Raw genomic sequence first — 55,387 nt, 5'->3', positions numbered from 1 at the left:
ACACATGAATCAATACTTTCCCCAAGGTGAACTCTGGGCGACGTAAGCCGCCGCCCCTCCCGGTGCATATGAACCAACCAGGTCCTCGGGGTGAACTCTGAGCGACGAGTGTTCGAGGAGCCACTCGGACGGCTGGGAGAGAGTCCTCGCACCCGCATAACCTGGGAGGCATGGACGTGAACGCGGCGGTCGCCGCATTGGCCGCGATCGCCGGAGTGTGCACCGGCGTGATCGCCATGCTGGCGTTCCGCTGGAGCGAGCGCGACCAGGCGAGACCCACCCGTACCTCTCTGCACACCGACGCCGTGCTCCCGCCCGGCGTCGACACCGTGCTGTCCGTGCTGCGCTCCTCCGCGGTCGTCCTCGACGAGAGCGACTCCGTGGTGAAGGCCAGCTCGGCGGCGTACGCACTCGGCCTGGTCCGCGGCGGGAAACTGGCTGTCGAGCCCATGCTCAACATGGCCCGTGACACCCGCAGGGACGGAGAGATACGGCAGGTCGAGCTGGACCTGGCCCGGCGCGGCAGCGGACGCGGCGAGGCCCTCGCCGTCTCCGCCCGGGTCGCCCCGCTGGGCTCGCGCCTCGTGCTGCTGCTGGTCGAGGACCTCACCGAGGCCCGTCGTATCGAAGCGGTACGGCGCGACTTCGTCGCCAACGTGAGCCATGAGCTCAAGACCCCGACGGGCGCGCTCTCCCTGCTCTCCGAGGCGGTCATGGACGCCTCGGACGACCCCGAGGCGGTCACCCGCTTCGCCGGCCGCATGCAGATCGAGGCGACCCGCCTCACCAACCTCGTACAGGAGCTCATCGACCTCTCCCGCGTGCAGAACGACGACCCGCTGGAAGACTCCGAGCCCGTGTCCGTGGACGAACTCGTCGCCGAGGCGATCGACCGCTCGCGGCAGCCCGCCTCCACCAAGCAGATCACCATGGTGTCGGGGGGTGCGGCCGACCTCCATGTCTGGGGCAGCCGCGGTCAGCTCGCCGCCGCCCTGGGCAACCTCGTGGAGAACGCCGTCAACTACTCACCGGCCCGGACGAGGGTGGGCATCGCCGCCCGCCACATCGCGGCGCCGGGCGGGGACCTGATCGAGATAGCCGTGACCGACCAGGGCATCGGCATCTCCGAGCGGGACCGCGAGCGCATCTTCGAGCGCTTCTACCGGGTCGACCCGGCCCGCTCCCGTGCCACCGGCGGTACGGGACTCGGCCTGGCCATCGTCAAGCACGTGGCCGCCTCCCACGGCGGAGAGGTCACCGTCTGGAGCACCGAGGGCCAGGGCTCCACCTTCACCCTGCGGCTGCCCGAGGCGGGCACCGTACGGGACCGCCGACCCGCCTCGTCCCCCACCCCTGATCTCATGACCGAACCGCTCCCTGCCCCGGAGGTCCTTCCGTGACCCGAGTGCTTGTCGTCGAGGATGAGGAATCCTTCAGCGACGCCCTGTCCTACATGCTTCGCAAGGAGGGCTTCGAAGTCGCCGTAGCGGCGACCGGGCCCGACGGCCTCGACGAGTTCGAGCGCAACGGGGCCGACCTCGTCCTCCTCGACCTGATGCTTCCGGGGCTCCCCGGTACCGAGGTGTGCCGTCAGCTGCGCGGCCGCTCGAACGTCCCCGTCATCATGGTGACGGCCAAGGACAGCGAGATCGACAAGGTCGTCGGGCTGGAGATAGGAGCCGACGACTACGTGACGAAGCCCTTCTCCTCGCGGGAGCTGGTCGCCCGCATCCGCGCGGTCCTGCGCCGCCGCGGTGAGCCGGAGGAGGTCACGCCGGCGGCCCTGGAGGCCGGCCCGGTCCGGATGGACGTCGACCGCCACGTGGTGACGGTCGCGGGCGGCAAGGTCGACCTGCCCCTGAAGGAGTTCGACCTCCTGGAGATGCTGCTGCGCAACGCGGGCCGCGTGCTGACCCGTATGCAGCTCATCGACCGGGTCTGGGGCGCGGACTATGTCGGCGACACCAAGACCCTCGACGTCCACGTCAAGCGCCTCCGCGCCAAGATCGAGCCGGACCCGGGCGCCCCGCGCTACCTGGTGACGGTCCGGGGCCTGGGCTACAAGTTCGAGCCGTAGACCGGACGGCGGCCGGGAGGCCGTGGACCCGGACAGCGGGGACGCCCGGGCCGTGGACCGGTCCTCGGCCCGGGCGTCCGGACGGCAGGAGATACGTGAAGGGCGCCCTCCCCGGCCGGGGAGGGCGCCCTTCACGTGTGCGTACGTACGGTCAGTGACCGGCCGCGTGGCTCGCCTCGCCCGACGGCTCGGCGCCGTGCTCGCCCTCGCCCGAGGGCGACGCCGTGGCGGTCGGCTCGGCGCCCGGGGGCGCCGGGAGGATGGTCGGGCCGAAGTCCTTGAAGTAGCTCGCCGCCGGGACCACGAAGGCGTCCAGGCCGACGTCGCCGGTGCGGCTGAGCTTGAAGACGACCTTCTGCGCGTCGCCGTCGCGGGTGGCTTCGCTGCCGTTCTCGATGACGGCGGAGGCGTTGCCCTCGCCGCCGATGACGACGGAGCCGTTGGCCGGGACGACGACCGGGCCGGCGCCCGTGGCCGGCTTCAGCGCCACGGCGGCGTTGGTGCCCGGCAGGGTGATGGACTGGATCGTCTGGGGCAGCCCGCCGTTGTTGAAGACGGTGGCCGAGACGACGGCCGGGCCCTTGGCGACGTCCAGGGGCTGGGTGATCACCAGCGCGTTCTGGATCTTGACGTCGTCGACGGTGACGGCGGCGTTGTCCGGCTTGACGCCGAGCGTCTGCGCGTCGTTGCCCGCACCACAGGCGGACAGCGCGGCGACGGAGAGAACGATGGCGGTGGCGGCGAGGGTGCCGCGTCGAAGGCTGCGGCTCACGGCGGCGGCATCTCCTAGGACGTTCGGACGGGCTACGGACAGGCTTCGGACTGCTTCGGCACCAAAGACCGACTAAGACCAGCTAAGACCAACTAAGGGTGTGTCAGCGCGCTCAGGTTACCGAGCCGCACTCTCCGTCCCGCACCCGACCCGCCCCTTACCGGCCACGCGGGTCTCCGGGTGCTGCCGGGGCGCGGTCCGGGCGGGCGGTCCGGTGGAGGTCCGGTGGCGGTCCCGGTTCGGCTCCCGGGGACCTCCCGGGACCGTCCCCGGAACGCCCGGCCGCCCTCCGCCGTTCTCGCCACGCACCGGCCGTCGTGGCCGGATCACGACCCATTGACCTGTTGTTCACATAACTGCCTTGATCAATTCGAGGGCCCCCCCGCATTCCCCGGAGCCGTACCTCCGGAAAAGCCCCGACCGGCGTCCGCTGATCAATTACGGAATCACCCCGTGATGCATCCGTACGGGTGGACGATCCTCGAACGGAGTACGTGGGGAAGGCCCCGCCGAACCCGACAAAACGGGGCATCAACCCTCTCCGGAGGGGCTCCGGGTAGGTGTAACGTGCGCGTTTCTCTCCGTCCGCGCAGCCGCTCCGACCTGCGAATACCGCCTTCCGGAAGCCCTCCGCAGCACGATCGTGTTGCTGTTGTCAAGCCCCGAGATATGCCCTGACCTGCGAAAACGCCATTCAGAAGAAGCCGTATCCGTGTTACCCTGGATAGCCACGGAAGGGGTACCTGTCACATGACGTTCAAGGTTGGCGACACCGTGGTCTATCCCCATCACGGGGCCGCGCTGATCGAGGCCATCGAAACTCGCCAGATCAAAGGCGTGGACAAGACCTACTTGGTGCTCAAGGTCGCGCAGGGCGACCTGACGGTTCGTGTGCCGGCGGACAATGCGGAGTTCGTCGGTGTTCGCGACGTAGTCGGTCAGGACGGGCTGGACCGGGTCTTCGAGGTGCTGCGCGCGCCGTACGCCGAAGAGCCGACGAACTGGTCCCGTCGCTACAAGGCAAATCTCGAGAAGCTCGCCTCCGGCGATGTCATCAAGGTCGCCGAAGTAGTCCGCGACCTGTGGCGGCGTGAGCGCGAGCGCGGTCTCTCCGCCGGTGAGAAGCGCATGCTCGCGAAGGCCCGGCAGATTCTGGTCAGCGAGCTGGCCCTCGCGGAGAACACGAACGAGGACAAGGCCGAGGCTCTCCTCGACGAGGTCCTCGCGTCCTGAGCGTGCTCTGACGACATCCGAGCGCGCTACCAAGTGAAGCGATGCCGCGGTGCCCGTCGGCGTGCTGTGATCCACACAGTGCTGCCGCCGGGCACCGCGGCATTTCACGCGTGCGGCAACGGCTGCGGTGTCTCACCCTGTGGTGTCTCACCACCGTGCTCCCGCACCACTTCACCCCTGCGTACCACTCACCCCTGCGACACCGCACGGCCGCGACAGCACGCATGCTCCTGTACGCACTTTCGCGTACACGCGTTCATGTACGTATGCTCTCGTTCCCCCTGTTACGTCCGAACCCCTGTGCGCGGGCGCCAACGCCTCGACCGTCGTCACGGAAAGGGCCCGGTCAAGGCGGAGCGTCCGGCACGGTGAGGCCATACCCATGTCGGCCGCGGAAACAAACCTGCCGGAGTGCAACCGATGTCAGACGAAGCGCGTCCTTCTCGTACCGCCGTGGTGATCCCGGCCGCCGGACGGGGCGTACGCCTCGGCCCGGGCGCCCCCAAGGCGCTGCGCGCGCTGAACGGCACCCCCATGCTCATCCACGCCGTCCGCGCGATGGCCGCCTCACGCGCGGTCTCGCTCGTCGTCGTGGTCGCACCCCCCGAGGGCGCCCCCGAGGTCAAGAACCTCCTCGACGCCCACGCCCTCCCCGAGCGCACCGACTACCTGGTCGTACCCGGCGGTGACACCCGCCAGGAGTCCGTACGCCTCGGGCTCGACGCCCTCCCCGAGGGCATCGGCATCGTCCTCGTCCACGACGCGGCCCGCCCGCTCGTCCCCGTCGACACCGTGGACGCGGTCATCGAGGCCGTACGGGACGGGGCCGTCGCCGTCGTCCCCGCGCTGCCCGTCGCCGACACCGTCAAGGAGGTCGAGCCGGCCGAGCGGCCGGGCGACCCCGAGCAGGTCGTCGCCACCCCGGTCCGGGCCCGGCTCCGCGCCGTCCAGACCCCCCAGGGCTTCGACCACGACACCCTGGTCAACGCCCACGCCACCGTCGCCCTCACCGGTGAGGGCGCCACCGACGACGCCGGTATGGTCGAGCGGCTCGGCGCGCCCGTCGCCGTCGTGCCCGGCCACGAGGAGGCCTTCAAGGTGACCCGCCCCCTCGACCTCGTCCTCGCCGAGGCCGTACTCGCCCGCAGGAGGGCCAACGATGGCTTCTGAGCCGATGAACCTCCCCCGTACCGGCATCGGTACCGACGTCCACGCCTTCGAGAAGGGCCGCGAACTCTGGTGCGCGGGCCTCCTCTGGGACGAGTCCGCGAGCGACGGATACGGCCTCGCCGGGCACTCCGACGGTGACGTCGCCGCCCACGCCGCCTGTGACGCGCTCTTCTCCGCCGCCGGCGTCGGCGACCTCGGCGCCCACTTCGGCACCTCCCGCCCCGAGTACTCCGGCGCCTCCGGCGTCACCCTGCTCGCGGAGGCCGCCCGGATCGTCCGCGCCGAGGGGTACGAGATCGGCAACATCGCCGTCCAGGTCATCGGCGTCCGCCCCAAGGTCGGCAAGCGGCGCGACGAGGCGCAGAAGGCGCTGAGCGAGGCGGCCGGCGCACCGGTCTCCGTCTCCGGCACCACGACGGACGGCCTCGGTCTGACCGGCCGCGCGGAGGGCCTCGCGGCGCTCGCGACGGCCCTCGTGTACCCGGTGGCCCGCCCGTAACCGCGCGCCGGAGCGTCGGTCGTCACGTTCACCGGTACCGGCATCCACCGGTACCGGTGAAAAACGTCATCGGAGACGGGGAACAGGTATCGGGGCACTACCACACGCCCACTACCCTGGAGTGGTGACTATTCGCCTGTACGACACCAGCGCCCGGCAGATCCGTGACTTCACCCCGCTCACGCCGGGCCAGGTCTCGATCTACCTCTGTGGTGCCACCGTCCAGGCGGCCCCGCACATCGGCCACATCCGTTCGGGGCTGAACTTCGACATCATGCGCCGCTGGTTCGCGTACCGCGGTTACGACGTCACGTTCATCCGCAACGTCACCGACATCGACGACAAGATCATCAGGAAGGGCGCCGAGCAGGGCCGCCCCTGGTGGTCCATCGGCTACGAGAACGAGCGCGCGTTCAACTCCGGTTACGACGCGCTCGGTTGCCTGCCGCCCAGCTACGAGCCCCGCGCCACCGGGCACGTCCCCGAGATGATCGAGATGATGCGCGGCCTCATCGAGCGCGGCCACGCGTACGAGGCCGACGGCAGCGTCTACTTCGACGTGCGCTCCTTCCCGGGCTACCTGGAGCTTTCCAACCAGGACATCGACGACCTCCGCCAGCCCGACGAGGGCGTCTCCGGCAAGCGCGACCCCCGCGACTTCGCCATGTGGAAGGCGACCAAGCCGGGCGAGCCCGACTGGGAGACCCCGTGGGGCCGCGGCCGCCCCGGCTGGCACCTGGAGTGCTCGGCGATGGCCCACAAGTACCTGGGCTCCGCCTTCGACATCCACGGCGGCGGCCTCGACCTGATCTTCCCGCACCACGAGAACGAGATCGCCCAGGCCAAGGCCTTCGGCGACTCCTTCGCCCAGTACTGGGTGCACAACGCCTGGGTCACCATGAGCGGCGAGAAGATGTCGAAGTCGCTCGGCAACAGCGTGCTGGTGTCCGAGATGGTGAAGAACTGGCGCCCCATCGTCCTCCGCTACTACCTGGGCACCCCGCACTACCGCTCGATGATCGAGTACGGCGAGGAGTCCCTGCGCGAGGCCGAGTCGGCGTTCGCCCGGATCGAGGGCTTCGTCCAGCGCGCCACCGAGAAGGCGGGCAAGGACGTCGCCCCCGCCGCCGAGGTGCCGCCGGCCTTCGCCGAGGCCATGGACGACGACCTGGGCGTGCCGCACGCGCTCGCGATCATCCACACCACCGTCCGGCAGGGCAACAGCGCCCTCGCCGCGGACGACAAGGAGCAGGCCATCGCCCGCCTCGCCGAGGTCCGGGCCATGCTCGGCGTCCTCGGCCTGGACCCGCTCGACCCGCACTGGGCCGAGGAGACCGGTGGCGGCGACGAGCTCCACGGAGCCGTCGACACCCTCGTACGGCTCGTGCTCCAGCAGCGCGAGTCGGCGCGCGAGCGCAAGGACTGGGCGACCGCGGACGCGATCCGCGACCAGCTCAACCAGTCCGGCCTCGCCATCGAGGACAGCCCCGACGGCCCCCGCTGGACGCTGGGCAACCGTTAGAAGACGTGCCGCTCGGGCCTCCGGGCGGCACACTTCAGTTACAGACCTTGTACGAGGGCCGAGTACGCCCCCGTACGCAACACCGAGGATGAGAGTAGTCATGGCCGGGAACAGCCAGCGCAGGAACCGTCGCACGTCCAACAAGAAGGGTGCGACGATCGGCAGCGGTGGCCAGCGGCGCAAGGGACTCGAAGGCAAGGGCCCGACGCCCAAGGCCGAAGCCCGCAAGGGCCACAAGGCCTTCCGCGTCACCAACGCGATGGCCCGCAACGCGGCCAAGCGCAAGCCCGTCGTCCGCCGCGGCGGCAAGGGCCAGTCCGAGATGGTCGTCGGCCGCAACCCGGTCTTCGAGGCCCTGCGCGACGGCGTGCCCGCCTCGACGCTGTACGTGCAGCAGTTCATCGACAACGACGAGCGCGTGCGCGAGGCCCTGAACCTCGCCACCGGCCGCGGCAACATCAACATCATGGAGGCGCCGCGCCCCGAGCTCGACCGGATGACGAACGGCCTGAACCACCAGGGCCTCGTCCTCCAGGTCCCGCCGTACGAGTACGCGCACCCCGAGGACCTCGTCACGGCCGCCTTCGACGACCACGACGACCCGCTGATCGTCGCCCTCGACGGTGTCACCGACCCGCGCAACCTCGGCGCCGTCGTCCGCTCCGTCTCCGCCTTCGGCGGCCACGGCGTCGTCGTCCCCGAGCGCCGCGCCGCCGGCATGACCGCCGGCGCGTGGAAGACCTCGGCCGGCACCGCCGCCCGTACCCCGGTCGCCCGCGCCACCAACCTGACGCGCTGCCTGGAGCAGTACCAGAAGGCCGGTGTCACGGTCGTCGGCCTCGCCGCCGACGGCGACCGCGAGGTGCACGAGCTGGAGGAGCTGGGCGGCCCGGTCGTCATCGTCGTCGGCTCCGAGGGCAAGGGCCTGTCCCGCCTCGTCGGCGAGACCTGCGACTTCCTCGTCCGCATCCCGATGCCGGGCGGCGCCGAGTCGCTGAACGCCGGTGTCGCGGCCGGTGTCGTGCTCTACGAGGCGGCCCGCCGCCGGATGGCCCGCTGACACCGGGCCGGTAGTACTTCCGGCCTCGGCCGTGGCGTGATCTTGACGGGTCTCGGACATTTGCGAGCCGTCAAGGCAGTGTCCTAAACCCAGATCACTCGGTTAGATGAGTGTGGACACCAGAACGCCCCGGCCGGGGTTCGACGATCAGCCCGCGTTGAGCATGGTCAAGGTGGATTCCGATCCCGCCCAGGTGATCGTGAACCACGCCAGCTTCCGTGTGCGGCTCGCGCCGGCTCCGCAGCCGAAGATCGGCGCCCGCACCGCAGCCCTGTCCGGGGCCGGGGCAGGCGCGGGCGGAGCCCGCCGTCGTCCCGTCGTGTGGACCGGAAAGTCCTCACCGGGCGCGACCGGCCTCCTCCAGGCCGTGCGGGAGTCCTCCGTCTCCACGCTCGAGCCGTCGGTCGGCCACGGCGGCCGTGACGGCGGCCTCCGCGGCCGCGGCGGCCACGCGGGCGTCGACGCGGGCTCCACCCAGGCGATCCCGCGCTTCGACGACACCATGCCCACCCCCGTGGTGACCGCCGACTCCGGCCCCCTGCTGCCGCCGATGCGCCGCGCCGAGGGCGCGTACGACGACCTGTACGAGCTCCGGCCCGAGGCCGAGGGCCCCGGCTCGGCGGCGTACGAGGACGAGACCGCGGAGGCCCGGCCCGCACAGCGCCACGGCCAGGACTCCGTCCGGCACGCCTACTACCCCGGCCGCCGGATGAACCTCGGCGTCGTCCTCCTCCCGCTCCGCGTCTTCCTCGGCTTCATCTCCATCTACGCGGGCATGGGCAAGCTCTGCGACCCCGTCTACTTCGACGGCGGCGAGCGCGGCTCCATGGTCAAGTGGCTCAACTCCCTGCACCCCTGGCCCCTCGCCGAACCCCTCCGCGACTTCGCCCTCCAGCACCCGGTCGGCGCCGGACTCACCGTCGCGTTCCTCCAGGTCGTCGTCGGCGTCCTCACCGTCCTCGGCCTCTGGCAGCGCGTCGCCGCCGTCGTCGGAGCCCTGCTCTCCGCGGCGCTGCTCCTCACGGTCAGCTGGAAGACCGTCCCGGTCTACGACTCCGCCGACATCATCTTCCTGGCCGCCTGGTCCCCGCTGATCATCGCCGGCGCCCCGGTCTACTCGATCGACGGCCGCCTCGCCGGCGAGGCGTGGCGCACCCTCGGCCCGCGCGCCGACCTCTGGGACCTGCGCCGCCGCGTCATCCGCCGCAGCACCCTCGTCGCCGCGGTCGTCGTCGGCCTCACCCTCCTCGTCGGCTCCGTCCTCGGCGGCGCCGTCCGCTCCACCGAGATGGTCACCGTCCCCGGCCCCAACGACGACCCGATCAACCACCTGCCGGGCCGGCCGCTCCCCACCGAGCCGAAGCGCCAGGCCCCCTCCAAGACCGCCTCGTCCACCGTGCCCGCGCCCGCCGCGACCAGCGAGGCCCCGGCCGAGCGCGAGAAGACGCAGGAGGCGACCCGGCCGACCGAGACCACCCGCGAGGCCACCCGGACGCAGGAGCAGCGCCCGACGGCCACGCAGGGCACGGGCACCGGCACCGGAGGCGGCGGCAGCAGCCGTACGCCCACGCAGTCCGACCCGGAGCCCCCGCCGTCCACCAGCGACACCCCGAGCAGCACGGGCGGCAGCTCGTCGAGCGGCGGCTCCGGCGGCGGCTCGACCGGTTCGACGGGCAGCACGCCGTCGGAGCCCGGCTCGACGTCGGGCGGGGCGAAGAACCCGATCGGCGGACTGCTGGGCTGAGAACACCGGCATGGACACGAAGGGGCGGCACCGCGCGAACGCGGTGCCGCCCCTTCGCGCGGTGCTGCTTCTTCGTACGGCGGCGTACGAGGGCGGGTGTGTCTCATCCCCGCTGTGCGGCAAGCTCCTTGGCGGCCTCGGTGAGGTCCTTGGCGGTGTCGATGGCCCGCCAGTAGGCCCCCTGGGGCAGCGGGAAGCCGGCCAGCCGGCGCTCCCGGGCGAGCCGGGGGAACGTGGTGCGCTCGTGGTCGCCCAGGTCCGGGAGGAGCTCCGTGAAGGCCGCGGAGAAGACGTACACGCCCGCGTTGATGAGGAACGGCGACGGCGGCGCCTCGATGAAGTCGGTGATGTGGCCGAAGGTGTCGGTCTCGACGGCGCCCCACGGGATGCGGGGGCGGGCCAGGGCGAGGGTGGCGAGGGCGTCGCGCTCGTCGTGGAAGGCGGCCATCTCGCGCAGCGAGAAGCGGGTCCAGATGTCGCCGTTGGTGGCGTACCAGGGCCGGTCCGGCGCGGGCAGATGCGCGGCGGCGTACTTGAGGCCGCCGCCGCGGCCCAGCGGCTCGGTCTCGACGACCGTGGTCACCTTGAGCGGAAGGTCGGCGCTCTCCAGCCACTCCTGGAGCACTTCGGCGAGGTGGCCGCAGGAGACGACGGCGTCGGTCACGCCCTCGGCGGCGAGCCAGGAAAGCTGATGGCCGATGATCGGGGTCCCGGTGCCCGGGATCTCGACCATCGGCTTGGGGCGGTCGTCGGTGTACGGGCGGAGCCGTGAGCCCTGGCCGCCCGCCAGGACCACGGCCTGCGTCGGAGTGGTGTGCATACGGGGAACGATAGGCGTCCCGTACGTCCGGCGGCCGGACGCCCGACGGCCGGACGCGCGTCGTGGCTCAGCGTCGTCGCTCCGAGTCTCTGCTCTGCGTCGTCGCTCAGCTCGCGCGCATCACGCCGGTCGCGTACGAGGTGTCGCAGACCGGCCGCGAGAAGCCCTGGGCGCGGGAGGGGCCGTACTGCTCGACGGCGGCGCGGCCGAGGGAGCGGGCGATGGACATGCAGTGCTTGGCGAGGGAGGGCCGGTTCTCCACCTCGCGCTGGAGGTGGGTGAGGGCGACCCCGGGGTCCTTCTCCTGGAGCTCGGCGAGGAGCTGGTCGCGCAGAACGTCCTGCGGGGCACGGGACTTGGCCCGGACGGAGACCTCGGAGGAGGACGCCGTCAGCTGGGTCCCGGCGTCCTCGCCGGCCCACGGCACGGCGGACACCGCGAGCGTTCCCGAGAGCACCAGGACGACGGGCAGGACGAGGGCGAGAGAGCGGCCGATTCGGCGGGCAGTAGGCGTCACGCAGGCGAGCGTAGCGGCCGGTAGTGATATGGCGACATTTAGTCACTCTCGCGGGGGATGGTTCGAAGTGGCTTTTCGAATTCCGTGTTGACGCGAGGGGTGGGGGCGGGCCGGGAATGCCGGGGTTTTCCCGGTAAACCCCCCGTAGGTGTCCTCGTCCGTCGAGCGGGCCGCCATCAAGACGAACGACCCCGCATCTGCAAGAGATACGGGGTCGTGCGGTCGGCTTGGGCGGGTGCCGGCTGCCGAGGGTCAGTCGCTGAGGCGGGCGCCGGTCGACGTCGAGAAGACGTGGAGCTCGGCGGCGCGCGGGACGACGTGCAGCGTGGTGCCCTTGGCGGGGACGTCACGGCCGCCGACGCGGACGACCAGGTCCTTGTCCTCGCCGCCGACGCGGGTGGAGCCGTACACGAAGCCGTCGGAGCCGAGCTCCTCGACGACGTTGACGGTGACGGCCAGGCCGTCCTTGCCGGTGGGGCCCTGTACGTCGAAGTGCTCGGGGCGGACGCCGACGGTGACGGTGGTGTCGCCGTTGGCGGAGGCGGCGGCGATGGCGTCACGGGAGACCGGGACGACGCTGTTGCCGAACTTGACGCCGCCGTCGGTGATCGGGACCTCGACCAGGTTCATGGCGGGGGAGCCGATGAAGCCGGCGACGAAGAGGTTGGCCGGCTTGTCGTACATGTTGCGCGGCGAGTCGACCTGCTGGAGCAGACCGTCCTTGAGGACGGCGACGCGGTCGCCCATGGTGAGGGCCTCGGTCTGGTCGTGGGTGACGTAGACCGTGGTGATGCCGAGACGGCGCTGGAGGCCGGCGATCTGCGTACGGGTCGACACGCGGAGCTTGGCGTCGAGGTTCGACAGCGGCTCGTCCATGAGGAAGACCTGCGGCTCACGCACGATGGCGCGGCCCATGGCGACACGCTGGCGCTGACCGCCGGAGAGCGCCTTCGGCTTGCGGTCGAGGTACTCGGTGAGGTCCAGGATCTTCGCGGCCTCTTCGACCTTGGTGCGGATCTCGGACTTGTTGACACCGGCGATCTTGAGCGCGAAGCCCATGTTGTCGGCGACGCTCATGTGCGGGTACAGCGCGTAGTTCTGGAACACCATGGCGATGTCCCGGTCCTTGGGCGGCAGGTGCGTGACGTCGCGGTCACCGATGCGGATGGAGCCGGCGTTGACGTCCTCGAGACCCGCGAGCATGCGCAGGGAGGTCGACTTGCCACAGCCGGAGGGCCCGACGAGGACGAGGAACTCGCCGTCGGCGATCTCGATGTCGAGCTGGTCGACGGAGGGCTTGGTGGCACCGGGGTACACCCGGGTCGCCTTGTCGAAAGTGACGGAAGCCATGGTGATGTGTCCCTTCACCGGCAGGAACGTGCCGGACGATCCGAGTAAAGGAAGGATTGAGGTCTAGTCCACCTGGGTGAACTGCACGTGACGCTACCTGGCGCCGCGGCATCTGTCAGCACTCCACCCGGGGTGAGATTTCCGACCGTCGCGGGGACGAGGTTGGTTACACTGCACTCGCTGCCTCCTTAGCTCAGCTGGCCAGAGCACCGCTCTTGTAAAGCGGGGGTCGTCGGTTCGAACCCGACAGGGGGCTCCAGGCAGGAACGTCGAAGGCCCCCAACCGATCTTGGTTGGGGGTCTTCGGCATCTACGGGTGACATCAGCGAAAGCCGTCAGGGGTGGCCGGGCCTGAGCTCCTGTCTGACGCCCTGTTCCAGCCCGGCCGCCTTCCGTACGCCTGACGGCTTGGGTTGGCGGGGTCAGAACACGGGGTCTGCCGTGATCGCGCCGACCTGGTCCAGGTTCATGATCTCGCCGCTCCGGAAGGGGGCCTTCCAGTCGCCCGTGCTCTTGTACAGCTTCGGTGTCTCGTAGGCCGCCCCGAGGCCCATGAGATCGGGGCGCCCGTCTCCGTCCGCGTCGCCGGCCGCGATCAGTGGACGGAACGCGTTCCAGCCGCCGCCGATCTTCGTGCGGGGTGCGAACGTGCCGTCGCCCTTGCCCAGGTAGAGCCAGAGGACACCGTCCTTGTCGCGGGCGACGAGGTCTCCGGCGGAGCCGCCCGCGATGTCGGCGACTGCGGTGATGTCGTTGTAGATCCCCCAGCCGGCACCGACCTTCTTGCGGGTGAGGAACGGCTTCGTGGCGTTGCCGGTGCCGGGGTAGAGCCAGAGCACGCCGGACCTGTCGGTGGCGAGCGCGTCCACGCGGCCGTCGCCGGTCAGGTCGCTGCCGGACGTGATCTTGTCGTAGGCCTGCCAACCCCCGCCGACCTGGACCCGGGTGGCGAAGTTGCCGGTGCCCGTGCCCTGGTACAGCCAGAGCACACCGGACGTGTCGCGGGCCAGGAGGTCGCCGACCGGCGTACCGCCCAGGTTGCCCGCGGCCTCGATCCGGTCGTAGACGCCCCAGCCCGAACCGAGAAGGGTCCGGGGCCCGGCCTCGTTGATGCCGCGCCGCTCGTCGATCGGGCGGTAGAACAGATCCGTTCGCCACAGTCGGCCGGCAGAGTCCCGGCTGAGCATGTCGGGGCTGCCGTTGTCGTTGAAGTCGTGCGGCTGCGCCTTGCGCACGACCTTGAACGCGCCCTTGGCGGTGACGGCCGGGCCGATGCCGTTGACCGGCTCGCCGGTCATCTCCCAGGTGTAGTCGCCGTTGGGGACGCTCTCGTCCCAGTTGTTGTCGACCCAGCTGACCGCCGGTGCACTGGTGGAGAGGTCCGGAGAGGTCAGCACCTGGGTCTTTCCGGTCCGCACATGGCGGATGGTGATCTTCGGGCTCCACACGTCACGGGAGAGCGTCCACCTGAAGACGAACCCGTTGACCCGGTCGAGGTCGAGGACCGCCGGGGGCACGGTGGAAGCCGTGGCGACGACCTCGGTGGGCCTGCCGGTCGCCGCGATCAGCTCGGCCTTCAGGCTGTCGCCGCCCGTGGCCGCGATCCGGTACATGCCCTCGCCCCGGCCGACAACGCCGCCGCGCGCGTACAGGCTGCCGTCGGGTGCGGACGTGAACTCGTAGGCGTGGTCGAGCACCTTCACCATCGTCCTGGTGGTGAGGTTGTAGGCGGTGATGGCGTGGTGGGCGCTGGGCTGGGCGAAGCTCATGCCGCCCTTCTGTCCGTACAGGACCCAGTCGCCGACCAAGCCCACCTGGAGGTTGCCGAGTGACGGCACCGGGGGCACCGGGGCCTCCTGCACGGTGCCGGTGGCCCGGTCCGCGGCGAAGACCCGGGGTCCCCGGTCCGTCGCTGAAGCGCTGGTCCAGGCGATGTGGGTCGAGGAGACCGCCTGTGCGCCCATCCCGGGGGTGGCGAGAGTGAGGACGCCGGTGGCGAGGTCGAGGAGGCCCCAGCCGCCCAGGCCACTCCGTATGAAGGTGACCTTGGCGTGGGAGGGCGTCGCGGGTGTGACCATGACGGAAACCGCGTCGGCGGGAAGGCCCGTGACCGTCACCTCGGCGGTCTCGTCGACGTGCTTGCGGAGCACCGTGCCGGCGTCGGTGACGATGGTGGTGAAGACGGCGTCACTGGCCGCGCCCGCCCACTTGGCGTCCCCCGGGAGGGAGCCGACGGGGATCTCGAGGGAACCGGACGTCGTCAGGTTCCGCTGGGTGATCTTGCGCCCGTCCCTGAAGACCAGGAAGTCGGTCGTCGGCGTCGATCGCAGGTAGACGGCGCCGTCGTACGCCTGCCCGGAGCCGTCCGAGTAGCGTCGGAAGGTCGTGACGGCGGTGTTGGAGGTCGTCAGGAAGCCGGTCACACCGGCCCCGACGAGCCTGCTGCCCCCCGGATACCCGATCGGGTCCGCGGTCGCGATCGGGTCCGCGGTCGTCTTCGCGTCCGCCGCGAGCAGTCGGCCCGCGGCCGGAGCGGCGTGCGCGGGAGCGGCCGACGTCGCCCCGAGTGTGACGGCGAGAACGGTGGTGACGGCGCCGGTGAGCCGCCGTCGCGTCGAACGGGCCAGAGGCACGGGCGATCCTCCTCAAGTCATCAGGCACACCATGCGCCTCATGAATAAGACCCTTGAGTAGTCGCATGGTTGTACGACGACGGCCTTGTGATCGTGCCGCTCGGCCCGGCGCGGGTGGGTGCGTGGGTGCCGGTCAATCGGCGTTCGTGTGCGGGCCGTTCGGTTCTCGTGGGGCCGCGACGACGATCTGGTTCTCGTCCTCGTAGATGATCCTGCCCGGGTTCGAGGACTCCAGGCGGTGGCACTCCACGCCGTGCGCGGCGAGGAGGCGTACGTAGCCGTCGACGCGTGCGATCAGATCGACGGCGGTTGACTTGAACCAGGCCACGGCCCCTGGATGCACCTCGGGGTCGTACACGTCCGGGTCGACGTGCGTCGGGTTCGTGTAGTTCGCGTCGTACCAGTCGTTGTTGGACCTCCAGAACCGGTACTGCTCCTCGGTCAGCCTGCCCTGTGCCGCGAGTTCGTTCGCGAGCACGAAGACGCCGGGGAAGTGTCCTCGCGGATGCCTCAACCTTCCCTGGAACCGGATGTACGTCGTGCGGTCCACGCGTGTCCCCTCATGCCGGTCTGCGCTGTCGGGAGCGGATCCTAGGCGTTGTGCTTCGGGCCGGGGGAGGAGAGACCCCCGGCCTGTTCCGGCCGGGGGCTTTCCCCTACCGCACCACGACGTTGTGTGCCGGGATGATCGTGGGCTGGATGTCGGCGTGGCCGAGGTCCGCCAGGATCGGGCCGAAGGTCTTCGCGTGGGCCTCGAGGGCCTCCGCGCTCTCCCAGACCTCCGTGACGCGGAACCCTCCGTCGACCGGTCCCGCCGCGTGCGAGATGAGGCCCGGGTCCCGCACGTCCGCGAACCGGGTGAAGCCCCGTCCGTCGGTCACGCGGTCGATGACCGTGTCGTAGAGCTCCTGTCCGGCGCCTGGCAGGTCGAACGTGACGATGATGGCCATGGGGGTGCCCCTTCTCGGTCCGTCGTTCAGTTGTCGCGTGTGTCGATCTGTTCGCCGCTCGGCCGCTGCGTCGGCTCCGGCGGCTGCGTCGGCCGTGTCGGCGACGTCGCGATACTAGCGGGCTGTGATCGGGTGTGTGCGCAGAGTGGTGGCATGGTCCGTCTCAAGAGGTGCCTTCGGTGGGCCTGTTGTGTGTTCGTGTGTTGCTTGGGCGGGTGGTCCGGGACACTTGGTCGTTACGGGGGCGTACTGGTGGCATGGGGTGTTCTGCGGGAGGGGTGGGGCTGATGGGGCGGCGTTCCGGGGGGCTGATCGGGGTGTGGGCCGAGCAGCAGCGGGTGGCGCAGCGGCAGCGGGAGGGGCAGCACCAGGCCGTGCTGCGGCAGCAGCGGGACGCCGAGCGGGTGCAGCGGGCGTACGAGCGGGACGTCGCCCGGATGCAGCGGGAGCAGAAGGCCGCCTACCGGCAGCAGCGCGAGGCCGATGCCCTGCGGCGGACCCAGGAGTTGGACGCGCGCGTGCAGGAGCTCGAAGGGCTGCTGGCCGCCGGGTGCCGGGCGCCCGCCTTCAGCGTCGACACGCTGCGGCGGGCCGAGGACATCGAGCCGTTCTCGCCCGGGCCGCTCGGGCAGCCCGTACCCATGCCCGACCAGCGGTTCTACCAGCCCGAGGCCGCCTGGACCGCCTCGGGGCGGGCCCAGGCCGAGCGGGACGCGCGTGCCCGGTTCGAGCGGGACTGGTACGCCGCCCAGGCCGCCGAGGCCCGGCGCGTCGAGCAACTCGCCGCCTACCGGCAGGCGTACGACACATGGGCCGCCGAGCGGCTCGCCGAGATCCGCGCGCACAACCGCGGGGTCGCCGGGACCGAGGCCGCCCTCGGCGGCGGGGACCCCGAGACCGTCGTCGAGTTCTTCTCCGCCGTGCTCTTCGCCTCCACCGCCTGGCCCGAGGGCTTCCCCCGCGAGGTGTCCGCCGCCTACGAGCCCGCCCGGCGCCGGCTCGTCCTCGACTGGGACCTGCCCGGGTACGACGTCGTCCCCGAGGCCAAGGGCGTCAAGTACCTGCCCAGCACCGATCAGGAGAAGGACGTCCCCCGGCCCGTCACCCAGCGGCGGGCCCTCTATCGCGACGTGCTCGCCCAGAGCGTTCTCCTCGCCCTGCACGAGCTCTTCCGCGCCGATCGCTCCGGCGCCCTGGAGGCCGTCACCCTCAACGGGTACGTCGGCGGCGTCGATCCCGCCACCGGGCTCGCCGGGCGGGTGTGCGTCGCCTCGGCCGCCGTCGGCCGGGACGTCTTCGAGCGGCTCAACCTGGAGTTCGTGGGCGCCGTGGAGTGCGTGACCGGCGCCCTCGGCGGGCGGCTCTCCGCCAAGCCCGACGAACGCGTCGCCGTCGCCCCCCTCGGCACCCCCGAACAGGTCGGGGCCGAGGTCGTCGTGCAGGGGGACGGCGACGAGCCCGATCTGCTCGCCATGGACCCCATCGCCTTCGAGGGGCTCGTCGCCCAGCTCTTCCGCGCCCGGGGCCTGCAGGCCGTCACCACCCAGCGGTCCAACGACGGCGGCGTCGACGTCGAGGCCCTCGACCCCGACCCCATCAGCGGCGGTTCCATCCTGGTCCAGGTGAAGCGGTACCGGAACACCGTCCCGCCCTCCGCCGTACGCGATCTCTTCGGCACCGTGCAGAGCGCCGGCGCCAACAAGGGCGTCCTCGTCACCACGTCCGGGTTCGGGCCCGGCTCCTACACCTTCGCCAACGGCAAGCCGCTGACCCTGATCTCCGGGATCGAGCTCGTCGACCTGCTGCACCAGCACGGGCTCCGCGGGCGGTTGGGGCCCGGGACGGCCCCCGCGTCGTCGCCCGCGTCACCCGTCGCGCCGGTCGCACCCGCCGCCCCCACCGCCGAGGCCGACGCCGACTTCAACCTCCTCGGGATGGACTGGGCCGGGTCCGCCGCCCTCGACGTCTGCGCGCTCGTCTGCTCCGGTCAGCGGGTGCTGGGCGACGAGTGGTTCGTCTTCTTCAACAACCCTGCCACGCCCGACGGTTCCGTCGCCATGGTCGCCGCACCGCCCGGCGACCGGGCCGCCGTCCGGGTCGGCTTCGACGCCCTGCCGCCGTCCGCCGACCGGCTCGTGCTCGTCGCCGCCGTCGACCCCGAGGTCAATCCGGACGCCGACCTCGGCGGGTTCACCGACGCCGGCATCCGGCTGCGCGACGACTCCGGCGCCGAGCTCGACCGGCTCGTCGTCTCCGACGGCCGGCCCGGCGAGACCGCGCTCGTCCTCGGCTCCTTCCGGCGGCGCGCCGGCGACGACTGGGACTTCGTCCTCGGTGGGAAGGGGTACGGGGGCGGCCTTGAGGAGCTCGTCGGGGACTTCGGTATCGACGTGGAGTGAGGGAGGGGGAGTGGCCCGCACCCCCCTGTGCGGGGGCCGCGCCCCTTCGCGGGGCGCCGGGCCCCTTCGCGGTGGCCGCGCCCCCTTCGCCTCCCCCGCTCTCAGCGCCCGCTCAGCCGGTTCGCCAGCGTCGCCACCCGGTCCGTCGTCGCCGAGTGGCCCGTCGTCTCGCGGCGGTCCGCGCCCCGGAACGCCGCGTACATCGTCTGCACACCCAGCCAGCGCAGCGGCTCGGGTTCCCACTTGCGGACCTTGTGGTTCACCCAGGGGAGGGCCGTGAGGTCGGTCGGGCCCGACTGGCCCGAGTCCTGCTGGATGAGGTCGCGCAGGGTGCGGGCCGCGAGGTTCGCCGTCGCGACGCCCGAGCCGACGTAGCCGCCCGCCCAGCCCAGGCCCGTCGAGCGGTCCAGGGTGACCGTGGCGCACCAGTCGCGCGGGACGCCGAGGACGCCGGACCAGGCGTGGTCCACCCGTACGCCCGCCAGCTGGGGGAAGAAGCGGACCAGGATGTCGCGGAGGGCCTCGATCGTCTGCGGCTGGGTGCGGCCGTCGTTGTCGGTCTTCGAGCCGAAGCGGTACGGGACTCCCCGGCCGCCCAGGGCGATGCGGCCGTCGGCGGTGCGCTGGGCGTACATGTAGGCGTGCGCCATGTCGCCGAGGGTCTCGCGGCCCTCCCAGCCGATCGACTCCCACTGCGCGTCGGTGAGCGGTTCGGTGGCGATCATCGAGGAGTTCATCGGCAGCCAGGTGCGGCGCTGGCCCGCGAGGGAGGCCGTGAAGCCCTCGGTGCAGCGCAGGATGTACGGGGCGCGGACGGTGCCGTACGGGGTGACGGCGTGCTTGGGCTTGATCTCGGTGACCGGGGTGGACTCGTGGACGGTGACGCCGAGCGCCTCGACGGCCGCCGCGAGGCCCTTCACCAGTTTCACCGGGTGCAGGCGCGCGCCGTGCGGGGTCCAGGAGGAGCCGACGGCTCCGGTGACGCGGACGCGGTCGGAGGTCTCGCGGGCCCCGTAGAGCTCCCGGTCCGTCTCGCCGAAGGCGATCTCGGCCGCGTGGAACTCCTTGAGGCGGGCCAGCTGGGCGGGTGAGAGGGCAACTTCGAGGACGCCGCCGCGGTGCTGGTCGGCGTCGATCTTCTCGGTCTCGCAGACGTCGAGGACCTCGGTGACGGTGGCGTTCATGGCCTGCTGGAGGCGGACGGCGGCCTCGTGGCCGTGGAGTCCGGCGTAGCGGTCGCGGCCGGCGATGCCGTTGTAGAGCCAGCCGCCGTTGCGGCCGGAGGCGCCGTAGCCGCAGAACTTGGCTTCGAGGACGGTGATGTTGAGGAAGGGGACGGCCTTCTTGAGGTAGTAGGCGGTCCACAGGCCCGTGTAGCCGCCGCCGACGATGCAGACGTCGGCGGTGGTGTCGCCGGGGAGCGGTTCGCGGGGATCGGGGGCGCCGTCCTGCGCGTACCAGAACGAGATGCCGCCGTTGACCGTACTCATGTGTATCCCTCTTCCGGGTGCGTGGGCGGGAGGTTACCGGGGGCCTTGGTCCTGTGGATACGGGTCGTTCGGCGGCGGTTCCGGGACGGGGTCCGGCCTAGCTTCGAGGGTGGACGGCGCACGTGCGGCCGCCACGGATTCCGTCGTTCCGGAAGGACTCTCCCATGCCCGTACGCAGGACCCGGCGCCTGGTCGCCGCGGGTGTCTCGGCAGGTCTCATCGGCCTTGCCGCGGTGGGGTGTTCGGAGGGCGGGGCGCCGGCGGCCACCGTGGTGGCGGTGGCTCCGGAGGGGCACGCGGACGTGCTCGCGGGGCTTCCCGCGGCCGTGGACGGTACGAAGATCGTCGTCGGTGACGCGCACGCTCCGCACACGGTCACGGTGTACGTGGACCCCCGGTGCGGCTACTGCGCGAAGTTCGAGGCGAGCGGCGGGACGGTCCTCGCGGAGGAGGCCGCGGCGGGCGCGGTGAAGGTCGAGTACGTCGTCGCGTCCTTTCTCGACGACCGGACCGGCGGCACGGCCTCGGCGCGGGCCGCGAACGCGCTGCGGGCGTCGGTGGAGGCGGGGCCGGGGAGGTTCGCCGCGTTCCAGGCGGCCCTCTTCGCCTCGCAGCCGGGCCCCGGGTCCCGGGACGGGTACTCCGTCGGGCATCTGCTGCGGATCGCGGAGCGGGTGGAGGGGCTGCGGAGCGCGGCCTTCGACCGGGCCGTACGGGAGAACGCGTACCAGCGGTGGGTGGCGGACTCCGAGAAGGCCTTCGAGGACTCGGGCGTCGGCGGCACGCCGACCGTCCTGGTGGACGGGGCGGGGCTGCCGGGCGGGGACGCCCTGTACGACGCGGCCCGATTCTCGGAGGCGCTGCGCGACGCGGGTGTCTAGGGTCGTGGGGTGATTCACGTACCGGACCAACTTGTCGCGTCTCAGGTGAAGTACAACGGGGAGGCAGGGCGGGCGTTCGTCGCCGCGCTGCCGGAGCAGGCCGAGGAGTTCCTCGACCGGTGGGGGCTCCGGGTCACGGGGCCGTCCATGTACGGCATGGCGTCGCTGGTGCTGCCCGTCGAGCGGGTCGCCGACGGCACGCCGGCCGCGCTGAAGATGCAGATCCTCGACGAGGAGACCGAGGGGGAGCCCGTCGGGCTCCGCGCCTGGGACGGCGGCGGAGTCGTCCGTCTCCTCGACCACGACGCCGGTACGGGCACGATGCTGCTCGAACGGCTCGACGAGGCCAGGCCGCTGAGCTCCGTCGCCGACACGCGGGAGGCGATGGGCGTCGTCGCGGGGCTCCTCGCCCGGCTGGTGGCGCTGCCGGCGCCGGAGGGGATGCGGGGGCTCGGCGACATCGCGGCCGGGATGCTCGCGGACGTGCCGGACGCGGTCGGACGCCTCGGCGCGGAGGACGCGGCGGTGCTGAAGGACTGCGCGGCGGCCGTACGGGAGGTGGTGGGGGAGCCGGGCGACCGGCTGCTCCACTGGGACCTGCACCTCGACAACGTCCTCGCGGCCGAGCGCGAGCCGTGGCTGGCGATCGACCCCAAGCCGCTCGCGGGCGACCCGGGCTTCGACCTGCTGCCGGCCCTGATGGACCGCTTCGACCCGGTCGACGTCCTGTGGCGCTTCGACCTCCTCGCCGAGGTCGTCGGCGACCGGCAGCGGGCGGTGGCGTGGACGCTGGGCCGGGTGCTGCAGAACGGGCTGTGGGACGTGGAGGACGGGGAGCCGGGCCTGGACGCGGAGCAGGTGGAGGTGGCGCGGATCCTGCGGGCGGCGCGGGGGTGAGGCGGCCGTCGGCCCCGGCGGAACCCCCTGGCCAGGACCGGGGCGGCCGGGGCAGGCTTGTCCCATGATCCGTACAGCCACGCCTGCCGACGTTCCCGTCATCCACGCCCTCGTCCGCGACCTCGCGGAGTACGAGAAGGCCCTCGACGAGGTCCGCACCACCCCCCAGCAGCTGCAGGAGGCCCTCTTCGGCGAGCGCCCCGCCGCCTTCGCGCACGTCGCGGAGGCCGAGGACGGGGAGGTCGTCGGCTTCGCGCTCTGGTTCCTCAACTTCTCGACCTGGCGCGGGGTCCACGGCATCTACCTGGAGGATCTGTACGTCCGTCCGGAGGTGCGCGGCGGCGGCCACGGCAAGGCGCTGCTGACCGAACTGGCCCGGATCTGCGTCGAGCGCGGGTACGAGCGCCTGGAGTGGTCCGTCCTGAACTGGAACAAGCCGTCGATCGACTTCTACGAGTCCCTCGGCGCCCGCCCGCAGGACGAGTGGACGGTGTACCGGCTGACGGACGGGGCGCTCGCCGCGCTGGGTGGGGCGGGGGTGTAGGAAGGGGGCATGGATACGGATATTGCGGAGCGGTTCCAGCGGATCACGGCCTTCATCGAGGCGCGGCTGACGCCGCTCTTCGACCCGGCGAACGGGAGTGACCACGGGTTCGGGATGGACGACACCTCCCGGGCCCTGCGGGCCACGCGGTACACCGTGCAGGCCGCCTCCGCGGTCAACGGGCTCGTGGAGAAGCGGGAGTCGGCGCCGGAGCTGCGGCAGGTGGTGGACCAGGCGCTGGAGCACAACTGGGACGTGCTGCGCTCCGTCGCCCGGATGTGGGAGGACCACCCCGACTTCCTGAAGGAGTACAAGGCGCACTCCTGGGACGTGGTCGGGGCGGCCGTCTAGAGGGATTCAGGGGGTCCTGGTGTCCGCCTGATCGGCGCGGGACCTCCTACGTGATCAGGACCTCCTAAGGGATCAGGACCACCTTGCCCGTCGTGCCCCGCGTCTCCAGGGCGCGGTGCGCGCCCGCCGCGTCCGCGAGCGGGAAGCGGTGGACCGCGGGGCGGAGTGTGCCCGCGGTCGCCGCGGCCAGGGCGGCGAGTTCGAGGTTGCGGACGTCGCCGCCCGCCTTCCTGAGCATGACGGGGCCGAGGACGGACTCCGAGGTGATGCCGCGCGCGGCGAGTTCCTCCGGGGTGAAGGTGAGCGCCTCGCCGTCGTGGAGTCCGGCGCCCGACCAGCCGAAGACCACGTGCTGCCCGCCCTTGCCGAGGAGGTCGACGGCCGCGCGGCCGGTGTCGCCGCCGACCGAGTCGAAGACGACGGTGGCGGTGCGCCCGTCCAGGTACGCGCGGACCTTCTCCGGCCAGTCGGGCCGCTTGTAGTCGACGGCCAGGTCGGCGCCGTTCTCCTCGACGAGCGCGACCTTCGCCGGGCCGCCGGCCAGGCCGATGACGGTGGCGCCGGCGTTCTTGGCGTACTGGACGAGCAGGGTGCCGATGCCGCCGGCCGCCGCGGGCACGATCGCCACCGAGTCGGGGCCGAGTTCGGTGAACTGCAGGATGCCCAGGGTGGTGCGGCCGGTGCCGATCATGGCGACGGCCTCCGCCTCGCCGAGGTGGTCGGGCAGGGTGTGGAGGCGGGTGGCGTCGGTGACGGCGAGCTCGGCGTATCCGCCGGGGTTCATGCCGAGGTGGGCGACGACGCGCCTGCCGAGCCAGGCCGGGTCGGTGCCCTCGCCGAGCGCGTCGACGGTGCCGGCGACCTCGCGCCCCGGGATCGTGGGCAGTGCGGCGGGTGCCGGGAACGGGCCCTTCATCCCCAGCCGGAGCGCGGTGTCGAGGAGGTGCACACCGGCCGCCGCGACCTTGACGCGGACCTGGCCGGGGCCCGGTACGGGGTCGGGGGTCTCCTCGTACGTGAGGTTCTCGGCGGGGCCGAAGGCGTGGAGGCGGATGGCGTGCATGGTCTTCCCCGTTCGTCGCGCGGGCGGTCGTCGCCGGACGGGGAACAGCCTCCGACCTCAAGCGTGCTTGAGGTCAAGCCCCTTCCGCAGGAGACCCCGATGCGCCCGCAGCGCCAGCGACACCGCCTCCACCGCGCTCGTGAACGACACCTCCGAGAGCACCCCGGGCGCCGCCACCTGGTCGCCCACCAGGTACACCCCGTCGCCCCGGTCGACGGCCGGCCGGTCGCGCCAGGTCGTGCCGGGCCGGTCGACCGCCCCCGTACGGCCCTGGCACAGCGCGTCCCGCCGCCACACCGTCCGCTCGCGCCAGCCGGGGAAGCCGAGGTCGAGGAGCCGTTCGGCGTGGGCCACGCCGTCCGCCTTCGACCCGCCGGGGCCGATCGGCAGCTGGGCCTGGACCAGCTGCACCCCGGCCGGGGCGAGCGTGGGGTCCTGCGCCGTGAAGCGCTCGACCCAGCCCGGCGCGTCCAGGTCCGAGATCACGAACGGGTCGCCCTTCCGGGTGCGCAGCGCCAGGTCGAACAGGACCGTACGGCCGCTCTCCCACGTCAGCGTCGGGTCGCCGAGCAGCCGGGCGGCGGCCGGCAGCGCGGTCGCGACGATCACGGGCCCCGCGCCGGACGGCAGGGCGTCGAGGCTGTCGACCCGGGACGACGTCTCGATCCGTACGCCGGCCTCCCACGCGCGCGCGACCATCCGCTCCATCAGCCGGCCCCAGCCGCCCCGGATGTAGTGGGCCTCCGGCGGCAGCGAGCCGGCCCGGTGGAGCCGCTCCTGCACGAAGCGGGCGGAGAGCGCGCCCGGGTCGTGGTGGAAGGTCGCGACCGCCGCGTACGAGGCGGCGGCCTCCGCCGCCCGCTCTCCCGCGAGCCCGGTGGCCCAGGTGCGGAAGTCGACGTCCACGGGGGCCCGGCCGGCGTCCCGCAGGGACTGGCGGAGCATGCCGAGCGGCGGGGTCCGGCGCAGGGCGCCGCCCTGGTGGAAGCGGAACCGGAGGGCCTCGGAGACCGGCAGCGGGGCCAGCTCGCCGAGGAGGCCGCGCTGCTTGAGCCAGGTCCAGTGCGGGCCGCCGGCGTAGATCGCGTGCGGGCCCTCGTTGGTGAGGTAGGGGCCTTCCGCGGTGCGAGCCCGGCCACCGGGCGTCCGGTGCGCCTCGTGGACGGTCACCTTGAGGCCCGCCTCGGCGGCGGTGACGGCCGCGGTCAGTCCGGCGAAGCCGCCGCCGATGATCGTGAGCTTCCGCATGTCGCTCTCCCTCTCGATCGGGCCGACCCCGCGTCGGCCCCGTGTCCGGTCTCGCAAGGGGGACGAGGGGCGGGGTCCCGTTCGTGACATCGGGGCCGTTGTCAGTGGCGTACATCACCATGGAGGCATGGCGACGACTCGGAAGAAGAAGACGGCGGTCGCGGGGGCCCGCCGCCCTGAGCTGCGGCTGCCTCCCCTGGAGCCGTACGGGGGAGGGCTCGAACCCGACGGGGACTACGACGGCCTCGAACTGACCGGGCTCGACCTCACGGGCGAGTCGGGGGAGGGCGCCCGGTTCCTGGACTGCGCGCTGCGCGACTGCGGGCTCGACGAGGCCCGGCTGACGGGGGCCCGCTTCCTCGACTCGGTCCTCACCGGCGTACGGGGCGTGGGGACGGTCCTCGCCGGGGCGCAGCTGCGGGACGTGGAGCTCGTGGACGCGCGGCTCGGCGGGGCGCAGCTGCACGGGGCGGTGCTGGAGAGAGTGGTCGTACGGGGAGGGAAGAGCGACTACCTGAACCTGCGGTCCGCGAAGCTCAAGGACGTCGTCTTCGAGGGGTGCGTGCTGAGCGAGCCCGACTTCGGGGGCGCGCTGCTCGAACGGGTGGAGTTCGTGGACTGCGTGCTCACCGGCGTGGACTTCAGCGGGGCGCGGCTCAAGGACGTGGACCTGAGGGGCGTCCAGCGGCTGGAGATCGCGCGCGGGGTCGAGTCGCTCGCGGGCGCGGTGATCTCGACGGCCCAGCTCCTCGACCTGGCGCCGGTGCTCGCGGCGCAGCTGGGGGTGCGGGTGGAGGAGTAGCGGGCCGGCCGCAGGGGTCAGGGCAGGCGGGGGAAGCGGGCCTGGAGGGACCAGACGGCCGGGTTGTCGGCGAGGCCCTCGTGCATGTCCGTGAGGTCGGCGATCAGGTCGTGCAGGAAGTCGCGGGCCTCGCGGCGGAGCACCTTGTGGTTGAAGGTGAGCGGCGGCTCGTCGCCCGGCATCCAGTCGGCCTCCACGTCCACCCAGCCGAAGCGGCGCTCGAAGAGCATGCGGTCCGAGGACTCGGTGAAGTCGAGCTCGGCGTACTGCGGCTGGGAGGCGCGGTTGCCGCGCGGGTCCTGGTCGACCTGCTCGACGATGTCGCACAGGGCCCAGGCGAAGTCGAGGACCGGCACCCATCCCCAGGCTGTGGACACTTCGCGGTCCGTCGTGGTGTCGGCGAGGTACACGTCCCCGCAGAACAGGTCGTGGCGCAGGGCGTGGACGTCCGCGTGGCGGTAGTCGGTCTGCGGCGGGTCGGGGAAGCGACGGGAGAGGGAGTAGCCGATGTCGAGCACGGAACCGATGGTGTCACGGCGCCGGGCCCGCGCCGTACGCGAGGAGCACCGGCGGCACTCGGCGGCACCCGGCGGCACCCGGTCGCCCCGGCAGCGGTCCGCCGCCGGGGCCGGGGGGAGAGAGGGGCGCTCAGCGGCGGCCGTGCACCGCGCGGGCCACCCGCGGACCCAGCCAGCGCTTGAGGCGGCGCAGCGGCTCCAGCTGTTCGGCGGCCCGGTCGATCCGGTAGTAGAGCTGCGGCGGGATGTGCGGGAGCAGCGGCGAGTGGCGCTGGCCCAGGAGCGCGAACATCCGGGCCGGCTCCAGGCGCATGTACCGCGGGAGGTTCTCGTACCACTGGGCGCTGTAGCGGGCGGCGCTCTGCGCGGAGACGAGCTCGGCGCGGCGGCGCTTCCCGTACGTGGTGAGGGCCGTGTCCAGGTCGGAGTGCGCGCGCAGCGCGTCCGCCAGGGCCAGCGCGTCCTCCAGGGCCAGGGTCGTGCCCGCGCCGATCGAGTAGTGCGTGGTGTGGGCGGCGTCGCCGAGGAGGACGACGTTGCCGTGGTGCCAGACCCGGTTGGTGAGGGTGCGGAAGGTGAGCCACTGGGCGGGGTCGTCGGCCCGGTCGCGGCCGATCAGCTCGTGCCCGTCGAGGAGGTCGTGGAACAGCTTCTCCAGGAGGTGGAGGCTGTCGGCCTCGCCGAGCGCGTCGAGGCCGAGGCCGGCCCACGTCTCCCGGGAGCACTCGACGACACAGGTCGAACGCTCGCCGCTGAACCCGTAGGCGTAGCACCAGATCCAGCCGTGCTCGGTCTCCTTGAAGGCGAAGCTGAAGGAGTCGAAGACCTTGGTGGTGCCGAGCCAGATGTACGGGTTGCGGCCGCTCGTGACCGCGCTGCCGAAGCGTTCGGGGTGGGCCTCGCGGAGCACGCTGTGGACGCCGTCGGCGGCGACCACCAGGTCCGCGTCGGCCAGCTCGGGGGCGTCCGGGCCGGCGATGTCGTGATCGAACTCGACGCGCACGCCGAGCTCCGCGGCCCGGTCGGCGAGCAGGGCCAGCATCCGCCGCCGCCCGATGCCGAAGCCCGCGTCGCCCCGGTGGACGGTGCGCTCGTCGCGGACGATCGCGACCCCGTCGGTCCAGGTCACCGAGGCCTCGGCGACGGCGGCCGCGGACTCGGGGTCGCCCGCGCGGAGCTTGTCGAGGAGCCCGGCCCAGTACGTCACACCCCAGCCGTACGTGGAGCCCTCGGGGTTCCGCTCGTACACGGTGATCTCATGGGCGGGGTCCTGCCGCTTCAGCAGGATCGAGAGGTAGAGGCCGGCGGGTCCGCCGCCGACGATCGCGAGCTTCACGTGCGCTCCCACTGGACTGACCGGGCCTGAGGCATGACACCGTGCTGTCGGACGGCAACGCAGGGTAGCAGTGGCGGGGCCCCGGGTGTGCGCGAAGCGCGGCCAAGACACCCTCCTACGGCAGCAGGCGCCGTTCCTTCGCGACCGCGACAGCGCCCGCCCGCGTGTCGACGCCGAGCTTCGCGTAGATGCGGCCGAGGTGGGTCTTCACCGTCGCCTCGCTGATGAACAGCGCCCGCGCGATCTCGCGGTTGCCGAGGCCCCGCCCGAGCTGGCCCAGGATGTCCCGCTCCCGGTCCGTGAGGCTCGGGCCCGCCGCGCCGCGCATCCGGTCCATGACGCGGCTGGCGACCGGCGGGGAGAGGGCGGTGCGGCCCTGGGCGGCCGCGTGGATGGCGGCGAACAGCTCCTCCGGGCGCTCGGCCTTCAGGAGGTAGCCGGTGGCGCCGGCCTCGATGGCCCGGGTGATGTCGGCGTCCGTGTCGTACGTGGTGAGGACGAGGACGTGGACGCCGGTGGGCGCGATCAGGCGGGTCGCCTCCACGCCGTCGATGCCCGCGCCCAGCTGGAGGTCCATCAGGACGACGTCCGGCTTCAGCTTCGCCGCCATCGCGACGGCCTCCTCGCCGCTGCCGGCTTCGCCGACCACCTCGATGTCGGGGGTGCTGCCCAGGAGTGCGAGCAGCCCGGCGCGGACGACGACGTGGTCGTCGCAGAGGAGGATCCGTACGGACATCACGACTCCTGGGAGGGCGGGGGCGAGGAGGGGTTCGGCGACGGGTCCGCCTGCGGGTGCGGGCGGGGGGCCGGGGGCGGGTCCGTGTGAGGGTCCGCGTGCGGAGGGGCGCTCGGCAGCGGGATCGCGGCCGACAGCACCGTGCCCTCGCCCGGCGTGGACTCGACCGTCAGGGTGCCGCCCAGTTGCTGGGCCCGCACGCGCATCGCGGGCAGCCCGTGGCCCCGCACCCCGCCGGGCCGGTCGGCCGGGTCGAAGCCGCGGCCGTCGTCGGCGATGTCCAGGACCACCTGGTCGTCGAGGTACGTGAGGGTCAGCGCGGCGGAGTCGGCGCCGGCGTGTTCGCGGATGTTGGCGAGGGCGCCCTGCGCGATCCGCAGCAGCGCCGACTGCACCCGCTCGGGGAGCGGGACGGCGGTCCCGTCGACCCGGAACACCGTCGACTCGCGGGCCGCGAGCCCGCGCAGCGCCTCTTCGAGGCCGCCGCCCTCGGCGAGGTCGGCGGGCGCCAGGTCGTGCACGAAGCGGCGCGCCTCCGCGAGGTTGCGCTCGGCGATCGACTCGGCCGTACGGACATGGCGGCGGGCGGTGACCGGGTCGCTGTCCCAGGTGCGGTCCGCGGCCTGCAGCAGCATCTGCTGGCTGGACAGACCCTGCGCCAGGGTGTCGTGGATCTCCATCGACAGCCGCTGGCGCTCGGCGAGGGTGCCCTCGCGGCGCTCGATCGCGGCGAGTTCGCGCCGGGTGCGGATGAGGTCGTCGATGAGGGCCCGCTGGCGTGCCGCCTGCCGGTCCGAGTACACGAAGACGCCGGTGGCGATGGCGGCGACGGCCGGCGGGGCGACGATCAGGTTCGGGTCCCAGCCGCCGTGCGCGAGCTGCACCTGCGCGAACACGACGAACGCGGTGAGCAGCGTGACCAGGCCGAGCGCCGCCCGTGCCGGGAGGGTGCGCAGGCCTGTGTAGAACAGCGGCACCGCGCACCAGGCGAAGCTCGGCGCGAGGACGACGAGCAGGATCCAGACGGCGACGACGGTGCTCAGCCAGGCGATCCGGCGGGGCGCGGCGCGGGTGCCGACGACGGGGCCGAGGAGGTAGAGGGAGGCGAGGGCGCCGGAGAGGGCGACGATCCAGGGGCTGCGGTCCTCCCAGGGGTGGCGCAGCAGGAAGCGGGCGAGCGAGGCGCCGAGCAGGAGGAAGAAGGCGATGTGCATGACCCGGGCCAGCCAGGTGGCGTCGGGGTCCTGCTCGGTCTCCGTCGGCCGTGCCACGTTCTCACCTTCCTGACCTGGGGACATCTGTCCATCCTGGCCCGGGGGGACCACGGGGGCATCAGCCGATCGGCTGACCCGGCCGTCCTCCAGTGTGCGTGAGGAGGGCAGCCGGACCGTGGACCGTACGGCCCGGGTCGCGGCCACAGGATGGAGGACAGAGCGAAGGAACGGACCACTCGCACGGTCCACCCCGGCTCGGCTCGCTTCTCCTCGCAGTCCCTCCCTCCTCACCCTCACGGAGTTCCTCATGAAGAAGATCGTCTTCGGTGCCGCCGCCGCCGCTGTCGTCGCCGCCGGTACGTTCGGCGCGGTCTCCGCGAACGCCTCCGCCCCGGCCGCCGCCCCCGCCGCCGCGGTCCGCGCCGACGCCGGCAACGCCAACCTCCAGCAGTCGACGCACCTGACGATCGATGCCGCGACGAAGGCCGCGCAGGCGACGCTCGACGCCGCAGAGAAGGAGAACCAGCGCGTCTCCGTCGCCGTCGTCGACCGCAACGGCAACACCCTCGTCACCCTCCGCGGCGACGGCGCGGGCCCGCAGTCCTACGAGTCGGCCGAGAAGAAGGCCTTCACCGCCGTCTCCTGGAACGCCCCGACCTCCGTCCTCGCCGGCCGCCTCGCCCAGGCCCCCAACCTCAAGGACATCCCCGGCACCCTCTTCCTCGCCGGCGGCGCCCCGGTGACCGCCAAGGGCGCGCCCATCGCCGGCATCGGCGTCGCGGGCGCCCCCTCGGGCGACCTCGACGAGAAGTTCGCCCAGGCCGGCGTCGCCGCCCTCGGCAAGTAACCGCCGCCGCGGTCCACAGTCGGCGATGGCGCCCGGATCCCCCGCCGGGCGCCATCGCCCTTTCCGCGTCGGCCCTGCTTAGGATCGATACGTGACCCAGCGCAACCGGACGGACCGGCACCACCGGACCGGAGCAGCCGCGGGCGGCCTCGCCGCCGCCCTCACCGCCCTCGCACTCCTCGCGGGAGGCTGTACGGAGGCCACCGGCGGCGTCCGCGGGGCGCCCGGGTCCGCCGGGCTGCGCGACCCGTACTTCCCGAAGCTCGGCAACGGCGGCTACGACGTCGGCCACTACGCCCTCACCCTCGCGTACGACCCCGGGACCGGGCGGCTCGACGGCACCGCGGAGATCACCGCCCGTGCCACCCAGGACCTCAGCGCCTTCAACCTGGACCTCGCCGGGCTCACCGTCGAGGGGGCCTCCGTCGACGGGGAGCCCGCCGCGGTCAACCGGGCCGGGAACGAGCTGACGCTCCGGCCGCGCGAGGAGATCCGCGACGGCGCGGAGTTCCGGACCACCGTCTCGTACGGGGGAGTGCCCGAGCCGGTCACGGACGCGGACGGCTCCCGGGAGGGCTGGCTGCGCACCGACGACGGCGCCGTGGCGGTGGGCGAACCGGCGGGCTCGATGACCTGGTTCCCGGGCAACCACCACCCCTCCGACAAGGCCTCGTACGAGCTGGCGCTCACCGTCCCGGCCGGGCTCGAAGCGCTCTCCAACGGCGTCAGGACGGCCCGCCGGACGGAGGCGGACGGCCGGGTGACGACCGAGTGGCGCGCGGCGGAGCCGATGGCGAGCTATCTCGCGACGGTCGCGATCGGCCGGTACGCGACGTCGACCGCCGCACCCGGCTCCGGCACCGTCCCCGTGCTCACGGCCGCCGAACGCCCGATCGCCGCCGCGACGGCCCCGCTGCGCGGCGAGATCCCCGAGATCATCGCCCGGCAGGAGCGGCGGTTCGGGCCGTACCCCTTCTCCACGGCCGGTGCGATCGTCACCGAGGACGGGCCGCTCGGGTACGCCCTGGAGACGCAGACGCGGCCCGTCTTCCCGGCCGCCGCCTTCGACCGGACGACCCTGGTGCACGAGCTGGCCCACCAGTGGTTCGGGAACTCGGTGTCGCCCGCGAGCTGGCGGGACCTGTGGCTGAACGAGGGTTTCGCGACGTACGCCGAGTGGCTGTACACGGAGGAGTACGAGCACGTCCCCGCGCGGACGCACTTCGAGCGGGCCTTCGCGCAGGAGGCCAACTGGGCCTTCCCGCCGGCCGCCCCGCCCGCCGCCGAGAACCTCTTCGACCCGCCCGTGTACCAGCGCGGCGCGATGGTCCTCCACAAGCTCCGCGAGACGGTCGGGGACGAGACCTTCGACGAGATCCTGCGCGGCTGGCCCGCGAAGTACCGCCACGCCAACGCCTCCACGGACGACTTCACCGCCTACGCGGAGAGCGTCGCGGGCCGCGGCCTGGACGAGCTGTGGGACGTCTGGCTGTACGGCGACGGCAAGCCGGCGAAGCCTTAGCGGGTCAGGTCAGGGGCTTCCGCATGACGACGCACGCGCGGCCGTGGGCGAGGTCCGGGCGGCGGTCGGTCTCCTCGTAGCCGAGGGCGGTCCAGAAGGCGAGGGCCTTCGGGTTGTTCTCCAGGACGGCGAGCCGCAGGCCCGTGCGGCCCTCGGCGCGGAAGCGGTCCTCGACGTACGCGGCGAGCCGGCGTCCGTGGCCCGCGCGCCGTGCGTCCCCGTGGACCATGAGGAGTCCGAGCCACGGTTCGGGTTCCGCCGGGTCGGGGTGGCGGCCGAGGGTGACGGCGACGGCGACGAGCCGGCCCTCGGAGCGGGCGAGCAGGACCTCGGCGGTGGGCTGCGCGAGTTCGTCCGCGAGGGCGGCCGCGACCTGCTCGGGCCGGATGTCGGACGGGTCGGGGAAGTCGCCGCTCAGCTGCTGGAACTCCTCGTTCGAGGCGTACAGCGCGGTGAGTTCGGTGAGCAGCGGGCCGGGGAGGGCCGCACCGTCCTCCAGGGCCTTGGGCGCGAGGGCTTCGACGATCACGCGGCAAGAGTAGAGCCCCGGCGGGGAAACCGGCGCCGGGGCTCAGGGGTGCTGCGGGGCGTCGGTCAGAGGTTGACGCCGAAGTCGCGGGCGATGCCCTCGAGGCCCGAGGCGTAGCCCTGGCCGACCGCGCGGAACTTCCACTCGGCGCCGTTGCGGTACAGCTCGCCGAAGACCATGGCGGTCTCGACGGCGGCGTCCTCGGAGAGGTCGTAGCGGGCGAGCTCCGCGCCGCCGGCCTGGTTCACGATGCGGATGTAGGCGTTGCGCACCTGGCCGAAGTTCTGCGAGCGGCTCACCGCGTCGTAGATGGAGACCGGGAAGACGATCTTGTCGACGTTCGGCGGGAGGGCCGCGAGGTTGACGTTGATCTGCTCGTCGTCGCCGCCGCCCTCGCCGGTGCGGTTGTCACCGGTGTGGACGATGGTCTGGTCCGGCGTCGACTTGTTGTTGAAGAAGACGAAGTGCGCGTCGGAGGCGACCTTGCCGGCGGCGTCCACGCCGATCGCCGAGGCGTCGAGGTCGAAGTCGGTGCCGGTGGTGGTGCGGACGTCCCAGCCGAGGCCCACGGTGACAGCGGCGAGGCCCGGGGCCTCCTTGGTCAGAGAGACGTTGCCGCCCTTGGACAGGCTCACAGCCATGGAAAGTCCCTTTCATCGTGGTGTCTTCGCCTGGAGAAACGCGTGGTGCCCCCGGACGGTTCCCGGCGAAAACAGGATGACTCCGATGGCCCCCTGCGGGGAACATGGAGGGCATGTCCGGTCCGTATCCCATCCGCGGCTCCGTCTCGCTCCCCGAGGCCGAGCTCCAGTGGCGTTTCTCGCGTTCCTCGGGCCCGGGCGGTCAGCATGTGAACACCAGCGACTCCCAGGTCGAGCTGCGCTTCGACCTCGCGGCCACCGACGCGCTGCCCGAGGTGTGGAAGGCCCGTGCCCTGGAGCGCCTCGCCACCCGCCTGGTGAACGGCGTCGTGACGGTCCGCGCCTCGGAGCACCGCTCCCAGTGGCGCAACCGCGAGACGGCCGCGGTGCGGCTCGCCGCGCTGCTCGCCGAGGCGACGGCCCCGCCGCCGAAGCCCCGCCGTCCGACGAAGGTCCCCCGCGGTATCAACGAGCGGCGGCTGCGGGAGAAGAAGCAGCGCTCGGAGACGAAGCGGACGCGTCAGTCCCGCGACTGGGGCTGAACCGGCGCCTTCGCGTTGGCGCGTGCCCCCGGTTCAGGACAGGCCGCGGTACTTCCCCTGGTAGTACGTCAGCGGTCCGCCGCCCGCGGCCCCGGCGTCCACCGTCAGGACCCGGCCCACCACCAGCGTGTGGTCGCCGGCCACGACCCGGCTCTCCGTACGGCACTCCAGGGTCGCCAGCGCGCCGCCCATGAGCGGGGCGCCGCTCTCCTCGCCCCGCGCGTACGGCAGGTCTGCGAAGAGGAGCCGGTCGCTGACGCGGTTCTTCATGGCGAAGCGCCCGGCGATGTGCCGCTGGTCCTCGCCGAGGATCGACACCGCCCAGACGGGCACGTCGGTGAGCAGGTCGTCCATGCGGGAGCCGTTGCGCAGGCTGACCAGGACCAGGGGCGGGTCGAGGGAGACCGACACGAAGGCGGTGGCGGTCATGCCGACGTCCTCGCCGCGCGGGCCGTCGTCGGGGTCGTGCGCGGTCACCAGGACCACACCGGCCGCGAGGCGGGACATCGCCGCCCGGAACTCGTCGTTGCTCACCCCCTCAGCATGAGGGATGGCCAGATCGGACACGGGGGGCGAGGTCGGGGTCTTCTGCAGCACACTCGCACGCTAGTCCCGGCCGTTCGGGAGCCGCATCGGGCCGGGGGACCAGGCCGGCACCCCCGCCGGTCCTAGGACCCCCGCCCGGGGGGCGCGGGGGCGGCCTCCGGGGCGGTGGGCGGCGACCCGCGATGACCTGCTGTGACTTGAGTCACAGCGCCCAGTATTTGCTGACCCTGTGTACCGGGTGCGCAGCTCGCTGTGATTCAGTGGCAGTGACAGTGCAATACGAACGGTGACTGTGCAACACGAAGCCGATGAGAACCCTGGAGTTGCTGTCGAGGTCTCGGGGAGAGCGAGCGATGGAGACCGAGTCGGAGCCGTACGTCCGTCTCTCGACCCTGCGGCAGCTGCATCAGGTCGTGGCGGACCTCAACACTGCGCGCAGCCTGGCGGACACCCTGCAGACCGTCGCCGACGGTGTGGTCGCCGGTCTCAACTACGAGCTTGCCTGCGTCAACCTCGTACGCCCCGACGGTGACCTCGTCGTCGCCGCCTTCGCCGGCAGCTCCGCCGCCGAGGCCCTGATCACCGGCCGGGTCGGCTCCCGCGCCTCCTGGGACCGCCGCCTCTCCATGGCGACCGCCTGGGGCGAGCTGCGGTTCATCCCGCACACCGAGGGCTGGGTGCTGATGGAGGACGACGTCCCCCAGTGGCACACCGACGGCCCCGCGCCCCGCTTCGAGGACGAGTGGCACCCGCACGACCGCCTCTACGCCCCCATGTACGCGCCCAGGCTCGGCTCCGCCCGCCCGGGGGGACCCCCGCCCGGCTCCGGCCGCGAGCTCCTCGGCGTCATATCCGTCGACCGCCCGCGCAACGGCCGGCACCCCGGCCCCTGGGGCCAGGAGGCGCTCCAGATGTACGCCTCCCAGTCGGCGATCGCCATCAGCAACGCCCGGCTCCGCTCCAACATGCAGCGCGCCCTCGTCCGCCTGGAGCGGGAGCAGCAGGCGCTCCGCGCCAGCGAGGAGTCCTTCCGGCAGGCCTTCGAGTACGCCCCCTCCGGCATGGCCATCGCCGAGATGGGCGGCGACCAGCACGGCCGGCTCCTGCGCACCAACGACGCCCTGTGCCGGCTGCTCGGCCGGCCCGCCGCCGCCATGCGGCGCTACTCCTTCGCCGATCTCGTCCACCCCGAGGACATAGGGACGCTGCTGCGGACCTCCGCCGAGGGCGGCCGGGCCGAGCTGCGGCTCGGGCGGCGCGACGGCACGTACGTGTGGGTGTCCCTGCGCAACTCGGTCGTCGCCGACGCGGCCGACGGCCCGCGCTTCCTCCTCACCCACGTCGAGGACATCGAGGAGCGCAAGCGGCACGAGCTGCAGCTGGCCCACCGCGCCTCGCACGACGCCCTCACCGGCCTCCCCAACAGTGCCGAGCTGCGCTCCCGGCTCTCCGCCCGGCTGTGCGAGCGCCCGGCGGCGCACGTGTCGGCCGACCAGGCCGCGGGGTACGGCGGGGCGTACGAGTCGGGGCGGGACGGCGGTTACGGGACGGGCTACGAGCCGGCGTACGACCAGGGGCACGCCGATCAGTCCGGGCACGCCGGGTACGACTCCGGCGGCCCGGCCGGCCCGGGTCACCCGGGTTACGAGTCGCCGTACGAGCACGAGCACGACCACGGCTTCGGTTTCGAGCCGGCGGGCGCCGGCCCGTACGACCACCACGTCCACATGGTGGCGCCCTCGGGCGGTGACATCGACGACGGCACCAAGGGCCTCGCCGTCCTCTTCTGCGACCTGGACGGCTTCAAGTCGATCAACGACCGCTTCGGGCACCACACCGGTGACGCGGTGCTCATCGAGGTCGCGCGCCGGCTCACCACCGGGGTCCGCGACGGTGACACGGTCGCCCGGCTCGGCGGCGACGAGTTCGTCGTCCTCGCCGACGGCCTCGGCGCGGCGGACGCCGCCGACCTGGCCGTACGCCTGCGGAACGCGATCATTCCGCCGATCCGGGTGGACGGCCGGGCGGTCCGGGTCGGGGCGAGTTTCGGCATCGGATGGGCCGAATGCGGGATGACCGTGGAAGAGGTCCTGAACTCCGCCGACCAGCGGATGTACGTGGAGAAACGCTCCCGTGCCAAGGTCCACCGCCGCGCCGGCTGAGGCTCCTGACACGCCCGGGGCCGCTTCGGGGGCTGGTCCGTTCGGGGTAGGCTCGGCCGGTCGGCGACGGCTGGCGAGCATGGAGAGGAACCCGGATGGCTGCCGGTAACGACGGCGCGAACAAGCCCGAGAACGACGACCCGTTCGGCTACCTGTACGAGGACGGTCAGGCCGCGGGCGCCCAGCCCCCGGGCGGGGGCGGCTACGGCTACCCCGGCCCCGCAGCGGCGCAGCCCGGTGTGCCCCGGACCTCGTACAACCAGGTCAGAACGGTCGGCGAGCGCCAGTACGGCGGCCAGCAGCACGCGCAGCCCTACGTACCGCCGCAGCAGCAGGCCCCGTACGGCCAGCCGCAGGCGCAGTACGCCGCCCCGGAGACCTACGGCGGCCCGCCGACCCGGCAGGGCCCCCCTCCGCAGCACCACCACGGCGGCGGCTCCGGTCGCGGCCCCAACACGCGGGGCATCCTCATCGGCGCGGTCGCGGTCGTCGCGGTCGTCGTGGTGGGCATCGCGGCCGCGGTGATCACGAACATGGGCAACGAGGACGACAAGGGCGACCAGGTGAACACGGGCGGCACCACCGCGACCGCGCCGGTGAAGCCGTCGGACGAGCCCAGCACCGAGCCGAGCCCCGACGAGACCCCGGCCGAGCTCCCGAAGCAGGACGCGGCGACGCTGAAGCTGGGCGGCAGCGCGGCGCTCGCCAAGGACGTCAAGGGCGCCGAGGGCTCGAACGGCACGTACGTGTCGGGCTTCAACCAGGTCGGTTCCTCGGTGACCTGGAAGGCGAAGATGCCGACGGAGGGGAAGTACTCCCTGACCGTGCGCTACGCGATCCCCGCCGTGGACGCCAACGCCACCCTGACGGTGAACGGCAAGCCGAACTCCTCGCCCCTCGGCCTGAAGAACTTCGTCCACTCCACGGACCCGAACCTGGAGAAGAACTGGCAGACCACCTGGGCGCCGGTCGACCTCCAGAAGGGCGAGAACGAGATCAAGATCTCGTGCGAGACCGGCAACCAGTGCGACGTGCTGCTCGACTGGCTCGAAGTGGGACCGCCGAAGGAGTAGGTGTCCTGGCCGGCCCGCGGCCGGCCGTGTGTCACGGCCGGTCCGGTTCCTCGGCGACCCGCACGCGGGGCAGCAGTTCCTCGTAGGTCTTCGGGTCGAATTCGCCGGCCACCGGGGAGAGGACCGTCGCCGCCGAGAGGGCGACCGCGCGGGACAGGCGGTCGGGCCATGGGGTGCCGTCTACCAGGCCCGACAGCAGGCCGGCGACGGCCGAGTCGCCCGCGCCCGTCGGGTTGCCCTTCACCGGTGACGGCGGGGCCGCGCGCCACAGGCCCTCCGGGGTCGCGGCCAGCAGGCCTTCGGGGCCGAGCGAGGAGACGACCGTGCGGGCGCCGCGGCCCCGTGCCTCGCGGGTCGCGCGCAGCGGGTCGCGGGTGCCGGTGAGCTGGGCGAGTTCGTCCGCGTTGGGCTTGACGAGGTCCGGGCGGGCGGCGATGCCGCGCCGGAGGGGTTCGCCGCTGGTGTCGAGGAGGACGGGGACTCCGGCCGTACGGGCGAGGCGGACGAGTTCCGCGTAGGCGCCGACATGGATGCCGGGCGGGAGGCTGCCGCAGAGGGCGACCGCCGCGGCGCCGTCGAGGAGCGCGCTGAAGCGGGTGCGGAAGACGGTCCACTCGGCGGCGGTGACGGTGGGTCCCGGCTCGTTGAGCTGGGTGGTGTCGCCGCTCGCGGTGTCGACGATCGCGACGGTGCGGCGGGTGGGTCCCGCGGTCTCGACGAGTGCGTCGCGGACCGGGGTCGCGGCCAGCTGCTCGCGGAGCACGGCGCCGGTGGCGCCGCCCGCGAAGCCGGTGGCGACGGTCTCGTGGCCGAGCGCGGCGAGCACCCGGGCGACGTTGAGGCCCTTGCCGCCGGGGCGTTCGATGACCTGGGTGACCCGGTGGGAGGCGTGCGGGGTGAGGGCGGGGACCCGGTACGTCAGGTCCACCGCCGTGTTGAGGGTGACCGTGAGGATCATCCGACCAACCCCCGTACTCCGTGTGAAGTCCTGTGGAACGCGCGTTCCGACGGGCACTGATCATGCCAAACGAAAGGCGGTTGGCCCAGACCCCGGGCCCACCGCCCTTCCGCGTGACTCCTGATCAGAAGCGGGCTCAGGCCTTCGGGTCGACGATCCACTCGCCCTTGCGCATGACGCCCTTGAGGTTGAACTCGGCGTCCAGGACGACGATGTCGGCGTCCTTGCCGGGTTCGAGGGAGCCGACGCGGTCGTACACGCCGAGCAGTCGGGCCGGGTTGGCGGAGATCGCCTGGACGACGGACTCGACGGGGAGGCCGTCGATGGTGGCGGCGCGCTTGAACGCGCGGTCCAGGGTGAGGGTGGAGCCGGCGATGGAGCCCCCCTCGACGAGGCGGGCGACGCTGTCCTTCACCTCGACCTCCAGCGGGCCGAGCATGTAGCGGCCGTCGCCGAAGCCGGCGGCGTCCATGGCGTCGGTGATGAGGGCGACGCGCTCGGCGCCCGCGTGGTGGAAGGCGAGCTCCAGGGCGGCGGGGTGGAGGTGGGTGCCGTCGTTGATGAGCTCGACGGTGATCCGCTCGTCCTCCAGGAGGGCGGCGATCGGGCCGGGCGCGCGGTGGCCGAGGGCGGGCATCGCGTTGTAGAGGTGGGTGGCGACGGTGGCGCCCGCGTCGATGGCCTCGACGGTCTGCTCGTAGCTGGCGTCGGTGTGGCCGATGGCGGCGATCACGCCGTGCTCGGCGAGCAGGCGTACGGAGTCGATGCCGCCGGGCAGTTCGGTGGCGAGGGTGACCATCTTGGCCTGGCCGCGGGCGGCGTCGATCAGCTTGCGGACGTCGGCCGGGTCGGGGTCGCGGAGCAGCGTCTCGTCGTGGGCGCCCTTGCGGCAGGGGGAGATGAAGGGGCCCTCGAAGTGGAGGCCGGCGATCTCGCCCTGTTCGGCGAGCTCGGAGAGCAGTCCGGCCCGCTGGGTGAGGAAGTCCATCTCGCCGGTGACGAAGGAGGCGACGACGGTGGTCGTGCCGTGCAGCCGGTGGGTGTGGACGCCCTTGAGGACCTCGTCGACGCTGCCGGAGGTGAAGGACGCGCCGCCGCCGCCGTGGTTGTGCATGTCGACGAAGCCGGGGACGAGCCAGTGCCCGGTCAGGTCGAGGGCCGGGGTGTTCTCCGCGGTGCTTCCGACGATGCGGTCGCCTTCGACGATCACGCGTCCGTTCTCGACGATTTCGGTGGGCAGCACGACGTGTGCGCCGGCGAGAACCTGGTGATCGGCCATCAGGCGGAAACCTCCGAGTCGGTGGGGCGCTGGGGGCGCCGGTCGGCGAGCAGGTCCCAGGCGAGGAGGCCCGCGCCCAGGCATCCGGCGGTGTCCCCGAGGGCCGCCGGGACGATGGCGGGCAGCTTCTGGAACGTGACTCGCTCCTCCACCGCGGCCCGAAGTGGTGTGAACAAGGTTTCCCCGGCCTCGGCGAGTCCGCCACCGATGATGAGCGTGCGGGGGTCCAGCAGGGTGAGGGCCGTGACCAGGCCGTCCGCGAGGGCGTCGACGGCGTCCTGCCAGATCCGGAGGGCGGCGGCGTCGCCGGACTCGACGGCCTTGGCGCAGTCGGCGGCGTCGGCCTTCGGGTCGCCGCTCGCCTCGGCCCAGGCCTGGGAGACGGCGGAGGCGGAGGCGTACCGCTCCAGGCAGCCGCGCTGGCCGCAGCCGCAGACGGTGCCGCCGGGGCGGACGACGATGTGGCCGATCTCGCCGGCGTAGCCGTGGGCACCGGCCTCGATGCGGTCGCCGATGCCGATGGCGCCGGCGATGCCGGTGCCCAGGGGCACGAAGAGGAAGCGGTCGGCGCCGTTGCCCGCGCCGATGCGGCCTTCGGCGAGGCCGCCGGTGCGGACGTCGTGGCCGAGGGCGACGGGGATGCCGTCGAGTCTGCCGCTGAGGAGTTCGCGCATGGGAACGTCGTGCCAGCCGAGGTTGGCGGCGTAGACGGCGATGCCGTTCTCCGCGTCGACGATGCCGGGTACGGCGACTCCCGCGGCCGCCGCGGGCTCGCCGTACCGCTCCTGGCCGAGGGCTCGGAGCTCGGCGGCGAAGCCGAGGATCGTCTCCACGACGGCCTCGGGGCCGCGGTCGCGTCCGGTGGCGCGACGGGCCTCGTGGAGCAGGGTGCCGTCCGCCCCGACGAGGGCGGCCTTCATGCCGGTGCCGCCCACATCCAGGGCGATGACGTGTCTCACGGGTGACAGTTTGGCCCTCGGGGACCCAAAAGGTCTAGTCCACTGCCGAGGATTGTTGCGTACGGATACAAATTCGGGTCCCGTCATGGGGCCCATCGTCCCGGTGACGTTGCGGAAGTGATACCCGAGTGGTGTAGACCTCATACCCGCGCACGCGAGAGACTTACGGCCCTGCGCAGAGCAAACGTGCGGCTCGATGCAGCTCAACGACGAGCAAAAGGTGGATGAAGCCGTGGAGCGGCGACGATTCCTTGGATTGACCGCGGCCGTCGCCGCACTCGGGCTGACCGCCACGGTCGCCGGCTGCGGCTCGCTCGGAGGCGACTCCGGCGACGTGACCCTGAGACTGGTCGCGGCCGACTACGACCTCACGGGCGGCGACACCACCAAGAAGTACTGGGCCGACCTCGTCAGCGCCTTCGAGGCCGGCCACCCCGGCGTCAAGGTCGAGGTGCAGGTCGAGTCCTGGGACGACGTCGACCGCAAGGTCGCCGAGATGGTCGCGGCCGACAAGGCCCCCGACATCGCGCAGATCGGCGCCTACGCCGACTACGCCGCCGCCGACCAGCTCTACGCCGCCGACGAGCTGCTCTCCATACCCGTCCAGTCCAACTTCCTCGCGCCGCTCGTCGACGCGGGCGAGCACAAGCGGACCCAGTACGGACTGCCCTTCGTCGCCTCCACCCGGCCGCTGTTCTACAACAAGGCCCTCTTCGAGGACGCCGGCGCCAAGGCCCCCACCACCTGGGACGAGCTCGCCGAGGCCGCCGAGAAGCTGAAGGACAACGGTGTCCGCACCCCCTTCGCGCTGCCCCTCGGCCCCGAGGAGGCCCAGGCGGAGGCCCTGATGTGGATGCTCAGCGGCGGCGGTGGCTGGGTCGACGGCACCGACCACTACGCGGTCGACTCCGACGCCAACGTCAAGACCTTCGACTGGCTCAAGAAGAAGCTGGTCGGCAAGGGCCTCACCGGGCCCGTCGCCCCCGGCAAGCTCAACCGCAAGGCCGCCTTCGCCGCCTTCGCGAACGGTGAGGTCGGCATGCTCAACGGCCACCCCTCGCTCCTCAAGGAAGCCGCCAAGAAGGGCGTCGAGGTGGGCCAGGTCCCGCTCCCGGGCGTCGACGGCCAGGCCGAGGCGGCCATGGGCGTGGCCGACTGGATCATGGGCTTCAAGCAGAACGGTCACCGCAAGGAGATCGGCGACTTCCTGAACTTCGTCTTCAGCGACGAGAACGTCCTCAAGTTCGCCGGCGACAACGACCTCCTCCCGGTCACCGTCACCGCCTCCACCCGTATGGAGACCGAGCCCGAGCACGCCAACCTGCGGGTCTTCCTCAAGACGCTCCCGGAGAGCCAGCTCCCGCCGGTCGGCAAGACGTCCTGGGCCAAGGTCAGCGAGAACGTCAAGCAGAACATCGGCAAGGCCGTCACCCCGGCCGGTGTCCCCGCCGAGGTCCTCGGCGCGATCGGACGCGCGGCGACGGCGGCCGAGAACGCCGAGTAGGCGTCCGCGCGACCGGGCCGCCGCAGCGCCGCTCGGCGCCGTGGCCGCCCGCGCGACCGGGCGGCCACGGCAGCGGGCGGCGCCGGGTAATAGGTTGGTCGTATGACCGAGGAGCGCGAAGCGGCGGACAGCGGTGACGAGGGCGGGCTCGGTGAGCGCGAGCAGGCCCTCCTCACCGTCGAGCGCCGCTCCTGGCCGGGCCCCGGCGCCAAGGAGCGCGCGGTCCGCGAGACCCTCGGGCTCTCCCCGACCCGCTACTACCAGCTGCTCAACGCCCTCCTGGACGACCCCAGGGCCCTCGCCCACGACCCCGTGACGGTGAACCGGCTGCGGCGGGTGCGGGAGGAGAAGCGGAAGAGGCGGTAGCGCCCGGGCCGCACCGGGACCGGCCGGGGCCCCGGGCCTCACCGGGACCGGCCGGGAGCCGGCACCGGACGCTCCGGGCCCGGCGGTCGGCCCCTCGCGTGCCCTCCCGCGCGCGTCGTCCCGCGCGTGCCGTCTTGTTCGTGGCCCTGACGCGGGCGGCCCGCGTGGGTAGGGTCGGGAGCATGGTCAGCCTCCCGCACCCGACCACGTCCGCCGGCCGCGACGGTCTGGACGCGCTGCTCGCGCGGCCCGAGAAGGCCGTCGTCGCCCTCGACTTCGACGGCACGCTCGCCGAGATCGTTCCCGACCCCGAACGGGCCCGCGCCCACCCCGGCGCCGTCGAGGCGCTCGCCGCCCTCGCCCCCGAGGTCGCCTCCGTCGCCGTCGTGACCGGCCGCCCCGCCGGGGTCGCCGTCCGGTACGGCGGCTTCGCCGGCGTCCCCGGTCTGGAGCACCTCGTCGTCCTCGGCCACTACGGCGCCGAACGCTGGGACGCCGTCACCGGTACCGTCCGGGCCGCCGCCCCGCACCCGGGCGTGGCCTCCGTCCGCGCCGAGCTCCCCGGCTTCCTCGACCGGGCCGGCGCCTGGCCGGGCGTCTGGATCGAGGAGAAGGGCCGCGCGGTCGCCGTGCACACCCGGCGCGCCCTCGACCCGGAGGGCGCGTTCGAAGCCCTCAAGGGCCCGCTGGGCGACCTCGCCACCCATCACGGCCTCGTCCTGGAACCCGGCCGCATGGTCCTGGAGCTGCGGCCGCCGGGCATGGACAAGGGCGTCGCGCTCGCGGAGTACGTACGGGAGGTGGGCGCCGGGTCCGTGCTCTACGCGGGCGACGACCTCGGCGACCTGCCGGCCTTCGCGGCCGTCGAGAAGCTCCGCTCCGACGGCACCCCGGGGCTGCTGGTCTGCAGCGGCTCGACGGAGGTCCCGGAGCTCGCCGACCGCGGGGACCTGGCGGTGCCGGGTCCGCCCGGAGTGGTGGAGTTCCTAGGGGCGCTGGCGGCGGCGGTACGGGAGGCCTGAGCCGGGGCCGGTCCCGTCAGTCCCTCCGTACGAGTCAGTCCCTCCGTACGAGCAGGTCCACCAGGCTGGTCGCCTCCTCCCCGGCGCGGCTCGCGGCGAGCCCCCGGCGCATCAGCTCGAAGTACGGCCGGATCAGCTCCGGGCTGACGCCCTGGTCCTCGGCGGTGGCCAGGAAGGTCGGCGTGCCGGCCACCTGCATCGCCAGGCTGGAGTCGCTGTCGTCGAACGCGCCGGTCGCCAGCTGCCGGGCCGTCTGCCCGATCGACGGTCCGGCCATCGCCCCGACCCACTCCCCGAGCAGCGGGGCGAACGCGACCGGGTCGATGTTCTCCCGCCGGATCAGGGCGAAGGCGTGCGCGACCCCCGCGAACATCCCGTACATCGCGCTCAGCAGGGCCACGTCGTGCAGGGCCGCGAAGCCCGCGTCCTCGCCGACGTAGGTGGTGCCGACCGGCACGGCGAGGGACTCCCGGTGGAGCTCGAACAGCTCCCGCGAGCCGCTGTAGAAGACGTAGCCGCCGGCCTCGGGGACCCCGACCATCGGCGGGACGGCCATGATGCCGCCGTCCAGGTAGCGGGCGCCGCGCTCCTCGGCCCACAGGGCGCGGGCCCGGGCCTCGACGGGGGTCGTGGTGGTCAGGTTGACGAGGTCCTTGCCGGCCAGGTCGGCGCCGTCCAGGGCCGCCTCCACCGAGGCGTCGTCGAGGAGGCAGACGATGACGAGGGTGCTCGCCTCGACCGCGCCGGCCGCGCTGTCCGCGGCCTTCGCGCCCTCGGCGGCGATGGCCTCCGCGCGGGCGGGGGTGCGGTTCCAGACGGTGAGCGGATGTCCGGCGGCGAGCCAGGTCCGGGCCAGGGCGGTGCCCATCGCACCGAGTCCGAGGAGGGTGACGGGGGTCTTCCGATGCGCGTTCGCTGTCATGGCCACCAGGCTGCTGCAGGCCTCTGACCTGCTCAAGTACCCACTTGGAAGTGGGTGGTTACCCTGAGGTGAGCGAACAGGTCAGAGGGGTGGGGCACATGGCGACGCTGAACCGGCCCGGAACCGGGGACGGCCACGTCTGCGGGATCGACGCCGCGATGGAGGTCATCGGCGGCAAGTGGAAGGTGCTCATCCTGTGGGCGCTGCACGAGCGGCCGCACCTGCGCTTCGGCGAGCTCCGGCGACTCGTCCCGGGCATCACGGAGAAGGTCCTCGCCTCCCACCTGCGGGAGCTGGAGGCGGACGGCATCGTCGACCGCGCCTCCTACGAGGAGGTCCCGCCCCGCGTCGAGTACGCCCTCACGAAGGACGGCGTCCGCCTCAACGAGGCCCTCGAACCGCTGGCGCTGTGGGGGCGGGAGCGGCGGTCGGCCCCTCAGGAGCGGTCGGCCTCCCCGGAGCGGGCCGTGTCCTAGCTCTTCTCGCGCAGCGCGTCGAGCTGGTTCAGGAACCAGCGCTGCGGCGGCAGGGCCGTCGCCGTCGCGGCGAGGCGCTTCGTGCGGTCGGCGCGCTCGGACAGGGGCATCGTCAGGGCGGTGTGGAGGGCGTCGGCGGTCTGCGACACGTCGAAGGGGTTCACCGCGAGGACGTCCGCCCGCAGCTCCTTGTACGCGCCCGCGCCCGTGGACAGGACGAGCGCGCAGCCCGCGTCCGAGACCACCGGTATCTCCTTCGCGACCAGGTTCATGCCGTCGCGCACCGGGTTGACCAGGGCCACGTCCGCCAGGCGGTACGCGGCCAGGGAGCGGGTGAAGTCGTCCTCCACGGACACGATCACCGGCTGCCAGTCCGCCGTGCCGAACTCCGCGTTGATCTCGGCGGCCAGTTCCGTCACCGAGGCCGTGTACGCGCGGTACGACTCCAGGTCCTGCCGGGAGGGGTACGCCGAGGCCAGGTGCACCACCCGGTCGTGCCACTCCGGATGGGCGGTGAGCAGCTCCCGGTAGGCGAGGAGGCCGCGCAGGATGTTCTTCGACAGCTCCGTGCGGTCGACGCGGACGACGGTCCTGCGGTCGCCCACCTCGGCGCGGAGCCGGGCGAGGGCCTCGTCCACCTCGGGGCGGTGGGCCAGGGCCCGCAGCTCGTCGCCGTCGACGCCCAGCGGGTACGCCCGGACCCGGGTGCGGCCCTTCCCGGCGCCGTGGCGGCGCCACTCCACCCCGTGCCAGGGGTCGCCGCTCGGCCAGACGCCCCGGGTCGTCCCGGTCGAGTCGTCGCGCTGGGAGCAGCAGCTGATGAACGCCGACGCCCATCCCCAGGTGTGGAAGCCCAGCTCGTCGGCGCCGAGCATGCCCCACAGGAGCTCCTCGACGATGTCGTCCGGCACCATGCGCAGGTACTCGGAGGACACCCACGGCGTGTGCGTGAAGTGCCCGATCCGCAGGTCGGGCCGGAGCTCCCGGAGCATCCCGGGGACCAGTGCCAGGTGGTAGTCCTGCACCAGGACCGCCGCGCCCTCGTCGGCCGCGGCGGCCAGGGCCTCGGCGAACGCGCGGTTGTAGGCGCGGTAGGCCTCCCAGCGGCGCCGGAACTCCGCGTCGAAGACGGGCTCGCGGGGGGTGTCGTACAGGTGGTGGTGGAGGAACCACAGCACCGAGTTCGCGATGCCGTTGTACGCGTCGGCGTACACCTCCGGGTCGATGTCCAGCATCCGTACGCCCGGCTCGGCGATGCCGCGCCGGACGGCCTCCCGGTCGCCCTCGCCGAGCGCCGCGCACACCCACACGCTGTCCTGCGAGGAGACGGCGCTCAGCCCGGAGACCAGGCCGCCGCCGCCCCTGCGGGCGTCGAGCTCACCGTCCTCGCCGCGCACGTACGAGACGGGTCCCCGGTTGGATGCCACGAGCACAGATGCCATGGGGCGAACCTAGCCCGTCCGGTAAACGCTCAAACGTACGTATACGAGACGGGTGGTTCCGGCCACGGAGGGTGGCCGTGCGCCCGGAGGCCAGGCCACGGAGGGTGGCCGGACCTCCCGGGCGGCCGATCACGCAGGGCGGCCGGACCTCTGGCGGCCGTCAGTTCTCGCGTCGGCCGCGCATCGCCGCCTTCGCGACCAGGCCCGTCGCCGCGAGGGCGAGGCCCAGGGCGCCCAGCAGCCACAGCCGCTCGCCGTTGCCGCCGGTCTCGGCCATCGAGCCGCCCCGGCCGTTCCCCGGCGGCCCGGGGGCCGGGGGCGCGGGAGCGGGCGCCTCGCGGGTCGGGGCGGTCGTGGGCTCCGCCGGGTCGGGGGTCGGGTCCGCGCGGGTGGGCGTGGGGGTGGGCGTGGGGTCCACCGCGGTCGGGCTCGGATCCACCGGGGTCGGATCCACCCGGGTCGGTGTCGGCCTGGGGGCCGGCTTCGGCGGCTTCCGGAGTTCCGGGGCCGCCTGGCAGGCCGGGTCCTCGCTGCCGGCTCCGCAGGTGGCGCGGGGGGTCTCGGACCGCACCCGGTCGTGGAGCCGGCCGTCCCCGGTCGCCGGGTTCTTGATCTTCACCGAGTAGGTGACGGTCGCCGTCCTCCCGGCCGGGATGGTGCCCGCGTACCCGATCCTCGGCGCCCGGTAGGTCACCGTGCCCAGGTCCGTCCGCACGTCGCCCCGGTACTCGGCGTCGTCGAGGGTCCCGGTCAGGTCGTCGCCGAACCTGGCGTCCGGGTAGTCGTGCGCGCCGACGTTCTTCGCGGTGATCGTGTAGGTGAGCGTGTCGCCCGGCTTCACGGTGCGCGCGCTCGCCGTCTTGGTGATCTCCAGGTCGGGGACCGGCACGGAGAAGGCGAGCGCGGAGGGCACGTAACTGTCGCCGCGCGTCGAGAAGGCCAGGTCGGCCGAGGTGGCGCCCTGCGGGACTGCGTCGTCGGGGAGGTCGAAGGACTTCGCGTCGATGCCCAGGTTGTCGACGAGGTCGGGGGCGACGGCTCCGTCGTCCCCGCCGAGGAAGAAGTTGTCGGTGGTGCCCGTGCGGGCCTCGGTGACGTTCCTGCCGCCGGCGAGGAAGGCGTCACCCGGGGTGTTCCGGTCGCCCTCGAAGGCGGTGACGCCGGCCCGCGCCGTACCGCCGCTCCGGCGGAAGCCGTCCACGGTGATGGTGGTCGCGGGGGAGGACGGGCGCTGGAGGACGTGCCCGCCGTACACGGACACGTTCCGCCGCTCGGGCGCGCGGACCGGTTCGGGGCCCGGGAACCTGTGGACGACGGTCAGCGACCAGCCCGCCACGCAGCCCTTGCCCTCGGGCGCCCAGAGGTTGCCGACGGCCACCTGCACGTCCGTGCCCGAGAGGCCCGAGAGGCCCGAGGTGCCCGCGAACGCGGCCGTCACGTCCGACTCGCCCGTGTAGTAGTGCGGGCCGTCGGTGTCGGCCGGATCGGCCACCATGCTGTCGATCGAGACCGGGGTCGCGGCGCCCGTGCCGACCCTGATCACCGGGGCGGTCGTCGTCGGGTCGCCGGGCGAGCGCCCGGCATCGGCGCCCGAGAGGTCGCAGCGCTTCAGCCGCGCCCCGCCCAATCCCTTGTACGTGCCGTCGTTGCCGCCCCAGAAGAGCCGGGCGTACGCCACCTCCGCGCCCGCCGGGATCCGCACCCGGCCGGTGCTGGAGCCGTACCCGCTCCCCAGGACGGCGGAGTCGATCCGCCGCATCACGAAGGTGTCGCCGGAGTCCGGGCCCTGGCCGCTCGTCGCGACCGCGCAGCGCGCGGCCTGGTCGGCGGGGGCGGCCGGACAGCCCATGACCGTGTTGCCGACGGTCGTGAAGTCGCCGTACAGCGACGCGTCGTACCGCTTGCCGAACGGCTCGACCACGTCCGCCGCGGCCGGTCCCGCCGCGGTGAGCGCGAGCGGGCCCGCCGTCAGTCCGACGGCCACGACGGCCGCGAGCACCCTGCCCGGGTGATGGTGTCTGAAGCGCATAAAAGGGCAATGTATGCAAAACAGATCATCATGGGGCGTTACGCCACGCGGCGCCGGGCGTACTCCACGATGTCGGCCATCGGCGGCCGCTCCTCCGTGTCCACCGCGTACGTCCGCGGCTCGAAGCCCTTCTCGCCCCGCTCGAACTGCGTCAGCCGCGGCCGCACCAGATGGCCCCGCGAGAGCCGCAGCTGCGCCGTCCGGTAGATCGCCGCCGCCATCCGGCCCAGCGCCTGCCCGTCCTGGTGCCGGTGCTTGCGCACCCCCACGTCCACCTGCGCGAGCGCGTCCAGGCCCACCGTGTGCAGCGCGTCCACGAGCAGGCCGAGCTCCACCCCGTAACCGACCGGGAAGGGCAGCCGCTCGAGCAGGGACCGGCGCGCCGCGTACTCGCCGCCCAGCGGCTGGACGAAGCCGGCCAGCCGCGGCCAGTGCAGATTGAGCAGGGGACGGGCCACGAGCTCCGTCACCCGGCCCCCCTGACCAGGGGTGTCCCCGAACGGGCGGTCGTACATCGCCTTCACGAAGTCCACGTCCGGCTCCGTCAGCAGCGGGCCCACGATCCCCGACACGAAGTCCGCCGAGAAGTCCCGCAGGTCCGCGTCGACGAAGCACACGACGTCCCCGGTGGTCACCATCAGCGACCGCCACAGGACCTCGCCCTTGCCCGGCACGGCCGGTATCCGGGGGAGTATCGCGTCCCGCGCGACCACCCGCGCCCCGGCGGCCGCCGCCACCTCCGCCGTGCGGTCCGTGGAGCCCGAGTCGATCACCACCAGCTCGTCGACGAGCGGCACCGCCTCCGACATGAGCTCGCGCCGGATCACGGTGACGATGTCACCCACCGTCGCCTCCTCGTTCAGCGCCGGCAGGACGACGCTGACCTTCGTGTTCCGCTTCGCGGCGAGGATCCGCTCCAGCGGCCGGTCCGCCACGGACCAGGACCGCCGGTCCAGCCAGCGCTCCACCTCTTCCAGCACGTGATCTCCATCTCGCGGTTCGGACGGCCGGTCCAAGCGTCCGGGCCTTCGGTTACAGTCTTGAACAACGCGGATGCCCGATGCACGTCGGGGTGCCGCCCGCGTCGGAGCGCAGGAACGAAAGTTCACCGCGCTTCACAATCGAATACCGCTCATCCAGAGGGGCAGAGGGAAACGGCCCGTTGAAGCCCCGGCAACCCTCCAGTCGGTTACTCGTCCTCCAGCGAGGCTCCCGGCTAGGGAAGGTGCCAAATCCGTCTCATGGCGAAAAATTCGTCATGGGAAAGATGAGGAGAAAGGGCCTCGCCTCCATGGCTGTACAGACTGTTACCCCCGCCACTTCGGTCGACCTCGGTCCCGCGTCGGGACTCTCCTGTCGCGAATGCGGTGAAGTCTTCGCGCTCGGTCCGATCTTCGCCTGCGAACTCTGTTTCGGACCGCTCGAAGTCGCTTACGACCTCCCCACCGGTGACCCCGAGGCGCTGCGCAAGCAGATCGAGGCCGGCCCCGCCAACATCTGGCGCTACGCCCCGCTGCTGCCCGTCCCCGCCGACGTCGCCGACAAGCCCAACCTGAACCCGGGCTGGACCAAGCTCGTCCAGGCCGACAACCTCGCCCGCGAGATCGGCGTCGCCCCCGGCAAGCTCTTCGTCAAGGACGACTCCGGCAACCCGACCCACTCCTTCAAGGACCGGGTCGTCGCCCAGGCCATCGAGGCCGCCCGCGCCTTCGGCTTCACCACCCTCTCCTGCTCCTCCACCGGCAACCTGGCCGGCGCCGTCGGCGCCGCCGCCGCCCGCGCCGGCTTCCGCTCCTGCGTGTTCATCCCGCACGACCTGGAGCAGGGCAAGGTCGTCATGGCCGGTGTCTACGGCGGTGACCTCGTCGCCATCGAGGGCAACTACGACGACGTCAACCGCTTCTGCTCCGAGCTCATCGGCGACCCGCTGGGCGAGGGCTGGGGCTTCGTCAACGTCAACCTCCGCCCGTACTACGGCGAGGGCTCCAAGACGCTGGCGTACGAGATCTGCGAGCAGCTCGGCTGGGTCATCCCCGACCAGCTCGTCATCCCGATCGCCTCCGGCTCCCAGCTCACGAAGATCGACAAGGGTCTCCAGGAGCTCATCAAGCTGGGCCTCGTCGAGGACAAGCCGTACAAGATCTTCGGCGCGCAGGCCGAGGGCTGCTCCCCGGTGTCGGTGGCCTTCAAGGCCGGCCACGACGTCGTGCGGCCCCAGAAGCCGAACACGATCGCCAAGTCGCTCGCCATCGGCAACCCGGCCGACGGCCCGTACGTCCTCGACATCGCCCGCCGCACCGGCGGTGCCGTGGAGGACGTGAACGACGAGCAGGTCGTGGACGCGATCAGGCTCCTCGCGCAGACCGAGGGCATCTTCGCCGAGACCGCGGGCGGCGTGACCGTCGGCGTCACGAGGAAGCTCGTCGAGAACGGGCTGATCGACCCGAACCTCACCACCGTCGTCCTCAACACCGGCGACGGACTCAAGACCCTGGACGCGGTGGCCGACACCTCTCAGGCGACCGTCACCATCCGCCCGAGCCTGGACGCGTTCCGCGACGCCGGCCTGGCCCTCTGAAAGGTATCGACGACATGGCCGTGAACGTCCGCATCCCCACCATCCTCCGCACCTACACGGGCGGTCAGTCCGAGGTCCAGGCCGAGGGCGCGACCCTCGCCGAGGTCATCGCGGACCTGGAGAAGAACCACACGGGCATCGCCGCCCGCGTCCTGGACGACCAGGGCAAGCTGCGCCGCTTCGTCAACGTGTACGTGAACGACGACGACGTGCGCTTCGAGCAGGGCCTGGAGACGGCCACCCCGGCCGGCGCCGGCGTCTCGATCATCCCGGCCGTCGCCGGAGGCTGACCATCGAGCACAGTGCCGGAGGCTGCTGAGCCTCTCTCGGCTCTTCGCCTGTCCCGTCTTTCTTGAATTGCCCCTTCCGCGCCATAAAGCGGAAGGGGCAATTCTGCATGGTTGAGCGCGGTAGAGTTGGGGAAGTCCCCTCCGCTGCTCATGCCGGGCGCATATGAGAATGCGTCCCCGCACGACAAGAAGCAGCCAAAGTGTGTGCGCGTTGTGTACCTTCTGCGCGCTTTGCCGGGCCCGACTTGCCCGGTCATCCAAGGGAATCTCCCCAATTCGCCTTTCCACGGCGCCCAGAATTCTCGCTCGATTGACCTGTTGCAGAGGGCAGTTGGGCAGATACATTCAGCCGCGGTCGACGCGTTCCGGCGCAGGGTCTGACCCGGGTTCCGCGAAGTGCGGGTCCCGCGCAAGGGCCAGTAATAGGGGAGTTAGGCATGGCTCAGGGCACCGTCAAGTGGTTCAACGCGGAGAAGGGCTACGGCTTCATCGCGGTCGACGGTGGTGCGGATGTTTTCGTCCACTACAGCGCGATCCAGATGGATGGCTACCGCAGCCTCGAAGAGGGACAGCGAGTCGAGTTCGAGATCTCGCAGGGCCAGAAGGGTCCGCAGGCGGACATGGTCAAGCTCGCCGTCTGAGCGCGGCGCGATCGGCCACCGACGCAACGCCGTCGAGGGGCCCGCATCCCCCAGGGGACGCGGGCCCCTCGCGCGTTCCCGCGCCCTCTCGCGCCCCCCTCTCCACCTCTCGAAACTCGAGAGTCGCTTGCACTCTCATAGGGCGAGTGCTAATCATTGGCGTTAGCACTCGGAAGGTGAGAGTGCTACGAGGATCGGGCAGACGAGGCCGCCGGCCGGGTGGGGCAAGGAACCACGCGGAGCTGCGGAGGCCGTCCGTCGCGGGCGTCGGCGCGGTCCTGGAGCGTTATCCACCCCATGTCCGGGAGGACCACTTCACATGGCCAAGATCATCGCGTTCGACGAGGAGGCCCGGCGCGGTCTCGAGCGCGGCATGAACCAGCTCGCTGACGCCGTCAAGGTCACCCTCGGCCCCAAGGGTCGCAACGTCGTCCTCGAGAAGAAGTGGGGCGCCCCCACGATCACCAACGATGGTGTCTCCATCGCCAAGGAGATCGAGCTCGAGGACCCGTACGAGAAGATCGGCGCCGAGCTGGTCAAGGAAGTCGCCAAGAAGACGGACGACGTCGCCGGCGACGGTACGACCACCGCCACCGTTCTCGCCCAGGCGCTCGTCCGCGAGGGCCTGCGCAACGTGGCCGCCGGTGCCAACCCGATGGCCCTCAAGCGCGGTATCGAGAAGGCCGTCGAGGCCGTCTCCGGCGCCCTGCTCGAGCAGGCGAAGGATGTCGAGACCAAGGAGCAGATCGCTTCCACGGCCTCCATCTCCGCCGCCGACACCCAGATCGGCGAGCTCATCGCCGAGGCGATGGACAAGGTCGGCAAGGAAGGCGTCATCACCGTCGAGGAGTCCCAGACCTTCGGTCTGGAGCTGGAGCTCACCGAGGGTATGCGCTTCGACAAGGGCTACATCTCGGCGTACTTCGCCACCGACATGGAGCGTATGGAGGCGTCGCTCGACGACCCGTACCTCCTGATCGTCAACTCCAAGATCTCTTCGGTGAAGGACCTGCTCCCGCTCCTGGAGAAGGTCATGCAGTCGGGCAAGCCCCTGCTGATCATCGCCGAGGACGTCGAGGGCGAGGCCCTGTCGACCCTGGTCGTCAACAAGATCCGCGGCACCTTCAAGTCCGTCGCGGTCAAGGCCCCGGGCTTCGGCGACCGTCGCAAGGCCATGCTGAACGACATCGCCATCCTCACCGGCGGCACGGTCATCTCCGAGGAGGTCGGCCTGAAGCTGGAGAACGCGGGCCTCGACCTGCTGGGCCGCGCCCGCAAGGTCGTCATCACCAAGGACGAGACCACCATCGTCGACGGTGCCGGTGACAGCGAGCAGGTCGCCGGTCGCGTGAACCAGATCCGCGCCGAGATCGAGAACAGCGACTCGGACTACGACCGCGAGAAGCTGCAGGAGCGCCTGGCGAAGCTCGCCGGCGGCGTCGCGGTCATCAAGGCCGGTGCCGCGACCGAGGTCGAGCTCAAGGAGCGCAAGCACCGCATCGAGGACGCCGTTCGCAACGCGAAGGCGGCCGTCGAGGAGGGCATCGTCGCCGGCGGCGGCGTGGCCCTGCTCCAGGCCTCCTCGGTCTTCGAGAAGCTCGAGGCCGACCTCGCGGGCGACGAGGCCACGGGCGCGAACATCGTGAAGCTGGCCCTCGAGGCCCCGCTGAAGCAGATCGCGGTCAACGCCGGCCTCGAGGGCGGCGTCGTGGCGGAGAAGGTCCGCAACCTGCCCGTCGGCCACGGCCTGAACGCCGCGACCAACGAGTACGTCGACCTCATCGCCGAGGGCATCATCGACCCGGCGAAGGTCACGCGCTCCGCGCTGCAGAACGCCGCGTCGATCGCCGCGCTGTTCCTCACCACCGAGGCCGTCATCGCCGACAAGCCGGAGAAGGCGTCCGCGCCGGCCGGCGGCGGCATGCCGGGCGGTGACATGGACTTCTGATCCTCCGGGATCGGTGGTTCATCGCTGAACGCGAAGCTCAGCACGAACGAGGGCGGCACTCCCCGGCAGGGGGGTGCCGCCCTCGGGCGTGGTGGAGCGCCGCGGTCAGCGCATGTCGACGTAGTCACCGCCGGCCGTGGCCGGGGTGTTGAAGTGCTTGCTGTCGCCGTAGTGGCGGATGCGCCAGGTGCCGTCCCCGGTGACCTTCGCCTTCAGGGACACGTTGCCGCTCGCGTTCGCCCGGCCGGTCGCCATCTGCTTCCACGTCGTGGAGCCCCGCGGCTGGAACTGCAGGACGACCGGAGCGTTCGCGTACGCGCGCCACTTGTCCGTGTAGTGCTGGAGTCCGCCGGTGACCGTCACGTACCCGCCCTTCGCGACCGGCTCGGGGCCGGCGTTCAGGGAGACGATCCGGGTCTCGGTGCGGGTCAGCCGCAGCGTGCCGGTGCTGGACTCGGCGAACTGGTCGGTGGTGAGGTGTCGGAGGCGGAAGGTGCCGCCCCGGCTCGCCGCCGAGGCCGTGAACTCGTTGTAGTAGGCCGAGTTGACGTTCCCCCAGGCGATCGCCTTCCAGGCGCCGCCGACGAGCTGCTCCAGCCGGATGAACTGGGCCGTCGTGAAGTTCGGTTCCGCCTCGTACCGGGCGCCGAAGGTGCCGGAGACCGTGACCCGGCCGTCGGCGGAGAGCCCGTACGTGCGGAGGTCGGTGCGGGAGTCGAGGGGGATGGCCAGGGCGCCGTAGTGCGCGGGGAACTCCACGTACCGGTCGGGCGATTCGACCGCGAAGCCGCCGGACTCCTTGCCCGCGACGGCGATGAGCCGGGCGGTGAACCGGCCGTCCGTTCCGGTCCGGACGACGGCGCTGGAGCCCGTTCCCCAGGTGGGGCCGCCGAGCCGCACGCGCACCTCGTGGTTCGCGACGGGCGCGCCGGCCGCGGCCGGGTCGGTCATCCGGCCGGTGACGGTCACGGTCTCCCCGTCGAGCGCCCGCTTCTTGTCGGCGGTGGCCGTGACGGCCACCTTGCGCGGCTCGTGCTGGTAGACGCTGAGGTGGTCCGTCACGGTGCCGTGGAGCTCGGAGGTGTCGGCGGTGACCGTCGCCCAGAACGAGAGGTTCGAGATGTTCAGGTCCGCGCTGGAGATCGGGAACGGTGGCGACGTGAACCGGCCGTCCGCGTCGGTGACCGCCTGCTGGGGCGGGCTCTGCGTCCCGTCCCGCGGCGGGTCGAGCCGCTTGACGGTCACCGGCAGGTCGGCCAGTGCCACCCGGTCCCCGGAGCCGGGC

Annotated in this window: 52 protein-coding genes, 1 tRNA gene and 1 riboswitch (1 of these 54 cut by a window edge); of the genes, 28 read left to right on the top strand and 25 right to left on the bottom strand. The window is 72.3% G+C overall.

Annotation, left to right across the window (positions count from 1 at the left end):
* The first annotated feature begins 170 nt into the window (after nt 1-170).
* Both AMK27_RS23380 and AMK27_RS23375 read left to right on the top strand, forming a co-directional pair.
* A complete protein-coding gene (locus tag AMK27_RS23380) occupies nt 171-1,400 on the top strand; it encodes a sensor histidine kinase (RefSeq protein ID WP_073911641.1) in 1,230 nt (409 codons plus the stop codon).
* Nucleotides 1,397-2,077 (top strand): response regulator transcription factor, encoded by a 681-nt coding sequence (locus AMK27_RS23375; RefSeq protein WP_015035162.1) that lies wholly within the window; start codon nt 1,397-1,399, stop codon nt 2,075-2,077. The genes AMK27_RS23380 and AMK27_RS23375 overlap by 4 nt, the downstream gene beginning before the upstream one ends.
* A gap of 151 nt (nt 2,078-2,228) precedes the next feature.
* On the opposite strand, the gene AMK27_RS23370 is transcribed toward AMK27_RS23375, so the two are convergent.
* Nucleotides 2,229-2,849 carry a DUF461 domain-containing protein gene (locus tag AMK27_RS23370; protein WP_073911639.1) on the bottom strand — a complete coding sequence of 207 codons (621 nt, stop codon included), beginning with the start codon at nt 2,847-2,849 and terminating at the stop codon, nt 2,229-2,231.
* Nucleotides 2,850-3,599: 750 nt separating this feature from the next.
* Here AMK27_RS23370 and AMK27_RS23360 point away from each other — a divergent pair.
* From AMK27_RS23360 to AMK27_RS23335, 6 genes are all read left to right on the top strand, one after another.
* Nucleotides 3,600-4,082 (top strand): CarD family transcriptional regulator, encoded by a 483-nt coding sequence (locus tag AMK27_RS23360; RefSeq protein ID WP_003953493.1) that lies wholly within the window; start codon nt 3,600-3,602, stop codon nt 4,080-4,082.
* 420 nt (nt 4,083-4,502) lie between these two features.
* Nucleotides 4,503-5,252, top strand: a complete 750-nt coding sequence (gene ispD / locus AMK27_RS23355) for a 2-C-methyl-D-erythritol 4-phosphate cytidylyltransferase (protein ID WP_073911636.1) — start codon at nt 4,503-4,505, stop codon at nt 5,250-5,252.
* Entirely contained in the window at nt 5,242-5,751 is a 510-nt protein-coding gene (ispF, locus tag AMK27_RS23350) for a 2-C-methyl-D-erythritol 2,4-cyclodiphosphate synthase (protein ID WP_073911635.1), read from the top strand. Before ispD ends, ispF begins: the two co-directional genes overlap by 11 nt.
* Before the next feature lie 124 nt (nt 5,752-5,875).
* Nucleotides 5,876-7,273 carry a cysteine--tRNA ligase gene (gene cysS / locus AMK27_RS23345; RefSeq protein ID WP_073911633.1) on the top strand — a complete coding sequence of 466 codons (1,398 nt, stop codon included), beginning with the start codon at nt 5,876-5,878 and terminating at the stop codon, nt 7,271-7,273.
* Nucleotides 7,274-7,373: 100 nt separating this feature from the next.
* A complete protein-coding gene (rlmB, locus tag AMK27_RS23340) occupies nt 7,374-8,333 on the top strand; it encodes a 23S rRNA (guanosine(2251)-2'-O)-methyltransferase RlmB (protein WP_073911632.1) in 960 nt (319 codons plus the stop codon).
* 106 nt (nt 8,334-8,439) lie between these two features.
* A complete protein-coding gene (locus AMK27_RS23335) occupies nt 8,440-10,077 on the top strand; it encodes a DoxX family membrane protein (protein ID WP_073911630.1) in 1,638 nt (545 codons plus the stop codon).
* 103 nt (nt 10,078-10,180) lie between these two features.
* Here AMK27_RS23335 and AMK27_RS23330 read toward each other — a convergent pair whose 3' ends face one another.
* The 3 genes from AMK27_RS23330 to AMK27_RS23320 all read right to left on the bottom strand — a co-directional run bounded on the left by AMK27_RS23330 (nt 10,181) and on the right by AMK27_RS23320 (nt 12,764).
* A complete protein-coding gene (locus AMK27_RS23330; RefSeq protein ID WP_073911628.1) occupies nt 10,181-10,897 on the bottom strand; it encodes a nucleotidyltransferase family protein in 717 nt (238 codons plus the stop codon).
* Between the two features lie 106 nt (nt 10,898-11,003).
* The gene (locus AMK27_RS23325; RefSeq protein ID WP_073911627.1) at nt 11,004-11,414 is read right to left on the bottom strand and encodes a hypothetical protein; all 411 of its coding nucleotides are present in this window, start codon (nt 11,412-11,414) and stop codon (nt 11,004-11,006) included.
* Between the two features lie 252 nt (nt 11,415-11,666).
* A complete protein-coding gene (locus AMK27_RS23320) occupies nt 11,667-12,764 on the bottom strand; it encodes an ABC transporter ATP-binding protein (protein ID WP_030323200.1) in 1,098 nt (365 codons plus the stop codon).
* A gap of 182 nt (nt 12,765-12,946) precedes the next feature.
* Here AMK27_RS23320 and AMK27_RS23315 point away from each other — a divergent pair.
* A tRNA-Thr gene (locus tag AMK27_RS23315) sits at nt 12,947-13,023 on the top strand.
* Nucleotides 13,024-13,186: 163 nt separating this feature from the next.
* Here the strand turns inward: AMK27_RS23315 and AMK27_RS23310 are convergent.
* The 3 genes from AMK27_RS23310 to AMK27_RS23300 all read right to left on the bottom strand — a co-directional run bounded on the left by AMK27_RS23310 (nt 13,187) and on the right by AMK27_RS23300 (nt 16,347).
* Nucleotides 13,187-15,397: an FG-GAP repeat domain-containing protein gene (locus AMK27_RS23310; RefSeq protein ID WP_073911625.1), complete on the bottom strand. Its 2,211-nt coding sequence runs from the start codon at nt 15,395-15,397 to the stop codon at nt 13,187-13,189.
* Between the two features lie 133 nt (nt 15,398-15,530).
* Nucleotides 15,531-15,947, bottom strand: a complete 417-nt coding sequence (locus AMK27_RS23305) for a hypothetical protein (RefSeq protein WP_073911623.1) — start codon at nt 15,945-15,947, stop codon at nt 15,531-15,533.
* A gap of 106 nt (nt 15,948-16,053) precedes the next feature.
* Nucleotides 16,054-16,347: a hypothetical protein gene (locus tag AMK27_RS23300; RefSeq protein ID WP_073911621.1), complete on the bottom strand. Its 294-nt coding sequence runs from the start codon at nt 16,345-16,347 to the stop codon at nt 16,054-16,056.
* Nucleotides 16,348-16,634: 287 nt separating this feature from the next.
* Here AMK27_RS23300 and AMK27_RS23295 point away from each other — a divergent pair, with 287 nt between their 5' ends.
* Nucleotides 16,635-18,746 (top strand): restriction endonuclease, encoded by a 2,112-nt coding sequence (locus tag AMK27_RS23295; RefSeq protein ID WP_198955924.1) that lies wholly within the window; start codon nt 16,635-16,637, stop codon nt 18,744-18,746.
* A 101-nt stretch (nt 18,747-18,847) separates the two neighbouring features.
* On the opposite strand, the gene AMK27_RS23290 is transcribed toward AMK27_RS23295, so the two are convergent.
* A complete protein-coding gene (locus AMK27_RS23290) occupies nt 18,848-20,236 on the bottom strand; it encodes an NAD(P)/FAD-dependent oxidoreductase (RefSeq protein WP_073911619.1) in 1,389 nt (462 codons plus the stop codon).
* A 164-nt stretch (nt 20,237-20,400) separates the two neighbouring features.
* Here AMK27_RS23290 and AMK27_RS41930 point away from each other — a divergent pair, with 164 nt between their 5' ends.
* The 4 genes from AMK27_RS41930 (at nt 20,401) to AMK27_RS23270 (ending at nt 22,909) form a co-directional block, all read left to right on the top strand.
* Nucleotides 20,401-21,117: a DsbA family protein gene (locus tag AMK27_RS41930; protein ID WP_073911618.1), complete on the top strand. Its 717-nt coding sequence runs from the start codon at nt 20,401-20,403 to the stop codon at nt 21,115-21,117.
* Nucleotides 21,118-21,126: 9 nt separating this feature from the next.
* Nucleotides 21,127-22,014 (top strand): aminoglycoside phosphotransferase family protein, encoded by an 888-nt coding sequence (locus tag AMK27_RS41925; protein ID WP_073911611.1) that lies wholly within the window; start codon nt 21,127-21,129, stop codon nt 22,012-22,014.
* 64 nt (nt 22,015-22,078) lie between these two features.
* Nucleotides 22,079-22,558: a GNAT family N-acetyltransferase gene (locus AMK27_RS23275; protein WP_073911608.1), complete on the top strand. Its 480-nt coding sequence runs from the start codon at nt 22,079-22,081 to the stop codon at nt 22,556-22,558.
* A gap of 9 nt (nt 22,559-22,567) precedes the next feature.
* On the top strand, nt 22,568-22,909 hold the full coding sequence (locus AMK27_RS23270) for a hypothetical protein (RefSeq protein ID WP_073911605.1): 342 nt from the start codon (nt 22,568-22,570) through the stop codon (nt 22,907-22,909).
* 64 nt (nt 22,910-22,973) lie between these two features.
* Here the strand turns inward: AMK27_RS23270 and AMK27_RS23265 are convergent, their stop codons facing one another.
* The gene (locus tag AMK27_RS23265) at nt 22,974-23,972 is read right to left on the bottom strand and encodes a zinc-binding dehydrogenase (RefSeq protein ID WP_073911603.1); all 999 of its coding nucleotides are present in this window, start codon (nt 23,970-23,972) and stop codon (nt 22,974-22,976) included.
* A gap of 57 nt (nt 23,973-24,029) precedes the next feature.
* Complete coding sequence (locus AMK27_RS23260) at nt 24,030-25,220, bottom strand: phytoene desaturase family protein (RefSeq protein WP_073911601.1); 1,191 nt, start codon at nt 25,218-25,220, stop codon at nt 24,030-24,032.
* Between the two features lie 127 nt (nt 25,221-25,347).
* Between AMK27_RS23260 and AMK27_RS23255 the strand changes: the two genes are divergently transcribed.
* On the top strand, nt 25,348-26,022 hold the full coding sequence (locus tag AMK27_RS23255; protein ID WP_073911599.1) for a pentapeptide repeat-containing protein: 675 nt from the start codon (nt 25,348-25,350) through the stop codon (nt 26,020-26,022).
* A 17-nt stretch (nt 26,023-26,039) separates the two neighbouring features.
* Here AMK27_RS23255 and AMK27_RS23250 read toward each other — a convergent pair whose 3' ends face one another.
* The 4 genes from AMK27_RS23250 to AMK27_RS23235 all read right to left on the bottom strand — a co-directional run bounded on the left by AMK27_RS23250 (nt 26,040) and on the right by AMK27_RS23235 (nt 29,910).
* The gene (locus AMK27_RS23250) at nt 26,040-26,540 is read right to left on the bottom strand and encodes a hypothetical protein (protein ID WP_073911935.1); all 501 of its coding nucleotides are present in this window, start codon (nt 26,538-26,540) and stop codon (nt 26,040-26,042) included.
* 130 nt (nt 26,541-26,670) lie between these two features.
* A complete protein-coding gene (locus AMK27_RS23245; protein WP_073911598.1) occupies nt 26,671-27,876 on the bottom strand; it encodes an FAD-dependent monooxygenase in 1,206 nt (401 codons plus the stop codon).
* Nucleotides 27,877-27,991: 115 nt separating this feature from the next.
* A complete protein-coding gene (locus AMK27_RS23240) occupies nt 27,992-28,612 on the bottom strand; it encodes a response regulator (RefSeq protein ID WP_030323137.1) in 621 nt (206 codons plus the stop codon).
* A complete protein-coding gene (locus AMK27_RS23235) occupies nt 28,612-29,910 on the bottom strand; it encodes a histidine kinase (RefSeq protein ID WP_445194866.1) in 1,299 nt (432 codons plus the stop codon). Before AMK27_RS23235 ends, AMK27_RS23240 begins: the two co-directional genes overlap by 1 nt.
* A 223-nt stretch (nt 29,911-30,133) precedes the next feature.
* Here AMK27_RS23235 and AMK27_RS23230 point away from each other — a divergent pair, with 223 nt between their 5' ends.
* Together AMK27_RS23230 and AMK27_RS23225 are read left to right on the top strand one after the other, a co-directional pair.
* Nucleotides 30,134-30,673 (top strand): GlcG/HbpS family heme-binding protein, encoded by a 540-nt coding sequence (locus tag AMK27_RS23230; protein WP_073911595.1) that lies wholly within the window; start codon nt 30,134-30,136, stop codon nt 30,671-30,673.
* Between the two features lie 91 nt (nt 30,674-30,764).
* The gene (locus AMK27_RS23225; RefSeq protein ID WP_073911582.1) at nt 30,765-32,195 is read left to right on the top strand and encodes a M1 family metallopeptidase; all 1,431 of its coding nucleotides are present in this window, start codon (nt 30,765-30,767) and stop codon (nt 32,193-32,195) included.
* A gap of 4 nt (nt 32,196-32,199) precedes the next feature.
* Here the strand turns inward: AMK27_RS23225 and AMK27_RS23220 are convergent, their stop codons facing one another.
* Both AMK27_RS23220 and AMK27_RS23215 read right to left on the bottom strand, forming a co-directional pair.
* Nucleotides 32,200-32,724 (bottom strand): GNAT family N-acetyltransferase, encoded by a 525-nt coding sequence (locus AMK27_RS23220; RefSeq protein ID WP_073911580.1) that lies wholly within the window; start codon nt 32,722-32,724, stop codon nt 32,200-32,202.
* A 65-nt stretch (nt 32,725-32,789) separates the two neighbouring features.
* Entirely contained in the window at nt 32,790-33,365 is a 576-nt protein-coding gene (locus AMK27_RS23215) for a TerD family protein (protein ID WP_073911578.1), read from the bottom strand.
* Nucleotides 33,366-33,469: 104 nt separating this feature from the next.
* Between AMK27_RS23215 and arfB the strand changes: the two genes are divergently transcribed.
* On the top strand, nt 33,470-33,907 hold the full coding sequence (gene arfB, locus AMK27_RS23210; RefSeq protein WP_073911577.1) for an alternative ribosome rescue aminoacyl-tRNA hydrolase ArfB: 438 nt from the start codon (nt 33,470-33,472) through the stop codon (nt 33,905-33,907).
* Nucleotides 33,908-33,940: 33 nt separating this feature from the next.
* Here the strand turns inward: arfB and AMK27_RS23205 are convergent, their stop codons facing one another.
* Nucleotides 33,941-34,504: a flavin reductase family protein gene (locus tag AMK27_RS23205; RefSeq protein ID WP_073911575.1), complete on the bottom strand. Its 564-nt coding sequence runs from the start codon at nt 34,502-34,504 to the stop codon at nt 33,941-33,943.
* Nucleotides 34,505-34,806: 302 nt separating this feature from the next.
* On the opposite strand from AMK27_RS23205, the gene cdgB reads away from it, so the two are divergent.
* Complete coding sequence (gene cdgB / locus AMK27_RS23200; RefSeq protein ID WP_073911572.1) at nt 34,807-36,615, top strand: diguanylate cyclase CdgB; 1,809 nt, start codon at nt 34,807-34,809, stop codon at nt 36,613-36,615.
* 95 nt (nt 36,616-36,710) lie between these two features.
* On the top strand, nt 36,711-37,688 hold the full coding sequence (locus AMK27_RS23195) for a CBM35 domain-containing protein (RefSeq protein ID WP_073911569.1): 978 nt from the start codon (nt 36,711-36,713) through the stop codon (nt 37,686-37,688).
* 31 nt (nt 37,689-37,719) lie between these two features.
* On the opposite strand, the gene AMK27_RS23190 is transcribed toward AMK27_RS23195, so the two are convergent.
* From AMK27_RS23190 to AMK27_RS23180, 3 genes are all read right to left on the bottom strand, one after another.
* Nucleotides 37,720-38,646: a 1-phosphofructokinase family hexose kinase gene (locus AMK27_RS23190; protein ID WP_073911567.1), complete on the bottom strand. Its 927-nt coding sequence runs from the start codon at nt 38,644-38,646 to the stop codon at nt 37,720-37,722.
* Between the two features lie 136 nt (nt 38,647-38,782).
* Complete coding sequence (nagA, locus tag AMK27_RS23185; RefSeq protein ID WP_073911564.1) at nt 38,783-39,925, bottom strand: N-acetylglucosamine-6-phosphate deacetylase; 1,143 nt, start codon at nt 39,923-39,925, stop codon at nt 38,783-38,785.
* The gene (locus AMK27_RS23180) at nt 39,925-40,884 is read right to left on the bottom strand and encodes an ROK family protein (RefSeq protein ID WP_073911562.1); all 960 of its coding nucleotides are present in this window, start codon (nt 40,882-40,884) and stop codon (nt 39,925-39,927) included. Before AMK27_RS23180 ends, nagA begins: the two co-directional genes overlap by 1 nt.
* A 220-nt stretch (nt 40,885-41,104) precedes the next feature.
* Between AMK27_RS23180 and AMK27_RS23175 the strand changes: the two genes are divergently transcribed.
* The 3 genes from AMK27_RS23175 to otsB all read left to right on the top strand — a co-directional run bounded on the left by AMK27_RS23175 (nt 41,105) and on the right by otsB (nt 43,776).
* Nucleotides 41,105-42,388: an ABC transporter substrate-binding protein gene (locus AMK27_RS23175; RefSeq protein WP_445194868.1), complete on the top strand. Its 1,284-nt coding sequence runs from the start codon at nt 41,105-41,107 to the stop codon at nt 42,386-42,388.
* Between the two features lie 102 nt (nt 42,389-42,490).
* Complete coding sequence (locus AMK27_RS23170; protein WP_073911558.1) at nt 42,491-42,754, top strand: DUF3263 domain-containing protein; 264 nt, start codon at nt 42,491-42,493, stop codon at nt 42,752-42,754.
* A 182-nt stretch (nt 42,755-42,936) separates the two neighbouring features.
* Nucleotides 42,937-43,776 (top strand): trehalose-phosphatase, encoded by an 840-nt coding sequence (otsB, locus tag AMK27_RS23165; RefSeq protein ID WP_073911556.1) that lies wholly within the window; start codon nt 42,937-42,939, stop codon nt 43,774-43,776.
* A gap of 34 nt (nt 43,777-43,810) precedes the next feature.
* Here otsB and AMK27_RS23160 read toward each other — a convergent pair whose 3' ends face one another.
* The gene (locus tag AMK27_RS23160) at nt 43,811-44,698 is read right to left on the bottom strand and encodes an NAD(P)-dependent oxidoreductase (protein ID WP_073911553.1); all 888 of its coding nucleotides are present in this window, start codon (nt 44,696-44,698) and stop codon (nt 43,811-43,813) included.
* A 98-nt stretch (nt 44,699-44,796) separates the two neighbouring features.
* On the opposite strand from AMK27_RS23160, the gene AMK27_RS23155 reads away from it, so the two are divergent.
* The gene (locus AMK27_RS23155; protein ID WP_073911551.1) at nt 44,797-45,174 is read left to right on the top strand and encodes a winged helix-turn-helix transcriptional regulator; all 378 of its coding nucleotides are present in this window, start codon (nt 44,797-44,799) and stop codon (nt 45,172-45,174) included.
* Here the strand turns inward: AMK27_RS23155 and AMK27_RS23150 are convergent.
* The 3 genes from AMK27_RS23150 to AMK27_RS23140 all read right to left on the bottom strand — a co-directional run bounded on the left by AMK27_RS23150 (nt 45,171) and on the right by AMK27_RS23140 (nt 49,625).
* Nucleotides 45,171-46,616, bottom strand: a complete 1,446-nt coding sequence (locus tag AMK27_RS23150; RefSeq protein WP_073911549.1) for an alpha,alpha-trehalose-phosphate synthase (UDP-forming) — start codon at nt 46,614-46,616, stop codon at nt 45,171-45,173. The genes AMK27_RS23155 and AMK27_RS23150 overlap by 4 nt on opposite strands.
* Before the next feature lie 160 nt (nt 46,617-46,776).
* Complete coding sequence (locus AMK27_RS23145) at nt 46,777-48,645, bottom strand: DUF7927 domain-containing protein (protein WP_073911547.1); 1,869 nt, start codon at nt 48,643-48,645, stop codon at nt 46,777-46,779.
* A 38-nt stretch (nt 48,646-48,683) separates the two neighbouring features.
* A complete protein-coding gene (locus tag AMK27_RS23140) occupies nt 48,684-49,625 on the bottom strand; it encodes a glucosyl-3-phosphoglycerate synthase (protein WP_073911545.1) in 942 nt (313 codons plus the stop codon).
* Between the two features lie 149 nt (nt 49,626-49,774).
* Nucleotides 49,775-49,919: riboswitch (SAM riboswitch) on the top strand.
* Between AMK27_RS23140 and thrC the strand changes: the two genes are divergently transcribed.
* From thrC to groL, 4 genes are all read left to right on the top strand, one after another.
* Entirely contained in the window at nt 49,913-51,223 is a 1,311-nt protein-coding gene (thrC, locus tag AMK27_RS23135) for a threonine synthase (protein WP_073911543.1), read from the top strand. (Overlaps the previous riboswitch by 7 nt.)
* A gap of 14 nt (nt 51,224-51,237) precedes the next feature.
* A complete protein-coding gene (locus AMK27_RS23130) occupies nt 51,238-51,513 on the top strand; it encodes a MoaD/ThiS family protein (protein WP_055642141.1) in 276 nt (91 codons plus the stop codon).
* A gap of 437 nt (nt 51,514-51,950) precedes the next feature.
* Nucleotides 51,951-52,154 (top strand): cold-shock protein, encoded by a 204-nt coding sequence (locus AMK27_RS23125; protein ID WP_015035246.1) that lies wholly within the window; start codon nt 51,951-51,953, stop codon nt 52,152-52,154.
* A gap of 319 nt (nt 52,155-52,473) precedes the next feature.
* Nucleotides 52,474-54,102, top strand: coding sequence for a chaperonin GroEL (groL, locus tag AMK27_RS23120; RefSeq protein ID WP_030321969.1), 1,629 nt, complete (start codon nt 52,474-52,476; stop codon nt 54,100-54,102).
* A 105-nt stretch (nt 54,103-54,207) separates the two neighbouring features.
* Here the strand turns inward: groL and AMK27_RS23115 are convergent, their stop codons facing one another.
* Nucleotides 54,208-55,387, bottom strand: partial view of a hypothetical protein gene (locus AMK27_RS23115; RefSeq protein ID WP_073911541.1) — the 3' portion only. The gene runs 539 nt beyond the window's last position; 1,180 of the gene's 1,719 nt are visible here — the last part of the coding sequence; its start codon lies off the right edge, out of view — the gene reads right to left on this strand; its stop codon occupies nt 54,208-54,210.

The sequence above is a fragment of the Streptomyces sp. CB02009 genome (genome assembly GCF_001905825.1).
Classification (GTDB): Bacteria; Actinomycetota; Actinomycetes; order Streptomycetales; family Streptomycetaceae; genus Streptomyces.
Note: the sequence above shows the minus strand (reverse complement) of the source record. Positions and strands in the feature narration are given on the sequence as shown.

Excerpts from the sequence above, each read along its gene's own strand:
- AMK27_RS23380 (WP_073911641.1), top strand. The coding sequence starts at position 171 with ATGGACGTGAACGCGGCGGTCGCCGCATTGGCCGCGATCGCCGGAGTG.
- AMK27_RS23360 (WP_003953493.1), top strand. The coding sequence starts at position 3,600 with ATGACGTTCAAGGTTGGCGACACCGTGGTCTATCCCCATCACGGGGCC.
- ispD (WP_073911636.1), top strand. The coding sequence starts at position 4,503 with ATGTCAGACGAAGCGCGTCCTTCTCGTACCGCCGTGGTGATCCCGGCC.
- ispF (WP_073911635.1), top strand. The coding sequence starts at position 5,242 with ATGGCTTCTGAGCCGATGAACCTCCCCCGTACCGGCATCGGTACCGAC.
- rlmB (WP_073911632.1), top strand. The coding sequence starts at position 7,374 with ATGGCCGGGAACAGCCAGCGCAGGAACCGTCGCACGTCCAACAAGAAG.
- AMK27_RS23335 (WP_073911630.1), top strand. The coding sequence starts at position 8,440 with ATGAGTGTGGACACCAGAACGCCCCGGCCGGGGTTCGACGATCAGCCC.
- AMK27_RS23330 (WP_073911628.1), bottom strand. The coding sequence starts at position 10,897 with ATGCACACCACTCCGACGCAGGCCGTGGTCCTGGCGGGCGGCCAGGGC.
- AMK27_RS23320 (WP_030323200.1), bottom strand. The coding sequence starts at position 12,764 with ATGGCTTCCGTCACTTTCGACAAGGCGACCCGGGTGTACCCCGGTGCC.
- AMK27_RS23300 (WP_073911621.1), bottom strand. The coding sequence starts at position 16,347 with ATGGCCATCATCGTCACGTTCGACCTGCCAGGCGCCGGACAGGAGCTC.
- AMK27_RS23295 (WP_198955924.1), top strand. The coding sequence starts at position 16,635 with ATGGGGCGGCGTTCCGGGGGGCTGATCGGGGTGTGGGCCGAGCAGCAG.
- AMK27_RS23290 (WP_073911619.1), bottom strand. The coding sequence starts at position 20,236 with ATGAGTACGGTCAACGGCGGCATCTCGTTCTGGTACGCGCAGGACGGC.
- AMK27_RS41930 (WP_073911618.1), top strand. The coding sequence starts at position 20,401 with ATGCCCGTACGCAGGACCCGGCGCCTGGTCGCCGCGGGTGTCTCGGCA.
- AMK27_RS23275 (WP_073911608.1), top strand. The coding sequence starts at position 22,079 with ATGATCCGTACAGCCACGCCTGCCGACGTTCCCGTCATCCACGCCCTC.
- AMK27_RS23270 (WP_073911605.1), top strand. The coding sequence starts at position 22,568 with ATGGATACGGATATTGCGGAGCGGTTCCAGCGGATCACGGCCTTCATC.
- AMK27_RS23265 (WP_073911603.1), bottom strand. The coding sequence starts at position 23,972 with ATGCACGCCATCCGCCTCCACGCCTTCGGCCCCGCCGAGAACCTCACG.
- AMK27_RS23260 (WP_073911601.1), bottom strand. The coding sequence starts at position 25,220 with ATGCGGAAGCTCACGATCATCGGCGGCGGCTTCGCCGGACTGACCGCG.
- AMK27_RS23255 (WP_073911599.1), top strand. The coding sequence starts at position 25,348 with ATGGCGACGACTCGGAAGAAGAAGACGGCGGTCGCGGGGGCCCGCCGC.
- AMK27_RS23240 (WP_030323137.1), bottom strand. The coding sequence starts at position 28,612 with ATGTCCGTACGGATCCTCCTCTGCGACGACCACGTCGTCGTCCGCGCC.
- AMK27_RS23235 (WP_445194866.1), bottom strand. The coding sequence starts at position 29,910 with ATGTCCCCAGGTCAGGAAGGTGAGAACGTGGCACGGCCGACGGAGACC.
- AMK27_RS23230 (WP_073911595.1), top strand. The coding sequence starts at position 30,134 with ATGAAGAAGATCGTCTTCGGTGCCGCCGCCGCCGCTGTCGTCGCCGCC.
- AMK27_RS23215 (WP_073911578.1), bottom strand. The coding sequence starts at position 33,365 with ATGGCTGTGAGCCTGTCCAAGGGCGGCAACGTCTCTCTGACCAAGGAG.
- arfB (WP_073911577.1), top strand. The coding sequence starts at position 33,470 with ATGGAGGGCATGTCCGGTCCGTATCCCATCCGCGGCTCCGTCTCGCTC.
- cdgB (WP_073911572.1), top strand. The coding sequence starts at position 34,807 with ATGGAGACCGAGTCGGAGCCGTACGTCCGTCTCTCGACCCTGCGGCAG.
- AMK27_RS23195 (WP_073911569.1), top strand. The coding sequence starts at position 36,711 with ATGGCTGCCGGTAACGACGGCGCGAACAAGCCCGAGAACGACGACCCG.
- AMK27_RS23190 (WP_073911567.1), bottom strand. The coding sequence starts at position 38,646 with ATGATCCTCACGGTCACCCTCAACACGGCGGTGGACCTGACGTACCGG.
- nagA (WP_073911564.1), bottom strand. The coding sequence starts at position 39,925 with ATGGCCGATCACCAGGTTCTCGCCGGCGCACACGTCGTGCTGCCCACC.
- AMK27_RS23170 (WP_073911558.1), top strand. The coding sequence starts at position 42,491 with ATGACCGAGGAGCGCGAAGCGGCGGACAGCGGTGACGAGGGCGGGCTC.
- otsB (WP_073911556.1), top strand. The coding sequence starts at position 42,937 with ATGGTCAGCCTCCCGCACCCGACCACGTCCGCCGGCCGCGACGGTCTG.
- AMK27_RS23160 (WP_073911553.1), bottom strand. The coding sequence starts at position 44,698 with ATGACAGCGAACGCGCATCGGAAGACCCCCGTCACCCTCCTCGGACTC.
- AMK27_RS23155 (WP_073911551.1), top strand. The coding sequence starts at position 44,797 with ATGGCGACGCTGAACCGGCCCGGAACCGGGGACGGCCACGTCTGCGGG.
- AMK27_RS23150 (WP_073911549.1), bottom strand. The coding sequence starts at position 46,616 with ATGGCATCTGTGCTCGTGGCATCCAACCGGGGACCCGTCTCGTACGTG.
- AMK27_RS23145 (WP_073911547.1), bottom strand. The coding sequence starts at position 48,645 with ATGCGCTTCAGACACCATCACCCGGGCAGGGTGCTCGCGGCCGTCGTG.
- thrC (WP_073911543.1), top strand. The coding sequence starts at position 49,913 with ATGAGGAGAAAGGGCCTCGCCTCCATGGCTGTACAGACTGTTACCCCC.
- AMK27_RS23130 (WP_055642141.1), top strand. The coding sequence starts at position 51,238 with ATGGCCGTGAACGTCCGCATCCCCACCATCCTCCGCACCTACACGGGC.
- AMK27_RS23125 (WP_015035246.1), top strand. The coding sequence starts at position 51,951 with ATGGCTCAGGGCACCGTCAAGTGGTTCAACGCGGAGAAGGGCTACGGC.
- groL (WP_030321969.1), top strand. The coding sequence starts at position 52,474 with ATGGCCAAGATCATCGCGTTCGACGAGGAGGCCCGGCGCGGTCTCGAG.